This window comes from Geminicoccus sp. (assembly GCF_035556675.1).
Classification (GTDB): Bacteria; Pseudomonadota; Alphaproteobacteria; order Geminicoccales; family Geminicoccaceae; genus Geminicoccus.
The window spans coordinates 1-46840 of the sequence record NZ_DATMFZ010000084.1 but is presented as its reverse complement, the minus strand read 5'-3'; the positions used below and the strand labels follow the sequence as shown (position 1 = coordinate 46840).

52 protein-coding genes are annotated in these 46840 nt (G+C 69.6%); 25 read left to right on the top strand and 27 right to left on the bottom strand.

The features are described 5' to 3' along the window. Positions 1-461, top strand: a 461-nt coding sequence (locus VNS22_RS07100; RefSeq protein ID WP_325731005.1) for an ATP-binding cassette domain-containing protein, incomplete at its 5' end; no start/stop codon positions are given. Beyond that, positions 458-1207 (top strand): ABC transporter permease, encoded by a 750-nt coding sequence (locus tag VNS22_RS07095; protein ID WP_325731003.1) that lies wholly within the window; start codon positions 458-460, stop codon positions 1205-1207. The genes VNS22_RS07100 and VNS22_RS07095, both read left to right, overlap by 4 nt. A gap of 13 nt (positions 1208-1220) precedes the next feature. Here the strand turns inward: VNS22_RS07095 and VNS22_RS07090 are convergent, their stop codons facing one another. Beyond that, positions 1221-2915: a hypothetical protein gene (locus VNS22_RS07090; RefSeq protein WP_325731001.1), complete on the bottom strand. Its 1695-nt coding sequence runs from the start codon at positions 2913-2915 to the stop codon at positions 1221-1223. 108 nt (positions 2916-3023) lie between these two features. Between VNS22_RS07090 and VNS22_RS07085 the strand changes: the two genes are divergently transcribed. The 8 genes from VNS22_RS07085 to VNS22_RS07050 all read left to right on the top strand — a co-directional run bounded on the left by VNS22_RS07085 (position 3024) and on the right by VNS22_RS07050 (position 12629). Next, positions 3024-5105, top strand: a complete 2082-nt coding sequence (locus tag VNS22_RS07085) for a S9 family peptidase (RefSeq protein WP_325730999.1) — start codon at positions 3024-3026, stop codon at positions 5103-5105. 102 nt (positions 5106-5207) lie between these two features. Beyond that, entirely contained in the window at positions 5208-6800 is a 1593-nt protein-coding gene (locus tag VNS22_RS07080; protein ID WP_325730997.1) for an ABC transporter substrate-binding protein, read from the top strand. A 56-nt stretch (positions 6801-6856) separates the two neighbouring features. Beyond that, the gene (locus VNS22_RS07075) at positions 6857-7867 is read left to right on the top strand and encodes an ABC transporter permease subunit (protein WP_325730995.1); all 1011 of its coding nucleotides are present in this window, start codon (positions 6857-6859) and stop codon (positions 7865-7867) included. Next, on the top strand, positions 7857-8744 hold the full coding sequence (locus tag VNS22_RS07070) for an ABC transporter permease subunit (protein ID WP_325730993.1): 888 nt from the start codon (positions 7857-7859) through the stop codon (positions 8742-8744). The genes VNS22_RS07075 and VNS22_RS07070 overlap by 11 nt, the downstream gene beginning before the upstream one ends. Further along, the gene (locus VNS22_RS07065) at positions 8741-9709 is read left to right on the top strand and encodes an ABC transporter ATP-binding protein (protein ID WP_325730991.1); all 969 of its coding nucleotides are present in this window, start codon (positions 8741-8743) and stop codon (positions 9707-9709) included. The genes VNS22_RS07070 and VNS22_RS07065 overlap by 4 nt, the downstream gene beginning before the upstream one ends. Continuing rightward, positions 9706-10689: a dipeptide ABC transporter ATP-binding protein gene (locus tag VNS22_RS07060; RefSeq protein WP_325730989.1), complete on the top strand. Its 984-nt coding sequence runs from the start codon at positions 9706-9708 to the stop codon at positions 10687-10689. The genes VNS22_RS07065 and VNS22_RS07060 overlap by 4 nt, the downstream gene beginning before the upstream one ends. A 174-nt stretch (positions 10690-10863) precedes the next feature. Beyond that, a complete protein-coding gene (locus VNS22_RS07055; protein ID WP_325730988.1) occupies positions 10864-11295 on the top strand; it encodes a DUF2231 domain-containing protein in 432 nt (143 codons plus the stop codon). Continuing rightward, positions 11292-12629 carry a PQQ-dependent sugar dehydrogenase gene (locus VNS22_RS07050; protein ID WP_325730986.1) on the top strand — a complete coding sequence of 446 codons (1338 nt, stop codon included), beginning with the start codon at positions 11292-11294 and terminating at the stop codon, positions 12627-12629. The genes VNS22_RS07055 and VNS22_RS07050 overlap by 4 nt, the downstream gene beginning before the upstream one ends. Positions 12630-12834: 205 nt before the next feature. On the opposite strand, the gene VNS22_RS07045 is transcribed toward VNS22_RS07050, so the two are convergent. Further along, positions 12835-13464 carry an RNA-binding protein gene (locus VNS22_RS07045; RefSeq protein WP_325730984.1) on the bottom strand — a complete coding sequence of 210 codons (630 nt, stop codon included), beginning with the start codon at positions 13462-13464 and terminating at the stop codon, positions 12835-12837. 283 nt (positions 13465-13747) lie between these two features. Between VNS22_RS07045 and VNS22_RS07040 the strand changes: the two genes are divergently transcribed. Continuing rightward, the gene (locus tag VNS22_RS07040) at positions 13748-14083 is read left to right on the top strand and encodes an acylphosphatase (RefSeq protein ID WP_325730982.1); all 336 of its coding nucleotides are present in this window, start codon (positions 13748-13750) and stop codon (positions 14081-14083) included. 4 nt (positions 14084-14087) lie between these two features. On the opposite strand, the gene VNS22_RS07035 is transcribed toward VNS22_RS07040, so the two are convergent. Beyond that, positions 14088-14837, bottom strand: coding sequence for a methyltransferase domain-containing protein (locus VNS22_RS07035; RefSeq protein WP_325730980.1), 750 nt, complete (start codon positions 14835-14837; stop codon positions 14088-14090). A 118-nt stretch (positions 14838-14955) separates the two neighbouring features. On the opposite strand from VNS22_RS07035, the gene VNS22_RS07030 reads away from it, so the two are divergent. The 6 genes from VNS22_RS07030 (at position 14956) to minE (ending at position 19650) form a co-directional block, all read left to right on the top strand. Further along, a complete protein-coding gene (locus VNS22_RS07030) occupies positions 14956-15849 on the top strand; it encodes a LysR substrate-binding domain-containing protein (RefSeq protein ID WP_325730978.1) in 894 nt (297 codons plus the stop codon). Continuing rightward, positions 15846-16259 (top strand): hypothetical protein, encoded by a 414-nt coding sequence (locus VNS22_RS07025; RefSeq protein ID WP_325730976.1) that lies wholly within the window; start codon positions 15846-15848, stop codon positions 16257-16259. The genes VNS22_RS07030 and VNS22_RS07025 overlap by 4 nt, the downstream gene beginning before the upstream one ends. Before the next feature lie 88 nt (positions 16260-16347). Next, positions 16348-17661 carry a methylenetetrahydrofolate--tRNA-(uracil(54)-C(5))-methyltransferase (FADH(2)-oxidizing) TrmFO gene (trmFO, locus tag VNS22_RS07020; protein WP_325730975.1) on the top strand — a complete coding sequence of 438 codons (1314 nt, stop codon included), beginning with the start codon at positions 16348-16350 and terminating at the stop codon, positions 17659-17661. A 121-nt stretch (positions 17662-17782) separates the two neighbouring features. Beyond that, complete coding sequence (minC, locus tag VNS22_RS07015) at positions 17783-18493, top strand: septum site-determining protein MinC (protein WP_325730974.1); 711 nt, start codon at positions 17783-17785, stop codon at positions 18491-18493. A 57-nt stretch (positions 18494-18550) separates the two neighbouring features. Continuing rightward, positions 18551-19366 carry a septum site-determining protein MinD gene (gene minD / locus VNS22_RS07010; RefSeq protein ID WP_325730972.1) on the top strand — a complete coding sequence of 272 codons (816 nt, stop codon included), beginning with the start codon at positions 18551-18553 and terminating at the stop codon, positions 19364-19366. Then, positions 19363-19650: a cell division topological specificity factor MinE gene (gene minE, locus VNS22_RS07005; RefSeq protein ID WP_325730970.1), complete on the top strand. Its 288-nt coding sequence runs from the start codon at positions 19363-19365 to the stop codon at positions 19648-19650. The genes minD and minE overlap by 4 nt, the downstream gene beginning before the upstream one ends. A gap of 5 nt (positions 19651-19655) precedes the next feature. Here the strand turns inward: minE and argE are convergent, their stop codons facing one another. Further along, positions 19656-20843, bottom strand: coding sequence for an acetylornithine deacetylase (gene argE / locus VNS22_RS07000; RefSeq protein WP_325730968.1), 1188 nt, complete (start codon positions 20841-20843; stop codon positions 19656-19658). 75 nt (positions 20844-20918) lie between these two features. Here argE and VNS22_RS06995 point away from each other — a divergent pair, with 75 nt between their 5' ends. Continuing rightward, entirely contained in the window at positions 20919-21392 is a 474-nt protein-coding gene (locus VNS22_RS06995; RefSeq protein ID WP_325730966.1) for a CreA family protein, read from the top strand. 10 nt (positions 21393-21402) lie between these two features. On the opposite strand, the gene VNS22_RS06990 is transcribed toward VNS22_RS06995, so the two are convergent. Next, positions 21403-22212: a phytoene/squalene synthase family protein gene (locus VNS22_RS06990; RefSeq protein ID WP_325730964.1), complete on the bottom strand. Its 810-nt coding sequence runs from the start codon at positions 22210-22212 to the stop codon at positions 21403-21405. A gap of 162 nt (positions 22213-22374) precedes the next feature. On the opposite strand from VNS22_RS06990, the gene VNS22_RS06985 reads away from it, so the two are divergent. Continuing rightward, positions 22375-22980, top strand: a complete 606-nt coding sequence (locus VNS22_RS06985) for a superoxide dismutase (protein ID WP_159713455.1) — start codon at positions 22375-22377, stop codon at positions 22978-22980. Positions 22981-23001: 21 nt separating this feature from the next. On the opposite strand, the gene VNS22_RS06980 is transcribed toward VNS22_RS06985, so the two are convergent. From VNS22_RS06980 to yajC, 5 genes are read right to left on the bottom strand one after another with little or no spacing between them, the layout of a single operon-like run. Next, complete coding sequence (locus VNS22_RS06980; RefSeq protein ID WP_325730961.1) at positions 23002-24189, bottom strand: aminotransferase class V-fold PLP-dependent enzyme; 1188 nt, start codon at positions 24187-24189, stop codon at positions 23002-23004. Positions 24190-24196: 7 nt separating this feature from the next. Then, positions 24197-24577: an Mth938-like domain-containing protein gene (locus tag VNS22_RS06975; protein ID WP_325730959.1), complete on the bottom strand. Its 381-nt coding sequence runs from the start codon at positions 24575-24577 to the stop codon at positions 24197-24199. 13 nt (positions 24578-24590) lie between these two features. Then, positions 24591-25538, bottom strand: a complete 948-nt coding sequence (gene secF / locus VNS22_RS06970; RefSeq protein WP_325730958.1) for a protein translocase subunit SecF — start codon at positions 25536-25538, stop codon at positions 24591-24593. A gap of 43 nt (positions 25539-25581) precedes the next feature. Beyond that, on the bottom strand, positions 25582-27216 hold the full coding sequence (gene secD, locus VNS22_RS06965) for a protein translocase subunit SecD (protein WP_325730956.1): 1635 nt from the start codon (positions 27214-27216) through the stop codon (positions 25582-25584). A gap of 12 nt (positions 27217-27228) precedes the next feature. Then, a complete protein-coding gene (gene yajC, locus VNS22_RS06960) occupies positions 27229-27630 on the bottom strand; it encodes a preprotein translocase subunit YajC (RefSeq protein WP_325730954.1) in 402 nt (133 codons plus the stop codon). A 135-nt stretch (positions 27631-27765) separates the two neighbouring features. Between yajC and VNS22_RS06955 the strand changes: the two genes are divergently transcribed. Further along, a complete protein-coding gene (locus tag VNS22_RS06955) occupies positions 27766-28620 on the top strand; it encodes an ATP-binding protein (protein WP_349261729.1) in 855 nt (284 codons plus the stop codon). Here VNS22_RS06955 and VNS22_RS06950 read toward each other — a convergent pair whose 3' ends face one another. Both VNS22_RS06950 and soxR read right to left on the bottom strand, forming a co-directional pair. Continuing rightward, positions 28621-29175, bottom strand: coding sequence for an HD domain-containing protein (locus VNS22_RS06950; protein WP_349261728.1), 555 nt, complete (start codon positions 29173-29175; stop codon positions 28621-28623). A 137-nt stretch (positions 29176-29312) separates the two neighbouring features. Next, complete coding sequence (soxR, locus tag VNS22_RS06945) at positions 29313-29750, bottom strand: redox-sensitive transcriptional activator SoxR (RefSeq protein ID WP_325730948.1); 438 nt, start codon at positions 29748-29750, stop codon at positions 29313-29315. An 86-nt stretch (positions 29751-29836) separates the two neighbouring features. Here soxR and VNS22_RS06940 point away from each other — a divergent pair, with 86 nt between their 5' ends. From VNS22_RS06940 to VNS22_RS06930, 3 genes are read left to right on the top strand one after another with little or no spacing between them, the layout of a single operon-like run. Then, complete coding sequence (locus VNS22_RS06940; protein ID WP_325730946.1) at positions 29837-30412, top strand: NAD(P)H-dependent oxidoreductase; 576 nt, start codon at positions 29837-29839, stop codon at positions 30410-30412. Continuing rightward, positions 30409-31344 carry an ABC transporter ATP-binding protein gene (locus tag VNS22_RS06935; protein WP_325730944.1) on the top strand — a complete coding sequence of 312 codons (936 nt, stop codon included), beginning with the start codon at positions 30409-30411 and terminating at the stop codon, positions 31342-31344. The genes VNS22_RS06940 and VNS22_RS06935 overlap by 4 nt, the downstream gene beginning before the upstream one ends. Then, on the top strand, positions 31341-32102 hold the full coding sequence (locus VNS22_RS06930) for an ABC transporter permease (RefSeq protein ID WP_325730942.1): 762 nt from the start codon (positions 31341-31343) through the stop codon (positions 32100-32102). The genes VNS22_RS06935 and VNS22_RS06930 overlap by 4 nt, the downstream gene beginning before the upstream one ends. A 24-nt stretch (positions 32103-32126) precedes the next feature. Here the strand turns inward: VNS22_RS06930 and VNS22_RS06925 are convergent, their stop codons facing one another. The 12 genes from VNS22_RS06925 to VNS22_RS06870 form a co-directional block, all read right to left on the bottom strand. Further along, complete coding sequence (locus VNS22_RS06925) at positions 32127-33074, bottom strand: M23 family metallopeptidase (RefSeq protein ID WP_325730940.1); 948 nt, start codon at positions 33072-33074, stop codon at positions 32127-32129. Between the two features lie 64 nt (positions 33075-33138). Further along, the gene (surE, locus tag VNS22_RS06920) at positions 33139-33885 is read right to left on the bottom strand and encodes a 5'/3'-nucleotidase SurE (RefSeq protein WP_325731007.1); all 747 of its coding nucleotides are present in this window, start codon (positions 33883-33885) and stop codon (positions 33139-33141) included. Between the two features lie 22 nt (positions 33886-33907). After that, on the bottom strand, positions 33908-35179 hold the full coding sequence (serS, locus tag VNS22_RS06915) for a serine--tRNA ligase (RefSeq protein WP_325730938.1): 1272 nt from the start codon (positions 35177-35179) through the stop codon (positions 33908-33910). Positions 35180-35305: 126 nt separating this feature from the next. Then, the gene (tatC, locus tag VNS22_RS06910; protein WP_325730937.1) at positions 35306-36121 is read right to left on the bottom strand and encodes a twin-arginine translocase subunit TatC; all 816 of its coding nucleotides are present in this window, start codon (positions 36119-36121) and stop codon (positions 35306-35308) included. After that, entirely contained in the window at positions 36121-36720 is a 600-nt protein-coding gene (tatB, locus tag VNS22_RS06905; RefSeq protein WP_325730935.1) for a Sec-independent protein translocase protein TatB, read from the bottom strand. The genes tatC and tatB overlap by 1 nt, the downstream gene beginning before the upstream one ends. An 83-nt stretch (positions 36721-36803) precedes the next feature. Continuing rightward, positions 36804-37418: an SMC-Scp complex subunit ScpB gene (gene scpB / locus VNS22_RS06900; protein WP_325730933.1), complete on the bottom strand. Its 615-nt coding sequence runs from the start codon at positions 37416-37418 to the stop codon at positions 36804-36806. Then, complete coding sequence (locus VNS22_RS06895) at positions 37415-38167, bottom strand: ScpA family protein (RefSeq protein WP_325730931.1); 753 nt, start codon at positions 38165-38167, stop codon at positions 37415-37417. Before VNS22_RS06895 ends, scpB begins: the two co-directional genes overlap by 4 nt. Then, entirely contained in the window at positions 38164-38865 is a 702-nt protein-coding gene (locus VNS22_RS06890; protein ID WP_325730929.1) for a site-2 protease family protein, read from the bottom strand. Before VNS22_RS06890 ends, VNS22_RS06895 begins: the two co-directional genes overlap by 4 nt. A 10-nt stretch (positions 38866-38875) precedes the next feature. Next, entirely contained in the window at positions 38876-39886 is a 1011-nt protein-coding gene (nagZ, locus tag VNS22_RS06885) for a beta-N-acetylhexosaminidase (RefSeq protein ID WP_325730927.1), read from the bottom strand. After that, entirely contained in the window at positions 39886-41007 is a 1122-nt protein-coding gene (locus VNS22_RS06880) for an SPOR domain-containing protein (RefSeq protein ID WP_325730925.1), read from the bottom strand. The genes nagZ and VNS22_RS06880 overlap by 1 nt, the downstream gene beginning before the upstream one ends. 63 nt (positions 41008-41070) lie before the next feature. Continuing rightward, positions 41071-42819: an arginine--tRNA ligase gene (gene argS / locus VNS22_RS06875; RefSeq protein WP_325730923.1), complete on the bottom strand. Its 1749-nt coding sequence runs from the start codon at positions 42817-42819 to the stop codon at positions 41071-41073. Next, positions 42816-44030, bottom strand: a complete 1215-nt coding sequence (locus VNS22_RS06870) for a deoxyguanosinetriphosphate triphosphohydrolase (RefSeq protein WP_325730921.1) — start codon at positions 44028-44030, stop codon at positions 42816-42818. Before VNS22_RS06870 ends, argS begins: the two co-directional genes overlap by 4 nt. A 101-nt stretch (positions 44031-44131) precedes the next feature. On the opposite strand from VNS22_RS06870, the gene erpA reads away from it, so the two are divergent. Together erpA and xth are read left to right on the top strand one after the other, a co-directional pair. Further along, the gene (gene erpA, locus VNS22_RS06865; protein WP_159713503.1) at positions 44132-44482 is read left to right on the top strand and encodes an iron-sulfur cluster insertion protein ErpA; all 351 of its coding nucleotides are present in this window, start codon (positions 44132-44134) and stop codon (positions 44480-44482) included. A 34-nt stretch (positions 44483-44516) separates the two neighbouring features. After that, a complete protein-coding gene (gene xth, locus VNS22_RS06860) occupies positions 44517-45284 on the top strand; it encodes an exodeoxyribonuclease III (protein WP_325730918.1) in 768 nt (255 codons plus the stop codon). Here the strand turns inward: xth and VNS22_RS06855 are convergent, their stop codons facing one another. The 3 genes from VNS22_RS06855 to VNS22_RS06845 all read right to left on the bottom strand — a co-directional run. Continuing rightward, positions 45285-45617 (bottom strand): four-helix bundle copper-binding protein, encoded by a 333-nt coding sequence (locus VNS22_RS06855; RefSeq protein WP_325730916.1) that lies wholly within the window; start codon positions 45615-45617, stop codon positions 45285-45287. A gap of 66 nt (positions 45618-45683) precedes the next feature. After that, positions 45684-46028: a hypothetical protein gene (locus VNS22_RS06850; protein ID WP_325730914.1), complete on the bottom strand. Its 345-nt coding sequence runs from the start codon at positions 46026-46028 to the stop codon at positions 45684-45686. Beyond that, positions 46025-46840: alpha/beta hydrolase (locus tag VNS22_RS06845; protein WP_325730912.1), on the bottom strand; the 816-nt coding region annotated here is incomplete at its 5' end. The genes VNS22_RS06850 and VNS22_RS06845, both read right to left, overlap by 4 nt.

Here is a 46840-nt window from a genome sequence, read left to right as displayed (position 1 = left end):
AGGTGGGCCCGGCCGGGCTGCGCCGGCCGGGTCTTGCCAGCACCGACGAGCTGCTGGCGCTGGTGGGCCTCCTGCCGCAGGCGGACCGGCTGCCCCATGAGCTGTCGGGCGGGCAGCGCCAGCGCGTCGCCATCGCCCGCGCCCTGGTCAGCCGGCCGCGGATCTTGCTGATGGACGAGCCGTTCGGCGCGCTCGACGAGATCACCCGCGACCGGCTGAACGACGAGCTGGCGCAGCTCTGGCGGCGCATGGGCATCACCATCCTGTTCGTCACCCACAGCGTGATGGAGGCCGCCTATCTGGGCCAGCGCGTGATGGTGCTGGCAGCACACCCCGGCCGGGTCCGGGAGATCGTCGACCTGCGCCCGGTCAAGGGCGAGGCAGGCCGCCTGCCGCGCGAGGCGCCGCCGCTGGTCGAGGCGATGGCCCATCTGCGCGCCATCCTGGCGGACGCGGCATGAACCGGGCCGCCACCATCCTCCTGCCGCTCCTGGGCGCCCTCTCGATCCTGCTGGTCTGGCAGTTCGTCCTGCCGCTCCTGGGCGTGCCGGCCTTCATCGTGCCGACCCCGGCCACGGTGGCGCGCAAGCTCGTGACCGATGCCGGCCTGCTCGCCGCCAACGCCCTGCCGACCGCGCTGGAAAGCGTGCTGGGCTTTTTGATCGGCAATCTCGCCGCCGTGCTGCTGGCAATCCTGTTCGTCTACAGCCGGCCGATCCGCGCCGCCTACTTCCCGGCGGTGCTGTTCTTCAACACCATCCCGATCCTGGCGCTGGCCCCGATCATCGTCCTGATCTTCGGCCTGGGCATCCTGCCCAAGATCGTGATCGCCGCGGTGATCTGCTTCTTCCCGACGCTGGTGAACATGATCCGTGGCCTGGAGATGCCGACCCGCAGCGAGTTCGAGCTGTTCCGCATCCTCTCGGCCAGCCCGTTCGAGACCTTCTGGCGGCTGCGCGTGCCCCGCTCCCTGCCGCTCCTGTTCACCTCGCTCAAGATCAGCGCCACCACGTCGGTGATCGGCGCCATCGTCGGCGAATGGATCGGGGCGAACCAGGGCCTGGGGGCCCTGATCATCCAGTCGACCTTCAACTACCAGACCGACCGGCTCTACGCCGCGGTGATCACGTCCTCCGCGCTGGGCCTCCTGTTCTTCGGCAGCGTCGTCCTGGCCGAGCGGCTGGTGATGCGCCGCCACCCGGCCTGAACGGCGGCCCGGCTCAGGCTTCCGGGATCTGGGCCAGCAGCCGGTCGGCGTCGCCGCGGCCGGCTGCCTTGGCCCGGGTCAGCCACTGCCGGGCCAGCTCCGGGTCCTTCGCCACCCCATTGCCCTCCAGATAAGCCCGCCCCAGCGTGAACATCGCACTGGAATGGCCAGCCGCCGCCGCCTGCTCCAGCATGGCCAGCCCGGCCGCCCCATCGTGCTGGCCGCTCCCTGGATCGAGCAGGACCTGGGCCAGCCGGTACATGGCGCTGGCATTGCCGGACGCAGCGCCGACCTCCAGGAGCGGCACTGCCTGGCCCGTATCGACCGGCACGCCGGTGCCCTCCAGGTAGGCGATGCCGAGCTGGGTGCTGGCCAGCGCATCGCCCTCGGCGGCAGCCTCCTTCAGCAGCGCGATGCCGCGCTGGGGGTCGGCCGGCACCACCTTCCCTTCCAGCAGGGCCCGGCCGTAATTGCCCTTGGTCGCGACATCGCCGGCCGCCACCGCCTCTTCCGCATAGCGGATCGCCTTGGCCTGGTCGGGCGGCACGTCCTCCGCGCGCAGATAGAGCCGCGCCAGATAGGCATAGGCGCGCACTTCATTGGCGGCCGCGGCCTCCTCCAGCAGGGCCAGGCCGCGCGGCACGTCCCGCGGCAGCCCGCGCCCTTCGGCATAGGCCCGGCCGAACACCGCCATCGTCCCGGTGTCGCCGCCCGCGATCGCCTTGGCCGCCCAGGCCTCGGCCTGCTCCGGATCCCGCTCGACCCCGTCGCCATCCAGATAGGCCCGCGCCAGCCCGCCAGCCGCGCGCGGGTCGCCCGCATCCGCGGCTCGGCGCAGCAGGTTCAGCCACTCGTCCTCGCTGCCGCCGGATTCGCGGGTGAGCCGGGCCAGCCGGGTGGCGGAGCTGGCATCGCCCGCCTCAGCGGCCCGGGCCAGCCAGCGTCTGGCCTGCTCCGGATCGGCCGGCGCCAGGGTGCCTCGCTCATAGACCTGGGCGAGCTGGCGCATCGCGTTCACGTCGCCGCTGTCGGCATGCTCGTTCAGGGCCGTCATTGCCGCGGCCACCGCGGCCGCCGTGGCCGGCCCGCCATCGCCCGAGGCCACCAGCCGCTCGGCATGGCGCACGATGCCCTGCTCGTCACCGGCTGCTGCCGCCTGCGCCCAGAGCTCGTCGATGCGGGCCTGGTCGGTGCTGCCGCTGCGCTCCAGTGTGCGCGCCAGTTCGGCGGCAGATCCGGGCGCACCCGCCGCGGCGGCAGCCTCCAGCAGCGGCATGCCCCGCTCGGGCTCGGGCGGCACGCCGTCGTCGCCGCGCACCAGCATCTTGCCCAGCAGGTACTGAGCATCGCCCTGCCATTCCGACTCCACCAGCACTGCCCGCTCCAGGGCGACCTTGGCCCTGGCCGGGTCGCGCCCCTCCGGCCCGCGCAGATAATAGCGCGCCTCGAACAGCAGGACCTTGGGGTGGCCGCTGGCGGCGGCCAGCTCGTAATTGGCGGTGGCGCCGTAGCGGTCACCGAACTTCTCGGCGAACCGCGCGCGCTCGAACGCCCGCTGCGCATCGGCCGGCACGTTGTAGTCGGTCGCCGGCAGGCCGCTTTCCGGCGTCCAGCTGGGCGCGCACGCGGCAGCGGTACCGAGCAGGAGGCCGACCGCCAATAGGCGGATCACCGGCAAGCGGTACGGAACGGACCGGACAGACTGCATCACTCCATTTCCAATCACGACCTGGCTGCCCGGATCGAGCGCCCGGTCGATTGCCGGATGGGACATCGCCGAGTTTTCCCGGCGCCACCCATTGTCTACATCACCCCCATGAGTACCGACCACCCCTCCCCCGCCCGCCCGACTCCGCCCCGCCCGCCCGTGGCCCGCACCGTGAACGTGCGGCACGAGCGGTTCGGCACCAGCTGGGACGACCCCTATGCCTGGCTGCGCGACCCGGGCTTTCCCGACGTCAAGGATCCGGAGATCCTGGCCCATCTGGCGGCGGAGAACGACTATCTGGCGGCTGTCACCGCCGGCCTCCAGCCGGAAATCGGCGAGATCAAGGCGGAGATGAAGGCGCACATGGCGCCCGACGACGCCTCGGTGCCGGTGCGCCGCGAAGGGTTCTGGTACCACTGGGCGTTTCGCGACGGCGCCCAGTACCGCACCTGGTTCCGCCGCGCCCTGGAAGCGGCCGAGCCGGAGGTGCTGCTGGACGAGCCGGCGCTCGCCGCCAGCCTGGACTTCTTCCGCTGTACCGGGCCGATGCCGGCCCCCGACCACCGCCTGGTCGCCTATGCCACCGACGAGGACGGCTCGGAGCGCTTCCTGATCCACCTGCTCGATACCGCGGACGGTGGCACCACCCGCAGCCTCGCCACCGGCACGTCCGGCGCGGTGGTCTGGGCGGCGGATGGCCGCTCGTTCCTTTACGTCGAGCTGGACCCGTCGCTCCGACCGTTCCGGGTGCGCCGGCACACCATCGGCGCTGGCGGGCCGGACCCGGTGGTCTACGAGGAGAGCGATCCCGCCTACTTCGTCTCGATCGGCCGCACCCGCTCGCGTGCCACGGTGACGATCACCGCTTCGACCCATGTGACCGCCGAGGTGCGGCTGCTCGATCCCTCGCTGGAGGGGCCGCTGCGCCTGATCGACGCGCGCCGGGAGGGCCGCTGGTACGAGGTGGACGAGCGCCACGGCACGCTGTGGATCCGCACCGACGACACCCATCCGAACTTCCGGCTGTGCCGGGCGCCGCTGTCGGCACCGGAGCCGGCCAACTGGGAGGAGGCGCTGCCGGGCTCGGACGAGCGCTACCTGCTGGGCGTCGACTGCTTCGACGGCTTTCTGGTGCGCAGCGAGCGGCTGGACGGGCTCGACCGCCTGGTGGTGGCACACACCGACGGCCGGGAGCGGCCGATCGTGTTTCCCGAGGCGGTGGGTGATCCGGGGCTGGGTGAGAACCCGATGTTCGACACTGGCACGCTCCGCCTGGGCTTCTCCTCGATGGTCACCCCGCCCACCGTCTACGACTACCATGTCGCAGAGGAGCGGCTGGAGGTGCGCAAGGTCCAGCGCATCCCGTCCGGCTACCAGCCGGAGCGCTGGCGGACCGAGCGGCTGTGGGCCCTGGCGGACGACGGTGCCAAGGTGCCGGTCAGCATCGTCTATCCGAAGGACTTCCCCAAGGACGGCAGCGGCAGGGTGCTGCTCACCGCCTACGGCTCCTATGGCATGGGCCTCTCTCCCTCCTTCGGGCTGCAGCGCCTGACCTATCTGGAGCGGGGCGTTGCCGTGGCGATCGCCCATGTGCGCGGCGGCGACGAGCTCGGCCGGCCCTGGTATTTCGCCGGGCGGCGCGAGCACAAGCGCAACAGCTTCACCGACACGATCGCAGCCGCCGAGATGCTGATCCGGGACGGCTGGACGGCCAGGGGCCAGATCGCCCTCCAGGGCGGCTCGGCCGGAGGGCTGCTGGTGGGCGCGGTGGTCACCATGCGCCCGGACCTGTGGGCCGCCGCGGTAGCCGACGTGCCATTCGTCGACGTGCTCAACACCATGTCCGACCCGAGCCTGCCGCTCACCCCGATCGAATGGCCGGAATGGGGCGATCCCATCACCGACGAGGCGGCGTTCCGCACCATCCTGGCCTACAGCCCCTATGACAATGTCCGCCCCCAGGCCTGGCCGCCCATGCTGGTCACGGCGGGCCTGACCGACCCGCGCGTGGGCTACTGGGAGCCCGCCAAGTGGGTGGCGCGGATCCGGGCGACACGCACCGACGATGCGCCGCTCCTGTTCAAGACCAACATGGGGGCCGGCCATTTCGGCAAGTCCGGCCGGTATGACGCGCTGGACGAGCGGGCCCTGGTCGCCGCCTTCATTCTGGGGCAGTTCCACACGACCTGATTGACTCGGCACAATCGGAGTGCCTTCCTCCCATGCAGTGGAACGGTGCCGCGGCGGACCTGCGGCACCGGCTCCGGGTCGGTGCATGCGGAAGTACATGTCATGAAGAAGTTACTGTTGGCATCCGCGGCCCTGCTGGCCGTTGCGGCGGGCAGCGGCGCGGTGGAGGCCAAGACCTTCGTGTTCTGCTCGGAAGGCAGTCCGGAGGGCTTCAACCCGCAATTCTATACCGCCGGCACCACCTTCGACGCCACGTCGGAGACGATCTTCAACCGGTTGGTCGAGTTCAACTATGGCGAGACCACGCTCGGGCCGGGCCTGGCCGAATCCTGGGACATTTCCGAGGATGGCAAGGAATACACCTTCCATCTGCGCCAGGGCGTGAAGTGGCATACCACCAAGGACTTCACGCCGACCCGGGAGTTCAACGCGGACGACGTGGTGTTCACGTTCATGCGGCAGCTGGACAAGAACCACCCGTTCCACGCGGTCGGCGGCGCCAGCTATGAGTATTTCGACTCGATGGGCCTGCCCGACCTGATCACCAAGATCGAGAAGGTCGACGACCATACGGTGAAGTTCACGCTGAAAGAGCCGGAAGCGCCGTTTCTGGCCAATCTCGGCATGGACTTCGCCTCGATCCTGTCGGCCGAGTATGCCGACCAGATGATGCAGGCCGGCACGCCGGAAAAGCTCGACAACAATCCGGTCGGCACCGGGCCGTTCCAGCTCGTCGCCTACCAGAAGGACGCGGTGATCCGCTACCAGGCCAACCCGGACTTCTGGAAGGGCAAGGCCAAGATCGACAACCTGATCTTCGCGATCACGCCGGACGCCTCGGTGCGCTTCCAGAAGCTCAAGGCCGGCGAATGCCACCTGATGACCTATCCGAACCCCGCCGATCTGGAGGCGATGCGGTCGGACCCGGACATCAACCTGATGTCCCAGGAAGGCCTGAACATCGGCTATCTCGGCTACAATACCGAGAAGAAGCCGTTCGATGACGCCAAGGTCCGCACCGCACTGACCATGGCGATCGACAAGGCCGCGATCATCGACGCGGTCTACCAGGGAGCCGGCACCGCCGCGAAGAACCCGATCCCGCCGACCATCTGGTCCTACAACGACGCCGTGCAGGACGTGCCCTACGACACCGAGGACGCCAAGAAACTGCTGACTGAGGCTGGCTATCCCGACGGGTTCGAGACCGACATCTGGGCGATGCCGGTGCAGCGGCCCTACAACCCGAACGCCCGCCGCATGGCCGAGATGATCCAGTCCGACTGGGCCAAGATCGGGGTGAAGGCCAACATCGTCAGCTACGAGTGGGGCGAGTATCTCAAGCGCACCGCGGCCGGCGAGCACCAGACCCTGCTGATGGGCTGGACCGGCGACAATGGCGATCCGGACAACTTCCTGCACACCCTGCTCGGCTGCGATGCGGTCGGCAGCGCCAACCGGGCGCGCTGGTGCTACAAGCCCTATGACGACCTCGTGGTGCAGGCCAAGCGGATCACCGACCAGGAGGAGCGCACCCGGCTCTACGAAGAGGCGCAGGTGATCTTCAAGGAGCAGAATCCCTGGGCCACCATTGCGCATTCGGTGGTGTTCAAGCCGATGCTGAACAGCGTAAAGGGCTTCAAGATCGACCCGTTCGGCGGCCATCAGTTCTACGAGGTCGATATCGAGGAATGACCTGAGCAACCCGGCCGGGGCGGGATCCTCCCGCCCCGCTTCCTATCGAGAAGAGCTTGCTCCGCTTCTTTCTGTCCCGCATCGCGGTGCTGATCCCCACCTTTCTCGGGGTGACGCTGGTCGCCTTCCTGTTCATCCGCCTCCTGCCCGGCGACCCGGTCGAGATGATGGCCGGCGAGCGTGGCACCAGCCCGGAGCGCCATGCGGAACTCATGGCCCGCTTCGGCTTCGACCGGCCCTGGTGGGAACAGTACGCGACCTTCCTCGGCAACGTGCTCCACGGCGACCTCGGCAACTCGATCGTCACCAAGGCGCCCGTCCTCACCGAGTTCCTGACCCTGTTCCCGGCGACGCTGGAACTGTCGATCTGCGCCATCCTGTTCGCGATCGTGTTCGGCCTGCCCGCGGGCGTGCTCGCCGCCAGCCGGCGCGGCACCATCTTCGACCATGGCGTGATGGCGGCGACGCTCACCGGCTATTCCATGCCGATCTTCTGGTGGGGCCTGCTCCTGATCATCCTGTTCTCCGGGATCCTGGGCTGGACCCCGGTCTCCGGCCGGATCGACCTCCTGTACTTCTTCGAGCCGGTGACCGGCTTCATGCTGATCGATTCGCTGCTCTCCGACCAGGACGGTGCCTTCATGTCGGCCTTCTCCCACCTGGTGCTGCCGACGATCGTGCTGGGCACCATCCCGCTGGCCGTGATCGCCCGGCAGACCCGCTCGGCCATGCTGGAGGTCCTGAGCGAGGACTATGTGCGCACCGCCAAGGCCAAGGGCCTGCCGACCCGCCGCGTGGTCGGCCTCCATGCCTTCCGCAACGCGCTGATCCCGGTGGTCACCACGATCGGCCTGCAGACCGGCGTGCTGCTGGCCGGCGCCATCCTGACCGAGACGATCTTCTCCTGGCCAGGGGTCGGCAAGTGGCTGATCGATTCGATCTTCCGCCGCGACTACCCGTCCGTGCAGGGCGGGCTCCTGCTGATCGCCAGCGTGGTCATGATCGTGAACCTCCTGGTCGACCTGACCTACGGGCTGATCGACCCGAGGATCCGCCATGGCCGCTGAGATCGCCACCCGCCCGCCCCATCCGTTCATCGAAGGCTGGCATTATTTCCGGCAGAACAAGGGCGCGCTCGCCGGGCTGATCGTGTTCCTGGCCTTCGTGGTCATCGCGGCACTCTCCCCCTGGCTGGCGCCCTATTCTCCGGATGCCCAGGACCGCGCCGCCGTGCTGGTCCCGCCGTTCTGGCAGGAAGGCGGGAGCACCGCGCATCTGCTCGGCACCGATGCGGTCGGCCGCGACCTCTTGTCCCGCATCATGTATGGCGGCCGCTGGTCGCTGTTCATCGGCCTGATCGTGATCGTCATCTCGATGTCCGGCGGGATCCTGCTGGGCCTGTCTGCCGCGTTCGCCCGCGGCTTCGTCGACACGCTGATCATGCGCGTGCTCGACGTGCTGCTGGCGATCCCGTCCTTGCTGCTGGCGCTGGTCGTGGTCGCGATCCTGGGCCCTGGCCTGTTCAACGCGATGTTCGCGGTGGCGCTGGTCTACATGCCGCACTACGCCCGTCTCACCCGCGGCTCCGCGATGAGCGAGTTGCAGAAGGACTATGTTACCGCGTCCCGGGTCGCCGGCGCCTCGGTCTGGCGGCTGATGTTCCGCACCGTGCTGCCCAATTGCGCCCCGCCCCTGATCGTCCAGGCCACCTTGGGCTTTTCCACGGCGGTCCTGGACATGGCGGCCCTGGGCTTCCTCGGCATGGGCGCCCAGCCGCCCACGCCGGAATGGGGTACCATGCTGGCCGACGCCCGTGAGTTCATCCTGCGCGCCTGGTGGGTCGTGACCTTCCCCGGCCTCGCCATCCTGATCTCGGTGCTCGCCGTCAACCTGATGGGCGACGGCCTGCGCGACGTCCTCGATCCCAAGCTGAAGCGCTCATGAGCCTGCTCGAGATCCGCAACCTCACGGTCCGATTCGCCACCGCATCGGGCTGGTTCACGGCCGTGGAGGGCGTCGACCTCTCCGTCGAGAAGGGCGAGATCGTCGCGATCGTGGGCGAGAGCGGCTCCGGCAAATCGGTCTCGATGCTGGCGGTCATGGGCCTCCTGCCCCCGACCGCACGAGTCACCGCCGACGTGCTGGCCTTCGACGGCAAGGACCTGCTGACGATCAGCCCGGCCGAGCGCCGCGCACTCACCGGCGCCGACATGGCGATGATCTTCCAGGAGCCGATGAGCTCGCTGAACCCCTGCTTCACCGTGGGCTTCCAGATCGAGGAGTCGCTCCGGCTCCATCTCGGCCTGAACAAGCGCCAGGCGCGCGACCGGGCGGTGGAACTGCTCACCCAGGTCGGCATCCCCTCGCCCGCCCAGCGCCTGTCCGCCTACCCGCACCAGCTGTCCGGCGGCATGAGCCAGCGGGTGATGATCGCCATGGCAATCGCCTGCGACCCGCGCCTGCTCATCGCCGACGAGCCGACCACGGCACTGGACGTCACCATCCAGGCGCAGATCCTCGATCTCCTGGTCGATCTCCAGGAACGGCGCGGCATGGCCCTGATCCTGATCACCCATGCCATGGGCGTGGTCGCCGAGACCGCCCAGCGCGTGGTGGTCCAGTATGCCGGCTGGCAGGTCGAGAAGCAGGACGTGTACGGCCTGTTCGACCATCCCCACCATCCCTACACCGCGGCCCTGCTGGCGGCCCTGCCCGAGCGCGCCGTCGAGGGATCGAGGCTCGCCTCGATCCCGGGCGTGGTGCCTGGCCAGTTCGACAAGCCCTCGGGCTGCCTGTTCCATCCGCGTTGCCCGCGCGCCGACCAGCGCTGCGTGGAGGTGCGGCCGGTGCCGGCCGGACCGGAGCTGGGCCAGGCGGTCTGCCACTATCCGCTGGGCGGGACCCGATGAGCCCGCCGGTGAACCCGCCCGCGAACCAGATTGTCGAAGCCGACAATCTGTCCCGCCACTACACGGTCCGGCGCGGCCTGTTCGCCAAGCCCGCCACCGTGCGGGCGCTGGACGGGGTGAGCTTCACCCTAGATGCCGGCAAGACCCTGGCGGTGGTCGGCGAATCCGGCTGCGGCAAGTCCACGCTCGGCCGGATCGTCACCCTGATCGAGCCGCCCTCGGGCGGCCGGCTGCTCCTGGACGGGCAGCCGACGGACGAGGTGACCCCGGAGCTGCGGCGCAAGGTCCAGCTCGTGTTCCAGAACCCCTACGGGTCGCTGAACCCGCGCCGCAAGATCGCCGACGCGCTGGCCGAGCCGTTGGAGATCCTGGGCGGCACCAGTGCCGCCGAGCGGCGCGACCGGGTCCTCACCATGCTGGAGAAGGTCGGACTGCGCCGTGAGCAGGCCGAACGCTACCCGCACATGTTCTCCGGCGGCCAGCGCCAGCGGATCGCGGTTGCCCGGGCACTGATGCCCAACCCCGAAGTGCTGGTGCTGGACGAGCCGGTATCGGCGCTGGACCTGTCGATCCAGGCCCAGGTGCTCAACCTGCTGATGGACCTGCAGGACGAGTTCCGGCTGGCCTACCTGTTCATCAGCCACGACCTGTCGGTGGTCCGGCACATCGCCCAGGACGTGATGGTGATGTATCTGGGCAAGGCCGTGGAGAAGGGACCGAAGGCAGCGATCTTCGCCACGCCGCGCCACCCCTATACCCGGGTTCTGCTGGCAGCCACCCCGATCGCCGATCCGCGCCGCCGGCGCGACCGGATCAAGGCCAAAGGCGAGCTGCCCTCGCCGCTGGCCCCGCCGCCCGGCTGCCCGTTCCACCCGCGCTGCCCGCTCGCCAACGAGCGCTGCCGGGTCGAGGTGCCGGGCCTGACGAGAGCGGGCGAGCAGCTCGTCGCCTGCCATGCGGTGGAAGAAGGCCGCGACTGAGCCGCAGGCCTGGCCCATCGGCCGGACCAGGTCCTGACGCGACAGACGGCAGCGTGGATCCGGCCAGGGGGCACGCCGCGCTGCCGAAACTTTCGGTGCACTGACGCGTTAACGCGGCGGAGCCTTCGCCGGCCGCATGTCGTGCGGCCGGGCCATGGAACGAAAGGAGACGCCGTGGTCGTCCTATCCGCCTCAGATCCGCTGAGGCCGGTCCATCCGCTGCACGCGATCCTCCTGGCATTCCCGCTTCCCCTGTTCCTGGGCGCGCTCGTCAGCGATCTCGCCTACCGGGCGACCTTTCATGCGCAATGGGCCAACTTCTCCGCCTGGCTCATCACTGGTGGGCTGCTGGTCGGCGCCTTCGCCGTGCTCTGGGCGCTGATCAACCTGTTCCGCAGCCATTCCGGGCACCGCAAGCGGCCGGCCGTCTATTTCATCGTGCTGCTCGTCATGTGGGTGCTCAGTTTCATCAACGCGCTGGTCCATGCCAAGGACGCCTGGGCGACCATGCCGGAAGGCCTCTATCTGTCGGCGACAACGGTGCTCCTGGCACTCGTCGCCGCCTGGATCGGCTATGCCGGGTTCCGGACCGGAGAGGTGGAATGATGCGCTCGCTCCTGCTGATCGGTGCTGCGGCGGTCGCCCTGTCCGCCTGGGACGCCCAGGCCGATCCGGCGCAGCACGGTCCCGATCCGGACCTGCCCGAACCGCAGCGCGGCCTGCTGCCGACCATGAAGATCCCGAGGCCGGCCGGCTGGGGCGACGAACGCCCGATCGTGCCCCAGGGCTACCGGATCGAGGCCATTGCCACGGATCTCATGATCCCGCGCCAGACCCTGGTCCTGCCCAACGGTGACATCCTGGTCGCGGAGGGCTCGGGTGGCGGTGCACCAGCGCTCCGCCCCAAGGACATCATCGCGAACTTCATCAAGGCCCTGGGCAAGAGCCCGGTGAAGGGCGGCAACCGGCTGACCCTGCTGCGCGACGCCGATGGCGACGGCACCTACGAAGCGCAAGGCGTCTTCGCGGACAATCTCAACGCACCCTATGGTCTGGCCTTCGCCAACGACGCCATCTATGTCGCGAACCAGGATGCGCTGGTGCGGTTCGACTATGCCGACGGCCAGACGCAGGCGAGCGGGCCGCCGGAACTGGTCACGGACCTGCCGTCCGCGATCAACCATCACTGGACCAAGGCGCTGACCGCCAGCCCCGATGGCCGCTTCCTTTATGTCGGCATCGGCTCCAACAGCAACATCACCGAGCGCGGCATGGATGCCGAGGTCGACCGGGCGGTGGTGTGGCAGGTCGATGCCGAGACGGGCAGGCACAAGCGCTTTGCCACGGGCCTGCGCAACCCCACGGCACTCGCCATCCAGCCGGGCACCGACCAGCTCTGGGCGGTGGTGAACGAGCGGGACGAGATCGGTCCCGACCTGGTCCCGGACTACCTGACTTCCGTGCAGGAGGGCGGCTTCTATGGCTGGCCCTACAGCTACTGGGGCCAGAACGTCGACCCGCGCGCGCAGCCACAGGACCCGGCGAAGGTCGAGGCGGCCATCCGCCCGGATTACGGGCTGGGATCGCATGTGGCAGCGCTGGGCTTGGCCTTCTCCAGCCCGGTCATGGGTGCAGAGTTCGCCGAAGGAGTGTTCGTCGGCGAGCATGGCAGCTGGAACCGCAGCGATCCCTCCGGCTACAAGGTGATCTTCGTGCCGTTCCAGGACGGCAAGCCTGCCGGCGAGCCGGTCGACTTCGTGACCGGATTTCTGACCGCGGACGGCGACAACACCCGCGGCCGACCAGTCGGGGTGACGGTGGATCCGCGCGGCGCCCTGATCGTCGCCGACGACCTGGCGAACACGGTCTGGCGGGTGTCGGTGGATCGGCCTCAGCCGGCTGCGGCACTCGAACCCGATGGGAGCCAGTCCCTGCAATGATTCAACAAAGCCGGCGGCACTCCTCTGCTGCCGGCTTCGCCGATGCCCGGCATGTCCGCCCGGCATCGAAATCCAGCACAGGCCGGCCCTCCGTCATCGCCATCCTTCTCAGCCGGCCCACGAAATCCGGTGCCAGAACGCAAGAAGGGAGGGTTCCCTTCGGAACCCTCCCTTTCCTGCAGGTCGCCAGACCCGTCTGGACTGCTCAGTTCCAGTTGTCGTCGAAGCCGCCGCGATCGCCACGGCCACGGCCACGGCCACCACCGGGGGAGCGCGACGGGCGATCGCCGAAGCCGCGATCCTCGAAGCCGCCCGGGCTGGGAGCGGCGCGGTCACCGAAGCCACCACGGTCGCCGCCGGGGCTGCCGAAGCCGCCGCGGTCACCACCGAAGCCGCCGCCGCTGCGCTCGGCGCCGAAGCCGCCGCGGGGGCCGCCGAAGCCGCCACCACCACCGCGAGGACCACCGAAGCCACCGCGGTCACCGCCGCCACGAGGACCGCCGAAACCACCACGGTCGCCGCCGAAGCCGCCACGGTCACCGCCGCCACGCGGGCCACCGAAGCCGCCGCCCGGGCCACCGGCCGGACGACGATCCTCGGCCTGGCGCACGGCCAGGGCGCGGCCCGCCATCTGGAAACCGTCCATCTTGCGGATGGCGTTCTCGCAGGCCTCTTCCGACTCCATCTCGATGAAGCCGAAGCCGCGGCTGCGGCCCGTCTCACGGTCGGTCGCGATTTTGACGGCCACGACGCCACCGTGCGGGGCGAAGAGCTGCTCGAGTTCTTCAGGGGTGGTCGAATAGGGGAAATTGGCTACGAAGAGCTTACGAGTCATCGGCGAGTCCGGCAAAACCGCGGAAGCGGGTGGGGAGTACGATCGAGAACGGAAGGGATGCGCGCGTCGTCGGATGCAGATCGCGTGACCCGTCTGCTGCAACGGGCTCCGCTCCGACCAACCCCATCAGCCCGACGAAGCTAGGCGCAACCGCCGCATCACCGTAGCAGGGTGAGAAAGTCAAAGATGAAGCGACTGTCACGAACAGGGCGTCTTCTCGCGTAGCGACACATTCCGTTCGTCCCTATACACCAGCCGCTCGTGATGCGCCACGGAGTTTTCAGTGTCCATAGCCATCGACGGGGGTGAGGCAGAAGGTGGCTGTTCGGCGTCCCCGCCGGCACGCCGCGCGGCCCGGTTGCAGATCACCGGGCGGGTCCAGGGCGTGGGCTACCGCGACTGGCTGGTGGACCAGGCGGTGGAGCTGGGGCTGGCCGGATGGGTGCGCAACCGGCCGGACGGCTCGGTAGAGGCGCATGCGGAAGGGCCGGCCGCTGCGCTCGAGCGCCTGACCGACCGCTGCCGAAAGGGCCCGCGCCTGGCCAGGGTCGACGGGGTCCAGGCCAGCGACTTGCCGCCCGAAGGCCATGCCGGCTTCACCCGCCGCCCAACCGGCTGACCGCTCAGGGCCGCACGGCCACGAAGCGCAGCCGGACATAATCGGCGGTCCAGTTGCCCTGCCGGTCGCGCAAGGCCGGGGCCAGCATCGCCTCGACCCGCCGCAGGAACGGCTCGCGCCGCTCGACCGGCAGATGACGGGTGTACGGCCCGGCGAAGGTGACGAGCCAGCCATACATGCCGGTCGGCAGCGGGGTCGGCCGCGGGATCAGCTCCATCCGCCGGACCTCGAAGCCGATCGTGGTCAGCCGGTCGGCCTGCTCCTGCGGGCTCGGGAAGCGCCAGGGATGCAGGGCCGCCGCGTCCAGGCCGAATTCCGCAGCCGCCTGGTGCAGGGCCACGACCTCGGCGGCGACGTTGCCCTGGCCGCCCATCTCGCACACGAGCCGCCCGCCCGGCCGGAGCGCCCGGAACACCCCCTGCAGCACGGCGTCCTGGTCCGGCATCCAGTGCAGGGCGGCGTTGCTGAACACGGCATCGAACCTCGCCTCGAAGCGCAGGTCCTGCCCGTCCGCCTGCTCGGCCGGCACGCCGCGCGCCCGTGCCGCGGCCACCATCTCGGCCGAGGCGTCCACGCCCAGCACCCTTGCCCCTGCCGCCTGGAGCCGCTCGGTCAAGACCCCGTCGCCGCAGCCCAGATCGAGCACGTCCTGCCCGGCCACCTCGCCCAGCAGCTCCAGGACGGGCCCACCCAGGATCGGCACGAAGCCGGCATTCTCCTGGTAGTTGGCGGCGTTCCAGGTCTGGCTCGTCATCGGCTCATCCTCCTCCCCGGGGCGCGGACGCGCCACAAAACGTCTTGTCCTGGCCGATCCTAGAGCGGATCATGCAGCACTACTGCTGAGACGAGCTCATGCTTTCCGGACCGGACCGATGATCTCGCTGAAGGCGGTCCAGGCATTCGCCGCGATCGTCCGTCATGGCAGCGTCGCTCAGGCCGCCGCCGAGCTCGGCGTGACCGGCTCGGCGCTGTCGCACCTCCTGCGCGACCTGGAAGCGCGCCTGGGCGTGCCGCTGTTCGACCGGGTCGGCCGTGGCCTGGTGCCGACCGAGGACGGCAGGCGCCTGGCCGATGCGGTCGTGCCGGCGTTCGCCCGGATCGACCAGGCCCTGTCCGACTTCACCCGGCGCCGGGTGGAGCTGCGGATCAGCATGCTCTCGACCTTCGCCAGCACCTGGCTGATCCCGCGCCTGGAGCGCTTCCAGTCCAAGCATCCGGACATCGAGCTGCTGGTCGCCACCTCGACCAGGAACGTCGACTTCGACCGCGAGGCCTTCGACTGCGCGATCCGCTACGGCCAGGGCGACTGGCCGAACCTGCAGATGCAGAAGCTCTACGACGACGGGCTGGCGCCGGTGGCCAGCCCTGAGCTGGTGGCGCGGACCGGCCTGGAGACGCCGGCGGACCTGGCTAGCGCCCGGCTGCTCCACGCGCGGGCCCGGCGCGGCGACTGGGACATCTGGCTGGCGGCCGCCGGAGTGAGCGGCGTGGACACCAGCCACGGGCCGGTGTTCGAGACCCGTGCCCAGGTGGTCCAGGCGGCGATCGGCCGGCTGGGGGTGATGGCGATCGACCCCTGGCTGGTCGCCGACGAGATCCGCCAGGGCCACCTGACCATGCCGTTCGGCCCGGTGGTACCGCTGCCGGCCGCCTACTGGCTGGTCTGGCCGCAGCGGCGCGGCCAGGCGCGGCCGCTCGCCGCTTTTCGTGACTGGCTGACGGAGGAGATCACCATGGAACGGGCAAGCCTGGAACAAACGACTTGAGCGCCGTACTCCACCCGGCGGCGATGATCGCCGCCGAGCCGGACACGCTGGCGCCGGACGGCTCGGAGATCCGCTTCCTGCCGCAACTGAAGGGCGGCAGCATGGTCCATTGCCGCGTCCCGGTCGGCGGCACCACGCTGGCCGTGCGCCACCGCACCGTCGAGGAGCTCTGGTACGTGGTCGGCGGGATGGGCGAGATCTGGCGTTCCATGGCAGGCGAGGAACGGGTCGACCAGCTATGCGCCGGCAGTGCGGTCACCATTCCGCTGGGCGCACATTTCCAGTTCCGCTGCACCGGCGACCGGCCCCTCGACATCGTCATCGTCACCATGCCGCCCTGGCCCAACATGGAGGAGGCGGAGCGGGTAGCGGACCACTGGCCGGTGGCCGGGGCATTGCCTTCCGGGTGAAGACGCAACGCATGTTTGCCCCGGTCCGCGCCAGGCGCTAAACGCTGCCACGGCAGATTCCGGGGGCAATGCGTTGCAGCCAGTGCAGGTGATCGGTGGAGGGCTCGCAGGCTCGGAGGCGGCATGGCAGCTCGCCCGGCAGGGCGTGCCGGTGGTGTTGCACGAGATGCGGCCGGTCGAGACCACGGCGGCGCACCAGACGGGCCAGTTCGCCGAGCTGGTCTGCTCCAACTCGTTCCGCTCCGACGACCCGATGGGCAACGCGGTAGGCCTGCTCCACGAGGAGATGCGCCGGCTGGGCTCGCTCATCATGGCCGAGGGCGACCGGCACAAGCTGCCGGCCGGAGGTGCCCTCGCGGTCGACCGCGACGCGTTCTCGGCGGCGGTGACCGCGAAGATCGAGGCCGAGCCCCTGATCGAGGTCCGGCGCGGCCTGGTCCCTGCCCTGCCGGATGCCGGGCTCACGATCGTGGCGACCGGCCCGCTCACCGCCACCCCGCTCGCCGAGGACATCCGCCGCCATACCGGCGAGGACCAGCTCGCCTTCTTCGACGCGATCGCACCCATCGTTCATCGAGATTCGATCGATTTCGACGTCGCCTGGTTCCAGTCGCGCTACGACAAGCCGGGACCTGGCGGCGGCAGCGCCGACTACATCAACTGCCCGCTCGACGAGGCGCAATACGAGGCGTTCATCGACGCGCTGCTGGCCGCGGAGAAGGTCGAGTTCCGCGACTGGGAGAAGGCCACGCCCTATTTCGAGGGCTGCCTGCCGATCGAGGTGATGGCCGAGCGCGGCCGCCGCACCCTGGCGTTCGGACCGATGAAGCCGGTGGGCCTGACCGACCCGCGCACCGGCCGGCGGCCTCATGCCGTGGTCCAGCTCCGCCAGGACAACGCGCTGGGCACGCTGTTCAACATGGTGGGCTTCCAGACCAAGCTGCGCCATGGCGAGCAGGCGCGGGTGTTCCGGATGATCCCCGGGCTGGAAAAGGCGGAGTTCGCGCGCCTGGGCGGCCTGCACCGCAACACCTTCATCAATGGCCCCAAGCTGCTCGACCCGCAGCTCCGGCTCAAATCCCTGCCCCATGTCCGCCTGGCCGGCCAGATCACCGGCTGCGAGGGCTATGTGGAGAGTGCCGCGATCGGCTGGCTCGCCGGCTATTTCGCCGGTGCCGAGGCCCGCGGCGTGTCGCCGCTCCCCCCGCCGCCGGAATCCGCCCATGGCGCGCTGCTGGCCCATGTGACCGGCGGGGGCATGGCCGAGACCTATCAGCCGATGAACGTCAATTTCGGCCTGTTCCCGCCTTTGGAGGACAAGGTCCGCAAGGACGGCCGCAAGGCGGCGCTGGCGACCCGCGCGCTGGCCGCGATCGACACATGGAACACAACCGCAAGGTGAGGAACGCGCGGGCGCTTGTGCGGCGTCGAAAAGCGTCTACGGTGCGGCTCATGCGCGGCTGGGATGCTCGCCCTGCCCGCGAAACCCCCTCCCGTCATGCGATAGTCGAACCGATAGCCTGATGTCGTCGCGCTCCCAGCCGTTCCAGATCCGAGGCAGCCTGCAGACGCTCCTGTCCCTGCGGCTCGTCGAGCCGCACGACCCGGAGTTCTTCGCCAAGTTCCTGGACAAGATCGCGCACAGCCCGGACTTCTTCCGCAACGCGCCGATCGTGATCGATGCCGCGCCCGTGGCGAGCCTGCCGCCGATCGACTTCGCGGAGCTGGTGTCGAGGCTGCGCGAGCACCGGATCATCCCGGTGGGCCTGCAGAACGGCTCGCCCGAGTGGAACGAGGCCGCCATCGCGGCGGGCTTGGCGATTCTGCCCGAGGGGCGCAATGCCGAGCCGGCCAGGGCCAAGGAGGCGCCGGTCGCCCAGGCCGGTCCGGCGGCGAAGGCGGCCTCGCCGGCGCTGCTGATCACCGAGCCGGTGCGCGGCGGCCAGCAGATCTATGCACCGGACGGCGACATCGTGGTGGTGGGCCAGGTCGGCCACGGGGCGGAACTGATCGCGGGCGGCCATATCCATGTCTATGGCTCGTTGCGCGGCCGGGCATTTGCCGGCATCGATGGCGACGAGAGCGCGATGATTTTCTGCGACCAGCTGGATGCCGAGCTCTTGTCGATTGCCGGAATCCACATGGTCAGCGAACAATTCGACGAACGGGTTCTGAAAAAGCGCGCCAAGGTGGCGTGCGACGGCGAGAAGCTGGTCGTGACCGCCCTGTCGTGACCCGCCGTCAGCCGTAGCTGATCCACATCGTGCGATAGTGCCTCCGGGAGGGCCACCTTGTCCAAGGTCATCGTCGTCACCTCCGGCAAGGGCGGGGTAGGCAAGACTACCTCGGCCGCCGCGATCGCGACCGGTCTCGCCATGCGCGGGCACAAGACGGTCGTGATCGACTTCGACGTGGGCCTGCGCAATCTCGACCTGATCATGGGTTGCGAGCGCCGCGTCGTGTTCGACTTCATCAACGTCATCAACGACGGCGTCCGCCTGAACCAGGCGCTGATCAAGGACAAGCGGGTCGAGAATCTCAGCATCCTGCCGACCTCGCAGACCAAGGACAAGGAAGCCCTCAAGCAGGAGGGCGTCCAGAAGGTCCTGGACGAGCTGAAGGGCGAGTTCGACTACATCATCTGCGACAGCCCCGCCGGCATCGAGCGGGGGGCGATGATGTCGCTCTACTTCGCCGACGAGGCGATCATCGTGACCAACCCGGAGGTCAGCTCGGTCCGCGACAGCGACCGGATCCTGGGCATCCTGAACTCGAAGAGCCGCCGCGCCGAGCTGGGCCTGGAGCCGGTCAAGCAGCATCTCCTGGTCACCCGCTACGACGCCGAGCGGGTCAACAAGGGCGAGATGCTCAAGCTCGACGACATCGTCGAGATCCTGGCCATCCCGGTGCTGGGCGTCATACCCCAGTGCTCGTCGGTGCTCTCGGCCAGCAATGTCGGCATGCCCGTCATCCTGGACGAGAAGTCCAAGGCTTCCGACGCCTACAAGGATGCGGTATCGAGGCTGCTGGGCGAGGAGGTCGACCTGCGCTTCCTCCAGCCCGAGAAGAAGAGCTTCTTCGAGCGTCTGTTCAGGAGGTCGGCATGAATCTGCTCGACCGGTTCTTCGGCCGGCAGCCGAAGAATACGGCTGTGGAAGCCAAGGACAGGCTGAAGATCCTGCTCGCCCACGAGCGGGTCACCACCAATGCGCCGGATTTCCTGCCGATGATGAAGCAGGAGATCCTGGAGGTGATCCGTAAATACATCCAGATCGACAAGGACCAGGTGAAGGTCCACATGCAGCGACAGCAGGGCGTGTCCGTGCTGGAGCTGGAGGTGGAGCTGCCGCAGGGGCCTTCCGGCAAGAGCGCCAGCCTCAGCCTCGCCTGACCGCTTCAGTCCGGCTGGAGCGGCACTCCCCGGATGCTGGCAGCGATCAATCCGTCCAGGAAATCCTGGCAGCGGACGAGCTGTGCCTGGGTGACGTGCTCGTTCGGCTTGTGGGCGACGCTCATATCGCCTGGCCCGCATATCAGGGTCGGGATGCCGGCCTTCGCGATCACCCCGCCATCCGTGCCATAGGCGACCTTGCCGACGTCCCCGGGCTCGGTCAGCTCCGCCACCAGCCTCCGGAACGGTCCGTCCGGGGCCGGCGCCAGGCCGGGATAGCTGATCAGCTCGGAGAAGCTCACCGACGCCTCCGGTGCGATCGCCCGCATGCCCGGCAGCATCTGCCGCCTGGCGTAATCCTCGACCCGTGCCAGCCATTCGGCAGGACGCTGCCCCGGCAGGGTACGGAACTCGAAGGCGAACTCGCAGCGCTCGGGGATGATGTTGAGCTGGCCGCCCCCCTCGATCCGGCCGACCGAGGCGGTGGTGTGCGGCGGCTCGAAGCCCTCCTCGAACGGCCCGGCCTCCCGGCAGTGCCGGTGCAGGCCCTGGATGTGCTGGATCAGCTCGGCCGCCGCGATCACCGCGTTGACGCCTTGGTGGGTCAGCGCCGAGTGCCCTGCCCGCCCGATGACCGTGCAGCGCCAGCCGCCCTTGCCCTTGTGCGCGTCCACCAGGTGCATGCCGGTGGGCTCGCCGACGATGCAGCCGGCCGGCAGGTCGTGCAATTCGGCGCGCAGCCGCTCGACCAGGGCCGGGGCCCCCTTGCAGCCCAGCTCCTCGTCATAGGAGATCGCCATGTGGATCGGCCAGTGCAGTGCCGCCGCCTGCATGGCCGGGACCTTGGCCAGCACGCAGGCGATGAAGCCCTTCATGTCGCAGGCGCCGCGGCCGATCAGCCGGCCGTCCCGCTCCACCAGCGTGAACGGGTCGCTGGCCCAGGCCTGGCCCGCCACCGGCACCACGTCGGAATGGGCCGAGAGCAGGACGCCCGGCCCGTCCTGGCGCCCCAGCGTGAACAGGAGGTCGGCCTTGGTGCCGGTCGGGTCGTAGCCCAGCGACGCCGGCACCCCCAGCCCGTCCAGCGCATCCTGGACATGGGTCACCAGGTCGAGGTTCGGACCGCCCGCCACGGTGGGAAAGCCCACCAGCCGCGCCAGCCATTCCTCGGCGCCAGGCCAACTCGCAGACATGGAACCACCCCCTCGCGGCTCGGCTTGTCTCTCCGGTATAGAGACCCCCCTCCCCGTTCGCCAACCGGAGCCGCCATGCGCCCGTTCCTGCCGCTGCTGTTCGCCCTGCCGCTCCTGGCCGCCCCGGCCCTGGCCCAGGAAGAGGTCGGCTCGTTCAGCAACGACTGGACCGGCAACGGCATCGTGGTCCAGGCCTTCCCCGACCCGGGCGTGCAGGGCGTGACCTGCCATGTCGCCAGCTTCTCGCGCAGCCTCATCGACCGGATGACCAAGGGCAACTGGTTCGAGGACCCGTCCAACTCCTCGATCGCCTGCCGCCAGACCGGGCCGATCGTGATCGGCGACATCGAGACCGACGAGGAGGGCGAGGACATCTTCAGCGAGCGCCGCAGCCTGATCTTCAAGTCGGTCGCGGTGCGGCGGATCTGGGACCAGAAGAACCAGACCATGATCTACGTGGTCTATTCCCGACAGGTCAAAGACGCCTCGGCCAAGCTCGCGATCTCGACCGTGCCGCTGTTCGGCCAGGAGGTGCGCCGGGAGGAGTGAACCGGCCCCTTCAGACCCTCAGCCCGTGCAGTACCAGCAGGCGCAGGGCCAGGAGCGGCGGCCGGCCAATGGCGGCCGCGGCGAACGGGTCGTTGTCCAGCCGGTCCAGCATCCGGAGCTGGTGGCGGGTGATCAGGAGCAAGGGTGTCGCCGGCTCGCCCCGGACCGGCCGGAGATTGCGCAGCTCGTCCCGCGCCTCCAGCGCCACCACCGCCGCGACCTCGGCTAGGCCCGGCCCCGCCTTGCCCGCCAGCAGCGCATCGCGGCCGACCCCGTGCTGCCGCAGCAGGTCGTCCGGCAGCAGGATCTGGCCGTGCCTCGCCAGATGGCCGGTGGCGCGCAGGATGCCCATCAGGCCGTAGGCCGTGCCGATCCGCCGCGCACGCACCGGATCGCCGCCGGCAACCGCCGCCAGGCTCTCCTGCAGCCGCCCCGCCGTCGCCCGGGCATGTGCCAGCAGCTCGCCCAGGTCGGCGATCGGCCGATCGTCCAGCTCGCGCTCGCGGGCATCGACCATGGCCACCAGGGCGGCATCGTCCAGCCCCGCCGCCTGGATCAGCGGCAAGGCACCCGCCACCGGATGACGGCGCGGCCGGCCGGCCCGCGCCTCGGCGATCGCCTCGCGCCACCATTCCAGGCGGATGAAGCCGGCCATCGGCTGGGTCACCTGCCGGGGGATCCGGCCGAGCTCCTGGTTGAGCGCCAGCAGGGCGGCGGCCGCCGGGCGCTGGTCCTGGCCGGCCGGCACCAGGCACCAGAACCGGTCCGGGTCGTCCTGGTGCAGGGCATGGGTGAGGCTGGCGTCGAGGCCGAGGTTCAACCGGGATCTCCTTGCCGGTCGTCCGGCGGGCCGGCCCTCAACTGGCGCGTGCTCACGGAACCCGCAAGGGTCGCGGCATCTTTCCACACTGTCGACTCGCCCCTATGTAGCGGAGGCGAGACGAGCGTGGCTTGCCACGCCTCCACGTCGAGGGAACTTCCGATGGCCTTCACCCTACCCGAGCTGCCCTACGCGCATGATGCGCTCGCCCCCTACATGGGCGAGGAGACGCTGCAGCTCCACCACGGCAAGCATCACCAGACCTACGTCACCAACCTGAACAACCTGATCGCCGGGACCGATCTGGAGAACAAGTCGCTGGAAGAGATCGTGGTGATCTCCTCCAAGGACCCGACCAAGGCCGGCATCTTCAACAACGCCGGCCAGCACTGGAACCACAACCTGTTCTGGCGGACGATGAAGAAGGGCGGCGGCGGCAAGCCCGGCGGCGAGCTGCTCAAGCGCATCGAGCATGATTTCGGCGGGTACGAGACCTTCGCCGAGCAGTTCAAGCAGGCCGGCGTCACCCAGTTCGGCTCCGGCTGGGCCTGGCTGTCGCTGGACGGCGACAAGCTCAAGGTCTCCAAGACCCCGAACGGCTCCAACCCGCTGGTCGACGGCGCCACCCCGATCCTGGGCGTGGACGTGTGGGAGCACGCCTACTATCTCGACTACCGCAACCGCCGCCCCGACTATCTCGCGGCCTTCCTGAACCACCTGGTGGACTGGGAAGCCGTTGAGGCGGAGCTGGCCAAGGCTTCGGCCTGACCTTCCGTTACCTGCCGGCGGTCACGCCGCCGGCAGGCTCCGGCACAGCTCGACCAGAAGGTCGATCTCTTCCTCGGTGTTGTAGTAGTGCGGCGAGGCCCGCACGAGCGGCGGCAGACCGCGCGCCTCGGCATCCAGCAGCGTGCTGGCAGGCCCCGACACACCGATCACGATCCCGGCAGACGCCGCACGGGCGACCACCTGCTCGGCCGGGACATCGGCCACGGTGAAGCTGACGATGGCGCCGGGCGAGCGCCCGAGATCGCGCAGCGTCACCACCCTCACCTCGCGCAGGCCGTCCCGCAGCCGGCCCGCCAGCAGGCGGCAACGCGCCATGATCGGGTCCAGGCCGATCTCCAGCGCATAGCCCACCGCAGCACCCAGCCCCAGCCTTGCCGCGTAGTTGTTCTCCCAGGTCTCGAAGCGGCGCGCGTCGTCGCGCAGGCGGTACTCGTCCCGCCCGACCCAGGGTGCCGCGAAATGGTCGATCATCGGCGGCTCGAGCCGGTCCAGGAGCGCCTTGCGGACATAAAGGAAGCCGGTGCCGCGCGGCCCGCGCAGGAACTTGCGTCCGGTGGCCGAGAGCAGGTCGCAGCCCAGCGTCTCGACATCGACCGGCATCTGGCCGACCGCCTGGCAGGCATCCAGCAGATAGGGAACGCCATGGGCCCGCGCGATCCTGCCGATGGCTTCGGCCGGATTGGTCAGCCCGCCATTGGTCGGCACCCAGGTGACCGCGATCAGCCGGACCCGATCGTCGATCATCCGCTCCAGTGCGTCCGGGTCGAGCTCCCCCGCCTCATCGCTCGGCACCACCTCGATCACCGCACCGGTGCGCTTGGCGACCTGCAGGAACGCCACGTAGTTGGCCGCATACTCGGCCTGGGCGGTCAGGATGCGGTCGCCTGGGCGAAAGTCCTGGGCCAGGGCGTAGAAGCCCATCTGCCAGGCGACGGTGGCATTCTCGGTAAGGGCGATCTCCTCGGGTGCCGCACCCAGGAGGCTCGCCACCTGCCCGTAGACCGCGTCCAACGGTTCGGCCTGCGCATCGGCCGCGGCATAGCCGCCGATCTCGGCCTCGAGTTCCAGATGCTGCTGCACGGCCCGGACCACCGGGACCGGCATCAGTGCCGAGCCGGCATTGTGCAGGAAGGCACGCCGTGCCGCAGCCGGCGTATCCGCGCGTACCCGCTGGAGGTCCAGGCCCATGGGAGGCTCAGTCGCCGACGGCGATGAGTGCCGCTGCCACCTTGCGGTCCTCCACCAGCAGGACATTGAACGTCCGGCAGGCGGCGGCCGTGGTCATGCACTCCACGACGATCCCGCGCTGGCGCAGGCGCTGGCGCAGGCGCGGGTCGATCATCCGGAAGGTGGCGCCGGTGCCGAGCACCAGCACCTCCGGCAGGTTCGCCGCTTCCAGGAGCGGCGCCAGGCCGGCCTCGGTCACCTCGTCGAAGCTGCTCACCGCCCAGGCCTGGGTGAGGGTCGGCCAGACCAGGACGGAGCCCGCGTACCGCTCGCCACCGATGGTGAAGCCGTCTGCCCGGTAGGACTGGATGACCTGCCGGCCTTCCGCGACTAGGGGCGTGACTTCCAAGCGATCCTCTCCCTCAGCCCTTGGCGGTGGCCGGCCCGGCCTTGGCGGGCGCAGGACTGCTGGCCCGCAGGTTCAGGTAGTAGAGCACCGGGGCGGCGATGTAGATCGTGGAATAGATGCCGACGATCACGCCCACGATCATGATGACCGTGAAATCGCGGATCACCGGGCCGCCCAGCACGAACAGCGCCAGGAGCGCCAGCAGCGTGGTGATCGACGTGGCCAGCGTGCGGGCCATGGTCTCGTTGATCGAGCGGTCCAGCAGCTGCTCGATCGGCATGGCCTTGTAGCGCCGCAGGTTCTCCCGGACCCGGTCGTAGATCACCACCGTGTCGTTCAGGGAGTAGCCCACGATCATCAGCAGGGCCGCGATCGAGGTCAGGTTGAACTCCATGCCGGTGAAGGCATAGACCCCGACTCCCGTCGAGACGTCGTGGATCAGCGCTGCCAGCGCGCCCACGCCGTACTGCCACTCGAAGCGGAACCAGAGATAGACCAGCACCCCCGCCACCGAGATCAGCACGGCCCACACGCCGTTCATCAGCAGTTCGCCGCTGACCTTCGGCCCCACGAACTCCTGGCGCTTGTAGACGATGCCCTCGCCGAACGCGGCGTTCAGCGCCTCCTTGACCTGGTCGACCCGGGCGCGCTGCTCGTCCTGGTCCTCGCTGGCCTCCAGGCGGATCAGCACGTCGCGGTCGCTGCCGGCAGTCTGCAGTTCGCTGGCACCGAGCCCCAGCCCGTCCACGGTCGAGCGCATCGCGGCCAGATCGGCCGGCCCCGGCATCTGGACCTCGATGACGGTACCGCCCTTGAAGTCGATGCCGAAATTCATGCCGTTGATCGCGACCATGACCACGGTCGCGACCAGCACCAGCGCCGACCAGATGAAGAACGGCCAGCGATGGCGGAAGAACGGGATGTTCAGGTCGTCCGGGACCAGGCGCAGGCGGTGGGCCATCAGAAGCCGTCCTCGGTGAAGCTCAGGGCGATCATGACCCCCATCATATCGGAAGCACCTTCGGCCGGCGCCAGATGTACCAGTAGGCAACCACCATCCGGGTGAAGGTGACGGCCGTGAACATGGTGGTGATGATGCCGATGCAGTGGGTGACGGCGAAACCCTTCACCGGCCCGGTGCCGAAGATGAACAGCGCGATGCCGGCGATGAACGAGGTGACGTTGCTGTCCACGATGGTGCGCATCGCCTCGGTGAAGCCGACGTCCAGCGCCGAGATCGGCGAGCGGCCGTTCTTCACCTCCTCGTGGATGCGCTCGTAGATCAGCACGTTGCTGTCCACCGCCTGGCCGATCACCAGCACGATGCCGGCGATGCCCGGCAAGGTCAGGGTGGCGCCCAGAAAGCTCATGGTGGCGAACACCAGGACCAGGTTCACCACGAGCGCCACGTTGGCGATCATGCCGAACACCGGCCCGTAATAGACCACCATGAAGATGAACACGGCGATCGCCGCCACGATGCAGGCGAGCACGCCCGAGCGGATCGAATCGGCCCCCAGTTCCGGCCCGACCGAACGTTCCTCGACCACGTCGAGCGGGGCCGGCAGGGCGCCCGCGCGCAGCAGGACCGCCAGCTCGGTGGCCGATTGGAAGGAGAAGCTGCCGCTGATGATGCCCGACCCGCCCAGGATCGGCTCGTTCACCCGGGGTGCCGAGATCACCTTGTTGTCCAGCACGATGGCGAGCAGCTGGCCGACATTCTGCTGGGTCGCCTGGCCGAACTTGCGGCCGCCGGCACTGTCGAAGCGGAAGCTCACCACCGGCTGGTTGTTCTGCAGGGTCGGCTGGGCGTCGACCAGACTCTCGCCGCCGACCACGACCTGCCGCTTGACCACATACTGGATGGGCTGGCCGTCGACACCCGGCTCGTTGCTGTCGAGCAGCATCGAGCCCGGCGGCAGCCGGCCGCTCCGCGCCTCGCTGACCGGCGTGTCCATGTCCACGAAGTGGAAGGTGAGCTTGGCGGTCTGGCCCAGCAGGCGCTTGATCGATTCCGGGCTGCTTTCGCCCGGGACCTGGACGACGATGCGGTTCTCGCCCTGGCGCTGCACCGAGGCCTCGCGGGTGCCCAGCTCGTCGATCCGGCGGCGCACGATCTCCAGCGACTGGGTGACCGCCGCGGAAATCCGCGACGAGAGCCCAGCCTCGCTCAGCGCCAGCGTGATCCGGCCTTCGCCAGGCTCCCGGATGTCGAGCTCCATGCCGCCGAGCGTGCCCGGCGCGAACATCGACATGCCGGACCCGCTGGTGGTCGCCACGTTCAAGGGCGTGAGCGCCGCCATCGCCGCATCGCGCTGGCCGGGATCGGTCAGCGTCAGGGTGACGGCGTTGCCGGTGGTGCCGAGACCCTGGTAGCCGACCCCGGCGCCGCGCAGGGCGACGCGGACCTCGTTGGTCAGCTCCTCCAGGCGCTCGCGGACCACCGCCTTGGAGTCGACCTCCAGGAGGAGATAGGCACCGCCCTGCAGGTCCAGGCCGAGATTGATCTGGTTCTTGGGCATGAAGCCCGGCCAGCCGTCGACGGTGTCACGGCTGAACAGGTTCGGGAAGGAAAAGATCAAGCCCGCCAGGCAGACCAGCAGGACCAGCGTGACCTTCCAGGGCGACTGGTTGAGCACCGAAGGTTCGTCTCACTTCTTGCCGAGCAGCCTGCCGAACATGCCACCGCTGGCCGCGGGCGCGCCCTTGTCCTGGTTGGCCGGCGGCGGGGGCGTGTCGACATACTTGTCGGAGATGGTCGAGCGGACCACGTCGATCCGCACGTTGGGCGCGATCTCGACCGTGACCACGGGCTTGCCCTCCTCGGTGCGGACGATCGTGCCGACGATGCCGCCGCCGGTGATCACCTTGTCGCCACGCTTGAGCGACGCGATGACGTCGCGATGCTCGCGCATCTTCTTCTGCTGCGGCCTGATCAGCAGGAAGTAGAAGACCACGAAGATCAGAACCAGCGGCAGCAGCGACACAATGTCGAATGCGCCACCGGCAGCCGGGGCCCCGGCGGCCTGCGCCAGAGCATCTTTCACGAACATCCACGCCTCGAAGCTTCGGTCGGACAATCGCGGCGGACCATAGGTTCAACGCCGGACGTTGGCAACGACCGGGCCGTTGGCAATTCACATGCGGGCCCGCTATGCCGGGCCCTGCCTTTCCTCCATGCGTGAATGATGATGGACGCCGATCCCAACGTGCTCGCCCGCATCGCGGCCGCCCTCGAACGTCTGGCCCCCCCGCCGCCCGCCCTGCCCGACCTGTCGGCCGCCGACGCCTTCGTCTGGGAAGGCGGGTCACTGCGGCCGGTACGCAAGGTCGCCCGGGTCGAGCTGGAGCTGCTCCAGGGCATCGACCGGGTCCGCGACATCCTGATCGACAACACCACCCGCTTCGCCAATGGCCTGCCCGCCAACAACGCCCTGCTCTGGGGTGCCCGCGGCATGGGCAAGAGCTCGCTGGTCAAGGCGATCCACGCCAAGATCAACCACGACCGGCCGGGTGCCCTGCTGCTGGTCGAGATCCACCGCGAGGAGATCGAGAGCCTGCCGAGGCTGCTGGCGGTGCTCCGCGACAGCGGACGGCGAACCCTGATCTTCTGCGACGACCTCTCCTTCGACCAGGGCGAGACCAGCTACAAGTCGCTGAAAGCCGTGCTGGAAGGCGGGCTGGAAGGCCGGCCGGACAATGTCCTGTTCTACGCGACCTCCAACCGCCGGCACCTGATGTCCCGGCAGATGATCGAGAACGAGCGGCAGAACGCCCTGATCCCCAGCGAGGCGGTGGAGGAGAAGGTCTCCCTGTCCGACCGGTTCGGCCTGTGGCTGGGCTTCCATCCCTGCAACCAGGACGTCTACCTCGCCATGGTCGAGGGCTATGTCCAGAGGCTGGGCATCAGGATCGATGCGGACGAGCTGCGCCGCCAGGCGATCGAATGGGCCACCACTCGTGGCGCACGGTCGGGCCGCGTCGCCATGCAGTTCGTCCAGGATCTGGCCGGCCGCGAGGGTGTCTCGCTCGACGGCCTCTGATCAGCCCGACATCGCCCGGGCCGTCGCGGCCAGCTCGTCCGCGAGCGGCCCGGGCAGCAGCGCCTGGAACGCCCGCGCCAGCCCGTCATAGTACCACAGCGTCCCGTCCCGCCCGCCGGTGAAGCGATCCCAGATCGCCTCGCCGACCTGTTGGCGATCGGCCAGGATCGCCCGGGCGTTGTGGGTCTTGTCGGCGAGCGAGACCAGCAGCGAGCGGGCGGGCTTGTGGTGCAGCCCCTCCAGATAGGCCGCCTTGCGCGCCCGCCAGGGCGGCTTCGGCTCCACCCAGGAATCGGTGCAGTCGGCGACGATCGCCGCCACCCCCATACCGAACCGGCCCTCGATCGCGCGCAGGGTCTGGGCACCGCCCTGGTCCTCCGCGGCATCGTGCAGCAGTGCCGCGATTGCCTGGTCCTCGTCGCCGCCATGCTCGATCGTCAGGGCCGCCACCGCGAGCAGATGGGCCACATAGGGGATCTGCGTCCCCTTGCGCAGCTGCGCCCGGTGCAGGCGGCTGGCGTAGCCCAGTGCATCGTCGAAGCGGTCGGTGGGAATCATCATGGCCAGCATCCGTGCTGCCTTGGAGCCTCATGATCGTCCGAGGAACCGGCTGGGAGCGAGCCGATCCGGCAGGCCGGCGCCATAGCCGGGGATGCCGCGACGCTGCCGGCACCCGGCCCGTGGCCGGCCCGCTAGCCCGGGTCGAGCAGCCGCGGGCCCGGCCCCGCGGCGCCCAGCTCGTCCTCGGGGTTGCGCAGCGGGCAGGCCTGCATCGACAGGCAGCCGCAGCCGATGCAGCCGTCGAGCTGGTCGCGCAGCCGGGTCAGCCGCGTGATCCGCGCATCCAGATCGGCCCGCCAGGCCCGGGAAAGCGCCTGCCAGTCGTGGGCATCCGGCGTGCGTTCCTCCGGCAGCGTGGCGAGCGCCGCCGCGATCGTCGCGAGCGGGATGCCGGCCCGCTGCGCCACCCGGATCACCGCGATCCGGCGCAGGATCTCGCGCGGGTAGCGCCGCTGGTTGCCGGCGGTCCGCCGGCTGCGGATCAGGCCCCGCGCCTCGTAGAAATGCAGGGTCGAGACCGCCACGCCGCTGCGCTCGGCGACCTCCCCCACGCTCAGCTCCCGCCGCATCGATGCGATTCACCCGTTGACCTCAACCTTGCTCGAGGTTTTAGGAGAGTGGCTCCCTGAAGCGCAACGGCATGGGAGCACCCCACATGGACCCTCTCCGTACCGCCCTGATCCTGGGCAGCACCCGGGCCGGCCGGCTCTGCGACCGGGTCGCCGGCTGGACGGCCGGCGTCGCCGCGAGGCAGCCGGGCCTGACGATCGACCGGATCGACCCGCTCGAGCACGACCTGCCCTGCCGCCACGACCGGCAGCGCCATCCCGGGCTCGTGGCACTGCGCCAGCGCCTGGATCTGGCCGACGCCTTCCTGGTGGTGACGCCCGAGTACAACCATGGCTACCCGGCGGCCTTGAAGTTCCTGATCGATTCGGTGCAAGAGCCCTGGCATGCCAAGCCGGTCGGCTTCGTCTCCTATGGCGGGATCAGCGGCGGGATCCGGGCGGTGGAACAGCTCCGCCAGGTGTTCGCCGAGCTGCATGCGGTGACGTTGCGCAACGCCGTCAGCCTCGCCCATGCCTGGGAGCGCTTCACGCCGTCCGGAGCCCTGCAGGACCCGGAACCGGTCGAGGCGGCGCTCGCAGCGCTCCTCGCCCAGCTCGACTGGTGGGGACAGGCCCTACGCCGGGCCCGGCGGGAGCGGCCATATCGGGAGGTGTTGGGATGAATCCGGCGGATGCGATCATCAGGGCGGAAGGGGTCGGCAAGACCTACGCGTCCGGCTTCCGGGCCCTGAAGGGCATCGACCTCACGATCCGCCGGGGCGAGATCTTTGCACTGCTGGGCCCCAACGGTGCCGGCAAGACCACGCTGATCGGCATCATCTGCGGCTTGGTCAAGCCGACCTCGGGCCGGGTCCTGGCCGATGGCCACGACATCCGGACGGACTACCGCAAGGCACGCGAGAAGATCGGCCTGGTACCGCAGGAGCTCACCACCGACGTGTTCGAGAGCGTCTGGGCCACGCTCAGGTTCAGCCGCGGCCTGTTCGGCAAGGCGCCGGACGACGCCCATCTGGAGCGGGTCCTGCGCGCCCTGTCCTTGTGGGACAAGCGCGACAGCCGGATCGCGACGCTCTCGGGTGGCATGAAGCGCCGGGTGCTGATCGCCAAGGCGCTGGCCCACGAGCCGGAGATCCTGTTCCTGGACGAGCCGACCGCGGGCGTGGACGTCGAGCTGCGCCGCGAGATGTGGGCGCTGGTCCGCGGGCTGCGTGACCAGGGCGTCACGGTCATCCTCACCACCCACTATATCGAGGAGGCGGAGGAGATGGCCGACCGGATCGGGGTGATCGACCGGGGCGAGCTCGTGCTGGTCGAGGACAAGGCGGTGCTGATGCAGCGCCTGGGCCAGCGCCAGCTCACTTTGTTCCTCCAGCGACCGGTGAAAGCCCTGCCGCCCGAGCTCGCCGAGTACCGGCTGGACCTGTCCGCGGATGGCAGCCAGATCGTCTACCGCTTCGACAGCCAGGACGATGGGGGCAGCATCCCCGCCCTGCTGCGCCGCCTCCTGGCCAGCGGCATCGACTTCAAGGACCTGCAGACCAGGCAGAGCTCGCTGGAAGAGATCTTCGTGGGCCTGGTGGGAGCGCGCCGATGAACCGCCATGCGATCTGGGCCATCTACCGGTTCGAGATGGCGCGCACCGGCCGCACCCTCCTGCAGAGCATCGCCGCCCCGGTGATCTCCACCTCGCTCTACTTCATCGTGTTCGGCGCCGCGATCGGCGCCCGGATGGAGCAGATCGACGGGGTCAGCTACGGCGCCTTCCTGGTACCGGGCCTGATCATGCTGGCCGTGCTCACCGAGAGCATCTCCAACGCCTCGTTCGGCATCTACATGCCGCGCTATTCCGGCACGATCTACGAGGTGCTCTCCGCCCCCGTCTCGTTCGTCGAGATCGTCCTGGGCTATGTGGGTGCGGCCGCCACCAAGTCGGTGATCCTGGGCACGATCATGCTGCTCACCGCCCGGCTGTTCGTCGACTTCACCATCCTGCACCCGTTCTGGATGGCGGGCTTCCTGGTCTTGACCTCGGTCACCTTCGCCCTGTTCGGCTTCATCATCGGCATCTGGGCGCAGGGCTTCGAGCGGCTGCAGATCGTGCCCATGATGATCGTGACGCCCTTGGCCTTCCTGGGCGGGAGCTTCTACTCGATCTCGATGCTGCCGCCGTTCTGGCAGCAGGTCACCCTGTTCAACCCGGTGGTCTACCTGGTGAGCGGCTTTCGCTGGAGCTTCTATGGCAGCGCCGATGTCGCGGTCGCCATCAGCTTCGGCATGACCTGCCTGTTCCTGGCGGGCTGCCTCCTGGTGGTCTGGGCGATCTTCCGCACCGGCTACCGCCTGTGGCCCTGAACGACCCGGTCATGAGCGAGCCGGTCAGCGGCTCGCGACCTCCATCGACTCGCCCTTGACCAGGTGGCGGCTCGGATCGAGCGCGCGCTTGCCCGAGCGCAGCTCGAAATGGAGCTGCGGCGTGTCGACATAGCCGGTCTGGCCGATCCGGCCGATGACCTGGCCGCGCGTCACCTGGTCGCCCACCGCCGTCAGGATGCTGTCCAGATGGGCGTAGCCGGTGGTGTAGCCATCGGCGTGCCGGATCAGGATCATCCGTCCCCAGCCGGCGATCTCGTCGCTGGCATAGGACACCACGCCGTTCTCCGCGGCCAGCACCGGGCTGCCCAGCGGGGCGGCCAGGTTGATGCCGTCGTTCTGGCTGCCGTCCGGCTTCTTGCCGAACCGGCTGATCACGGTGCCGCTGGCCGGCCACAGGAAGCCGTCGCCGCTGAGCGGCTGTGGCTTCATCGCCGCGGCCCGCGCCATCGCACCGGGTGCCGTGACCGGCAGATCCGTCCCCCGGTCGGGCTCCGCCGCGGGCGCCGGCACCGGGACCGGTGCCGCGGGCGTGGCATCCGGCGGTGCCAGGGTCGCCACCTGGATCTCGCTCGGGGCCTCCTTGGGCGCCATCGGCGAGACCGGGGCCGGCAACTCGCGGACTGCCGGGCGCTTCGCCTTGGCCGGCTTCGCCGCGGGTGCCGGGCGGGCGCCGTGCTGCGGAATCGTCAGGTTGCTGCCGAGCTGGATGACATAGGGCTTGCGCAGGTTGTTGGCGGAAGCCAGCTCCTGCAGCGTCACCCCATAGCGCTGGGCGATCACCGAGGCGGTGTCGCCGCGCACTACCTTGTGCAGCCTGGGCGGCCCGACATAGGCCTGCTTCTTCGCGAGCGCCCAGCTCTGCCCCGGCACCGTTTCGATCGGGCGCAGGTCGCTGCAGCCGGTCAGGAGGACGGCCAGGGCCACCAGGAGCGGGGGGAAAGCACGTACCATCCGGTCTCGATACGTCACGCGGAAGCCACGGTTCAAGCAGCCGGTGCCGGCAGCCCGGTAAGGTTCACCTCTCCACCACCTGCCGGAGTGCGGTCATGCTCGCCATGTGGGTCATGTCCAGATGGATCGGGGTCACCGAGATGAAGCCGTGGTTGGTGGCCTCCAGGTCGCTGCCCTCGCCCGGATCCTGCTCGGCATGGGTGTCGCCGATCCAGTAATAGGCCTCGCCGCGCGGGTCCTCGCGCTCGATGATCGCATCGCCGATCTTGCGCGTACCCTGGGTAGTCACCCGGATCCCCTGGATCGCCTCCACCTCGCGGTCGGGGAAGTTGACGTTGATCAGCACCTCGCGCGGCCAGCCGGCCGCCAGCAATCTGCGGATCAGGTCCGGCGCGAAATGCTCGGCCGTGGCCCAGCGCGGCCCCTTGCCGAATTCCATCAACGAGGAGAAGGCGATCGCCTTGGTCCGGCACAGCGTCGCCTCCATGGCGGCCGCCACCGTGCCGGAATAGGTGACGTCGTCGGCGAGGTTGCTGCCATGGTTGATCCCGGACAGGACCAGGTCGACCTGCTTGCCCTCGATCAGCTTCTGCAGGCCCAGCATCACGCAGTCGGTGGGCGTGCCGTCCACCGCGAACTGCTTCTCGCCCAGGCGCCGCGCCCGGAGCGGCCGGCGGATCGTCAGGCCGTGGCCCACCCCCGACTGGTTGCTTTCCGGCGCGACCACCCAGACGTCGTCGGAGATCGCCTGGGCGATCTTCGTGAGCGTGCGGATGCCGGCAGCTTGGTAGCCGTCATCGTTGGTGACCATGATGCGCAAGGGACGGGATCCTTCAGGCGACGGGCAGGAGGCGCTCCTGGCCGAAATAGCGGTGCAGCGCCGGCGGCAGGGTAACCGAGCCGTCGGCCTCCTGGCCATTCTCCAGGATGGCGACGAGCGTGCGGCCGACTGCCAGCCCGCTGCCGTTCAGCGTGTGGACGAAGCGCGGCTTCTCGCCGGGTGCCGGCCGGTAGCGGGCATTCATCCGCCTGGCCTGGAAGTCCTGGCAGTTCGAGCAGGAGCTGATCTCGCGATAGGTCCCCTGCCCCGGCAGCCAGACCTCGATGTCGTAGGTCTTGCTGGCACCGAAGCCGGTATCGCCCGCGCACAGCAGCATCACCCGGTAGGGCAGGCCCAGTCGCTTCAGCACCTCCTCGGCGCAGGCGGTCATCCGCTCGTGCTCAACCGCCGACTGCTCAGGGGTGGTCACCGAGACCAGCTCGACCTTGTTGAACTGGTGCTGGCGGATCATGCCCTTGGTGTCGCGCCCGGCCGAGCCCGCCTCGGAGCGGAAGCAGGGCGTGTGCGCGGTCATGCGCAGCGGCAGGTCGGCCCCATCCAGGATCTCGCCGCCTACCGTGTTGGTCAGCGGCACCTCGGCGGTCGGGATCAGGCCCAGCCCGGTCGTGGTGAAGAACAGGTCGTCCGCGAACTTCGGCAGCTGGTTGGTGCCGAACAGCGCCTTCTCGCCGACCATGAGCGGCGGCGCCATCTCCGTGTAGCCGTGCTCGCCGGTCTGGAGGTCGAGCATGAAGGCGGCGAGTGCTCGCTCCAGCCGCGCCATCTGCCCGCGCAGCAGCACGAAGCGCGCGCCCGACAGCTTGGCGGCGGTTGGGAAATCCATGCCGAGCCTGGCCCCCACTTCGTCGTGGGCGAGCGGCTGGAAGTCGAACTGCCGGGGCTGGCCGACCCGGCGCAGCTCGACATTGGCGGATTCGTCCGCACCGTCCGGCACGTCCGGCTGGAGGATGTTCGGATAGGTGGCGAGCTTCGCCTCCAGCTCGGCCGCCACCGCCGCGAGCTGTTCCTCGCCGGCCTTCACCGCGTCCTTCAGCCGGCCGAGCTCGGCCTGGAGCCCATCGACCGGCTGGCCCTTGGCCTTGGCCTGGCCGAACTCGCGGGACAGGCGGTTGCGCGCGGACTGCGATTCCTGCAGCTCGGTCTCGATCCGGCGCCGCTCGGCATCCAGCGCCAGCACGTCGGCGGCCGCCGGTGCCGCACCGCGCCGTTGCAGGCTGGCGTCGAACGCCGCCGAGTTGTCCCGCAGCCACTTCAGGTCGAACAAGGCTCTTCTGCCCTAGGTCAGATGCACCGGGGGTCTCTTATGCATCCGCCGCCCGGCAGGGAAGCCCGGATCGGCGGGAACCGGCAGCACCCGGCCGCCCGTGTCCCGCCAGGCACGCCGGCACTGCTAGCTGGTCGTGGAGTCGTCCTCGGCCTCGGCGGCTTCCGCGGCCTCGGCTTCCCGCCGCTTCTTCTCGACCATCTTCACCGCGATGACCGAGATCTCGTAGAGAATGAGCAGCGGCACGGCGAGGCTGATCTGGCTGATCACGTCCGGCGGGGTGACGATGGCCGCCAGCACGAACACGCCGACGATCGCATAGCGCCGGTTCCGCACCAGCCCGGCCGAGCCGATGATCCCGACCCGGCCCAGAAGGGTGAGCAGCACCGGCAGCTGGAAGGCCAGGCCGAAGGCGAACACCATCTTCATCACGAGGTCGAGATATTCCCCGACCCGTGCCTCCAGCTCGATCGGCAGCGCGCCATCGCCACCGGCGGTCTCGAAGCTCAGGAAGAAGTGGAACGCCAGCGGGAACACCAGATAGTAGCAGAGCGCCGCACCCAGGAAGAACAGGATCGGCGTCGCCAGCAGGAACGGCAGGAAGGCCTGCTTCTCGTGGCGGTACAGGCCGGGTGCGATGAACATCCAGAGCTGGGTGGCGATCACCGGGAAGGCCAGCATCGCCCCGCCCCACATCGCCACCTTCAGGTAGGTGAAGAAGGCTTCGGTGAGGCCGGTATAGATCATCCGCCGGCCGGTCTGGTTGCCGTAGGCGATCTGCAGCGGATGGACCAGGAACTGGTAGATCTGCTCGGAGAAGGCGTAGCAGAGCAGGAAACCGAGGAACAACGCGCCGATCGACCACATCAGCCGGTTGCGCAGCTCGAGCAGGTGCTCCAGCAGCGGCATCTCGCGGTCGTCGATGTCCTTGATGAACGCCATCAGGCTTTCTCGGCAGGAGCGGGCCCGGCAGTAGCGGGTTCGGCAGAAGCAGGTTCGGCGGGGGCGGAAGCAACCGGCGCGGGCGCGGCGGGTGCCGGCCTGAAGGAGCCCGTCGCCGCTGCCGGAGCCGGCTCGGCAGGCTTGGCCGGTGTCGTGCCGGTCTCGCTCCCGGCCGAGGCGTCAGCCGCCGGCCCGAGCAGAGCGCCAGGCGCGGGTGACTCGGTCTTTGCGGGTGCCGGCGACGGCGAGGCCGGGGTCTTCACGTCCAGCGCGCGGTTGATGTCGCGGGTGTCCAGCGACTTGCCGAGCGTGCCGTCCGGATCCACCGCCTTGGTGATCTGGTCGCGGATGCCGGCCGGGCTGATCTTGCCGACACTGTTCTTCAGATCCTGCAGGTCGGCCTCGCGGGCCATGTCGTCGACATGGCGCTGGAACTCGCGCGCCATCGCCCGCCCCTTGGCCACCCACTGCCCGAGCGTGCGTGCAAGGCGCGGCAGATCCTTGGGACCGACCACGACCAGGGCCACCACCAGGATGATGGCCATTTCCGACCAGGCAAGATCGAACACGATGGAGTCACGCCTGCCGTCTTCGGGCAACCGGCGTTCCGGTTACCCCTCGATGAACGCACCGATAGACGAACCCGGAGGCACGGTCCAGCGGCCTCCGGAGGATAGCCCGATCACGATGAGACGGCATCCCCGGAATCACGTTCCGGCATATCCGATTGTGCCGGCACCCCAGGCTCGGCCGGCTCCTCGCCGGTGCGCTGCGCCATGACCACGAGGTCGGGCGCGTCCAGGTCGTCGGGCCTGGGCAGGTCGTCCAGGCTGGTCAGGCCGAAGGCGTCCAGGAAGGCCGGCGTGGTCGCCCAGGTCATCGGCCGGCCCGGCACCTCGCGGCGGCCGGCCGGTGCCACCCAGCCGGCGTCCAGGAGCTGCTCGAGCGTGCCCTGGGCCAGCGCCACGCCCCGGACCTGCTCGATCTCGCCCCGGGTCACCGGCTGTTTCCAGGCGATCACCGCCAGCGTCTCCATCACCGCGCGCGACGGCTTGCGCCGCTTCTCCTCGACCCTGGCCAGATAGGGCGCGATCTCCGGGTCGGTGCGCAGCGCCCAGTCCTGGCCGATCCGCTCCAGCCGGATGCCCCGGCCGCTATAGGCCAGCACCAGCTCGGGCAGGAGGTCGGCCACATGCAGGTCGCCCGGCAGATGGGCCTGGAGCACCGCCTCCGACACGGGCTCCGCCCGGCTGAACAGCACCGCCTCCACGATCCGCAGGCCCAGCTCGCGGCTCATCGCGTTCCCTTCACCATGATCGGGCCGAATGGCTGGTGCTGCACCAGCTCGATCCGCCCCTGCCGGGCCAGCTCCAGGCTGGCGACCAGGCCCGAGGCCAGGGCCGTGCGCCGGCCGAACCCCTCGGCGAGATCGGGCGGCAGCAGGCTTTCCAGCTCGCGCCAGGTCGTGCCGCTCACCATGGCCTCGAACCGGGCCATCGCCTGGTCGATCGACCAGGTGGGCGGCGGCGGGAAGCGCAGGATCACCGCCTTGCGCTTGCGCTTGAGCCCGGCATAGGCGGCGACCAGGTCGGTGAGCGAGGCGGTCGGCAGGTAGCGCGTTTCCAGCGCGAAGCTCTCCGCCACCCCGCGCACCAGCCGTTCCCGGCCGAGCCGCGGCCGCTCCTCCAGGGCCCTTGCCAGCGCCTTGGCCGCATCCAGCCGGCGCAGCCGCGCCTCCAGGTCCGAGGCCGCCTCCTCGACCTCGCCGTCGGGCTCGGATTTCGGCAGGAGCAGGCGCGACTTCAGCCAGAGCAGCCAGGCGGCCATCACCAGATAGTCGGCGGCGAGCGTCAGCTCCCGGCGCTTCGCCCCCTGGAGATAGGCCACGAACTGGTCGACCAGCGCCACCAGGTCGAGGGTGCGCAGGTCGACCTTCTGCCGCCTGGCCAGGTCGAGCAGGAGGTCGAGCGGGCCCTGGAAGCCGTCCAGGGCGACGGTGAACCCGTCATCCTCCGGCCGGTCTTCGCTTCCCACCGCCTCGCTCATCCCAGCGGATCGCCCCAGCCGGTCAGGATGTAGACCCAGCGGAACACGAACTCGACCGGCGGGCGCAGGATCGGGTCGATCAGGTTGATCTGCGTGCCCCAGATCGAGCCCAGGAGCGGACCCAGGAACAGGACGGCCAGCAGGATCAGCAGGCCATAGCGCTCGGTCTTGGCGTGCTCCCAGGCGAGCTTCGGCGGCAGGATGGCGTTGAGCACCCGCCCGCCATCCATCGGCAGGAGCGGCAGCATGTTGAACACGGCGAGCACGACGTTGACGTTGACGAACGCATCCAGGTTGCCGGTGAGCCACTCGCCGAGCGCACCGTCGATGTTCACCGTCCCATGGCGGGCGATCGCGGCGGCGATCGCCATCACGATGTTGATCCCCGGCCCGGCCAGCGCCACCAGCGCCATGTCGCGGCGGGGATGGTGCAGGTAGCCGAACCTGACCGGCACCGGCTTGGCCCAGCCGAACAGGAACGGGCTGCCCGAGAGCAGCAGGATGCCCGGGAGCACGAAGGTGCCGAGCGGGTCGACATGCACGATCGGGTTCAGGCTGACCCGGCCCAGCTGGCGCGCGGTCGGATCGCCCAGCTTGTCGGCTGCCAGCGCATGGGCCGCCTCGTGCATGGTGATCGCCAGCACGAGCGGGATCAGATAGATCGACAGGATATGGGCCTGCGCCCCCAGATCGGCCAAGTCGGTTCCTTCAGGCGACGAGCTGCGTCGCGCGCAGATGATGCTCGGCGGCGGCCACGTCGACCGGCCCCTGCCCGGTGCCGCGGAAGGCCAGGGCGCGGGCATGGCGGTGCGCCGCCTCGCCCGCCAGTCGCGGCAGGGCATCGGCCAGCGCCAGCGCGTCCTCGATCCGCCCGCTGCAGGCGAGCGCCAGGTCGCAGCCGGCCGCGAGGCAGGCGATGGCCCGGCCCACCAGGTCGCCGCTGAGCGCACCCATGCCGAGATCGTCGGAGAGCAGGAGCCCGGAAAAGCCGATCTGGCCGCGGATGACGCCCTCGATGATCGGCCGGGACAGGGTGGCCGGCCGATCCGGATCCAATGCCGGGAAGACGATATGGGCGGTCATGCCGATCGGCAGGTCGGCCAGCGTGCGGAACGGCACGAAGTCGCGCGCCGCCAGCTCGTCCAGGGAAGCCGTCACCACCGGCAGTCCGACATGGCTGTCGACCTGGGCGCGGCCATGGCCCGGCAGATGCTTGATCACCGGCAGCACGCCCGTGTCCAGCAGCCCCTCGGCCAGGGCCCCGCCCAGCTCCGTGACCACGAACGGGTCGCTCGAAAAGGCGCGGCTGCCGATCGCCTCGGTGAGCCCGGATGCCGCCACGTCCAGCACCGGCGCACAGGCCACGTCGATGCCGGTCTCGACCAGGTCGCAGCCGATCAGGTGACCGACCGCACGGGCAGCCTGCACCGCCTGGTCGGGCTGCCGGGCGAACAGGGCGCCGATCGCGGCCATGGCCGGCAGGCTGCGCCAGACTGGCGGGCACAGCCGCATGACCCGCCCTCCCTCCTGGTCGACCAGGATCATCGGTACGGCCGGTGCGGCCGCCGCCCGGATCGCGTTGGTGAGGGAGCGGAGCTGCGCCCGGTCGGCGACGTTGCGGGCGAACAGGATCACGCCGGCCGGCGGCGTCTCCGCCAGCAGGCGCCGCTCCGCCGCGGTGAGCACGGTGCCTTCGATGCCGATCACCGCGGCCAGCATCAGCGGACCACCAGGCAGTCGCTGCCGGCACTCTTGAGTGCCTCACAGGCCGCCTGCGCCTCCGCCCGGCTCGCGAATCCTTCGAGCTGGGCGCGGTAATAGGTAGCCCCCTTCACCTCCGCCTGGGTGATCACCCGGCGCTTGCCCGCGAACACGTCCGGATGCTTCCGCGCCACCCGATCCCAGGCAATGTTGGCGTCCGCCTCGCTGCGCAGGGAAGCGACCTGGATGCGCACCCCGCTGCGTGCAGCCGGCTGGGCCGGCTCCGGTGCCGCGGGTGCGGTCGCCACGACCGCCGGCGGGGCGGGCGCCGGTGCTGCGGGCGCTGCTGGTGCCGGCGGCGGCACGGGCGTGGTGTCGACCACCGCCGGCGGCTCGGCCGGCGGGACCACCCGCATCGGCCCGGCATCGGTGGCGGGCGCCGCACTCGGCGCGGGCGCGGCCGGCGGCGTTGCGCGCGGTGCCGCCAACGGCTCCGGTGCGGGTGCCGGCGCCAAGGGTGCGGTGACCAGCGGCGCGGTGGCCGGCGGCTCGGGTGCCACCGCCATCACCGAGGGCGGCGCCGCCGGCTCGCCCGCGGCAGGTGCGTCGGCGGCCGGCGCGCCCGCGGCCGGCTCGGGCACCGCCCTGTCGTCCTCGGTCGGGATGATGTCGCCCATCGAGACGAGCGGCGGTGCCCCGGGCGTCTGGGGCGCCGCCTCGGGTGCCTCCTCGCTCACCCCGGCCGAGGGCGGAAGCTCCTCCTCCACCGGCACTGCCGGCCGGTCCGGCGGGCGGCTGGTCACGACCGGGCCGACCTGCGGCTGGGTGTCTGCCCGATCCGCATCCGGGTCGAGCACGGTGGCGATCGCGGTGTTGTCGTTGCGCAGTTCCATCCCGCCGGGATTGACGGGTCGCTCCTTGATCGGCTCCTCGGGAGCCGCCACCAGCACCGGCGTGCCGTCGCCGGCATTGTCCTGCCAGGACAGCCACACGATCGCGCCGAACGCGAAGAACACCACCAATACCAGGATCCGGAGCCACCACCGGGTCGGCTGCTCGTCCGGCAGGGGCTCCTCCAGGTCGACCACCGCCCGGTTCCTCAAGGCCTTCTGCGCGGCGTCGAACGATTCGTCGGACATTGCAGCCATGCTCTCTCAACGGAAGATTTGCGCGCTGACGAAACGTCTGCGCCGAACGACGGTTCAGCGCAGCTCGTCGACCGGCGTCACCCCCAGTATGTCCAGGCCGGCCGCGATCGCGGTGCGCGCCGCCTCCAGCATGGCCAACCGCGCCCGCGAACGCTCCGGCTCCGCCTCGACGAGAAAGCGCAAACTCTCGTCCTCCGAGCCCTTCGTCCAGAGGCCATGGAGCTCTGCGGCGAGTTCCATCAACCAGAAGGCGATGCGGTGTGGCTCGGCATGCACGGCGGCACCTTCCAGCACCCGCGGCAGCAGGGCCGCCCGCTTGAGCAGGTCGAGCTCGGCCGGATGGGTCAGCAGCGCCAGATCCGCCCGGTCCAGGTCCTGGGTCAGCTGGCCCAGCCCGCGCTGCTCGGCCTGGCGGAACACCGACCGCACCCGGGCATGCGCGTACTGGACATAGAACACCGGGTTGTCGCGCGACTGCTCGACCACCTTGGAAAGATCGAAGTCGAGCGGCGCGTCGTTCTTGCGCGTGAGCAGCATGAACCGCATCACGTCCTTGCCGACCTCGTCGACCACGTCGCGCATGGTCACGATCCGGCCGGCCCGCTTGCTCATCTTGAGCGGCTTGCCCTCGTCCATCAGGCTGACGAGCTGGCACAGCCGCACCTCGAGCTGGACCTGGTCCTGCGAGAGCGCCTTCACCGCCGCCTTCAGCCGCTTGACGTAGCCGCCATGGTCCGCCCCCAGCACGTCGACCAGCCACTGGTGGCCGCGCCGCAGCTTGCTGAAGTGGCAGCCCAGGTCCGCCGCGAAATAGGTCCAGGCCCCGTTGGAGCGCTTGAGCGGCCGGTCCACGTCGTCGCCGAACTGCGTGGCGCGGAACAGGAGCTGCGGCCGCGGCTCCCAGTCCTCGGCGGGCTTGCCCTTGGGCGGCGGCAGCTCGCCCACGTAGAGCAGGCCCAGTTCCTCCAGCCTTTGGAGGGCGGCATCCATGGTGCCGTCCTCGATCAGCGAGCGCTCGGACAGGAACAGGTCATGATGGACCCCCAGCGCCGCCAGGTCGTCCTTGATCACCTGGAGCTGGGCCTCGACCGCGAAGCGCTTGAGCGGGTCCAGCCAGTCTTCCTCGGGCTTGCCCAGCCAGCGGTCGCCGTCGCGGGCCGCCAGCGCTTCCGCGGTCCGCACCAGATAGAGGCCGGGATAGAAACCCTCCGGCATTTCGCCGATGTCCTCGCCCAGCACCTCGCGGTAGCGCAGGTGCAAGGAGCGGGCGAGCGTCTCGACCTGGGCACCCGCGTCGTTCACGTAATATTCGCGGGTGACCCCATAGCCGACCCGCTCGAGGATCGAGGCCAGGGCGTCGCCGAACACCGTGCCGCGGGCATGGCCCACATGGAGCGGCCCGGTCGGGTTGGCCGAGCAGTACTCGACGTTGACCTTCTGCCCCTGCCCCAGGTCGATCCGGCCGAAGTCATTGCCGGCCGCGCGGATCGCCGGGATCACCGCATGCCAGAAGGCCGGCCGCATCCGCATGTTGACGAAGCCCGGCGGTGCCACCGCCACGTCCTGGAAGTCCGCCCGCCCCTCCAGCCGCTCCGCCAGGGCCTGGGCGATGTCGAGCGGCTTCATCCGCGCGGGCTTGGCCAGCATCAGCGCGATCGAGCAGGCCACGTCGCCATGCGCCGGATCCTTGGGCAGCTCCACGGCGACCCTGGTCAGGTCCAGCCCGGCCGGCAGGCGGGCCTCCGCCACGAGCTGGTCCAGGGCGGCACGGATCTCGGTTTCGATGAGGGCGAACGGGTTCATGGTCGGGTACGGGCAATCCTGAAAAGACGGTCGTGCTCGTCGAGCGCGAATCGGTCGGTCATTCCGGCGACGTAGTCACGCACCGCCTCGGCACATGCCTGCGAGCCGGCCGCCCCGGCCCGGCTGCGCCATTCCTCCGGGAGGCATTCGGGTGCCTCGAAGAAGGTCTCGAACAGTGCTCGCAGGATCTGCTTGGCGCGCCGCGTCATCCGGTTGACCGTGTAGTGTTGCCAGACCCGGTCGCGCAAGAAGGTCCTGAGCTGCACCACCGCCTCGTGCATGGCAGGCGAGAAGGCGACGCAGGGCCGGTCCGCCAGGGCCACGGCGTCGGGCGAGCCTGGGTGCAGCGCCGCCAGGCGCTCCCTGGTCTCGGCCAGCAGGTCGCGGACCATCCGGTCGATCAGGCGGCGCTGGATCTCGCCGGCCAGCCGGCCCCGCTCCAGGCCCGGCCACAGGGCGGTCACCTCGTCCACCACCGGCGCTGCCAGCGGCACGGTACGCAGCTCGTCCGGGCGGAAGAATCCGGCGCGCAGCCCGTCGTCGACGTCATGGCTGCAATAGGCGATGTCGTCGGCCAGCGCCGCGATCTGCGCTTCCACCGACGGTTGCAGGTGCAGGCGCAGGTCCTGCCGGCGGTGCCACTCCGCGACCGGCGCCGGCACGTCCCCCTGGAGCGGCCCGTTGTGCTTGACCACGCCTTCCAGCGTTTCCGCCGTCAGGTTCAGCCCGTCGAACCCGCCATAGCGCCGCTCCAGCCGGGTCAGGATCCGGAAGGTCTGGAGGTTGTGGTCGAACCCGCCGAACCCCTGCAGGCAGGCGTCCAGCGCCTCCTCGCCGGCATGGCCGAACGGGCTGTGGCCGAGATCGTGGGCGAGCGCGATCGCCTCGGTCAGGTCCTCGTCGACCTGGAGCGCTCGGGCGATGGTGCGGCCGATCTGGCTCACCTCCAGCGTATGGGTGAGCCGGGTGCGGAAATGGTCGCCGTCCAATGCTGCGAAGACCTGGGTCTTGGCCTCCAGGCGGCGGAACGCGGTGGCATGCACGATCCGGTCGCGGTCGCGCTGCCAGGGCGAGCGCGGCGCGCTGTCCGGTTCCGGCACGAGGCGGCCGCGACTCGTGGCGGGATCCGCGGCGAACGGGGCACGCGGCGAGAATTCGGCGGGCAGAGGTGCGGAAATGACAGCCTCCCGGGCGCTGGCCTGGTTTGACAATACACGGCCGCTGCCTACTTTGGGATGTGCAGGCTTCATCGGCGCCGACCTCTTGATCCGGCCGGCCGATGAGGCGGCGGATCGATCATCAAGGGCAACCCATGTCGCAAGCGAACCCGCGGCCCGACCCGTTCCAGGTCTCCGACAGCGCCGCCCGCCGCATCCGCGCCATCCTGGAGCGCGAGGGCATGGATGACGGCCATCTGCGCGTCGGGGTCTCCGGCGGCGGCTGCTCCGGCTTCAAGTACGAGTTCGAGCTCGGCACGGCGAACGAGCCGGACGACATCGCCATCGAGAAGCAGGGCGCCAAGGTGGTCATCGACGGCATGTCCCTCCTTTACCTGATCGGCTCGGAGCTGGACTTCGTCGAGGACCTGAACGGCTCGTACTTCCAGGTGAAGAACCCGAACGCCAAGTCGTCCTGCGGCTGCGGCACCAGCTTCGCGATGTGACCCCGGGCAGCCTGCCCCTGCTCGAGAGATGACGATGAAGCTGGTCGCCTGGAACGTGAACGGCGTGCGCGCCCGGCTGGACGCGCTGCTCGGCTGGATCGATGCCGAGGCGCCGGACGTGCTCCTGCTCCAGGAGACCAAGGTCACCGACGACAAGTTCCCCCGCGCGCCCTTCGAGGAGCGCGGCTACCACCTGGCGCTGTGGGGCTCGGCCCCGCTCAACGGCGTGGCGATCCTGGCCAAGCAGGAGCCGCGGGACGTGGTGCAGGGCCTGCCCGGCGAGGAGGGCGATACCATGGCCCGCTGGATCGAGGCCACGGTCGGCCCGTTCCGGGTGGCCTCGCTCTACCTGCCGAACGGCACGTCGGTGGGCTCCGATTCGTTCGCCTACAAGCTGCGCTATTTCGACCGGATCGGCGCCCGCATGAGCGCGCTCGCCGAGGACGGCACGCCCGTCATCGTCGGCGGCGACTGGAACGTGGCGCCGGAAGCCTGCGACGTCCACGACCCCGCCTCCTGGGACGGCTCGATCTGCTACCATCCCGACGAGCGCGCCGCTTGGCGCCGGGTGGTCAACCGCGGCTTCTACGACGCCTATCGCTGGCTGAACCCGGCCGGCGAGGACTATTCCTGGTGGCACTACCAGGCCCGCTCCTTCGAGCTGGGCCACGGCCTCAGGATCGACCACTTCCTCCTCTCGCCCCGGGCGATGGACCGGGCGACCGCCTGCCGCATCGACCGGGCACCCCGGGCGGCGAAGACCGCCTCCGACCACGCCCCGATCATCCTCGAAGCCGCCTGATCAGGCGGCCATCTTCCGGCAGCTCTCCGCGCAGCGCCGGCAGGCTTGGACGCATTCCTCCATGTCGCCGATCCGCGCGCAGTCCTCCGCACATTCGGTGCAGATCTCGGCGCATTCCCGGCAGGTGTGGCGGTGATGCGGCGTGCCGATCAGCATGAAATGCGCCGACGTCCGGCAGATCTCGGCGCAGGCCATCATCAGCTTGAAGTGCTTCGGCTCGGTATGCTTGCCGCCCGCCTCCAGGCAGTGACCCATCGCGGTCGACAGGCAGGTCTGGTAGCAGGACAGGCATGCCTCGATGCACGACTTCATTTCCGGGGTCAGGTGCTGCATGGCGATTCTCCGCTGCTGCTCACCTGCCGAGAACGCGCACGCGCCATGCATGTTCCCTGCCGGGCCTCACGCCACGTCCCCGCCCGTCCGGCCATGCGCGGCGCGGATCTGGAGGATCTGCACGCCCTCCGGCAGCTCGATCAGGAACTCGGGGTCGCGCTCCAGGTGATGGATCCGCCTGGGATCGCTGCCGGCAAACCGCGCCATCGCCTCCACGCTCTCCCAGTAGGAGATGGTGACGAACTCGGTCTCGCCTGCCCGGTCCTCGCGCAGCGATTGCACGCCCATCGCCTTCTCGATCAGCGGCTTGATGCCGTGCTCGAACAGATAGGCCTCGTACTCGCCGGCCCGTGCCGTCGGCACCCTGCCCCGCCAGATCCGTGCAATGGCAGGTCCGCTGCGATCGCTCATGTCCGGTCTCCCGCATGGTGGCGTTCCAGGAAGCGGCGTGCCAGTGCCGCGACCTCGTCCAGATTGGTCTCCAGCAGCCAGTGGCCGCCATCCAAGAGATGCAGCTCGGCATCCGGCAGGTCGCGCAGATAGGCCCGCGCCGCCCCTTCCGGCATGTAGCCGTCCTGCGGCCCCCAGACGATCAGGGCCGGCGGGCGGTGTTCGCGCAGATAGGCCTGGTAGCGCGGAAACCACTGGAGGTTCTCCCGCAGGCCCTCCATCAGCCCGACCATGACCTCGCGGCGCACCGGATGGTCGAGCTGCGCCCAGGCGAGCTGCCAGAGGTCCGGGCTGATGCGGGCGGCGAGCTCTGGCCGGACCTCGTTCAGGAACTCCTCGCGAAAGCCCGCCTCGCTCACCGCCTCTGCCAGCTTCCGCCGCCCCTCGGCCGAAGGTGCAGCGAGATGGGCCTTCAACCCGTCATATTTGGGACCCAGCTGGTCTGCGTAGATGTCACCGTTCTGGATGATCAGCGCCGCGACCAGCCCTGGCCGCCGGATCGCCAGCCGGAGCCCGATCTGCGAGCCATAGTCATGGAGGTAGAGGGCCGCGCGCTCGATCCCCAGCACCTGGGCGAACCGGTCCAGGAAGCCGGCATGCCCGTCGAACGTGTAGGAAAACGCCCCCGGGTCCGGCGTGGCGCTGTGGCCGAAGCCCGGAAAGTCCGGGGCGATCAGCCGCCAGCGGTCGGCGAGTGCCGGCATGAGCTGGCGGTACTGGAAGGACGAGCATGGATAGCCATGCGGCAGCAGGACCATCGGCCCGTCCGCCGG

Bases quoted from the DNA above. Each gene is read 5' to 3' on its own strand.
- VNS22_RS07095 (WP_325731003.1), top strand. From the start codon at position 458: ATGAACCGGGCCGCCACCATCCTCCTGCCGCTCCTGGGCGCCCTCTCG.
- VNS22_RS07090 (WP_325731001.1), bottom strand. From the start codon at position 2,915: ATGCAGTCTGTCCGGTCCGTTCCGTACCGCTTGCCGGTGATCCGCCTA.
- VNS22_RS07085 (WP_325730999.1), top strand. From the start codon at position 3,024: ATGAGTACCGACCACCCCTCCCCCGCCCGCCCGACTCCGCCCCGCCCG.
- VNS22_RS07080 (WP_325730997.1), top strand. From the start codon at position 5,208: ATGAAGAAGTTACTGTTGGCATCCGCGGCCCTGCTGGCCGTTGCGGCG.
- VNS22_RS07070 (WP_325730993.1), top strand. From the start codon at position 7,857: ATGGCCGCTGAGATCGCCACCCGCCCGCCCCATCCGTTCATCGAAGGC.
- VNS22_RS07065 (WP_325730991.1), top strand. From the start codon at position 8,741: ATGAGCCTGCTCGAGATCCGCAACCTCACGGTCCGATTCGCCACCGCA.
- VNS22_RS07060 (WP_325730989.1), top strand. From the start codon at position 9,706: ATGAGCCCGCCGGTGAACCCGCCCGCGAACCAGATTGTCGAAGCCGAC.
- VNS22_RS07050 (WP_325730986.1), top strand. From the start codon at position 11,292: ATGATGCGCTCGCTCCTGCTGATCGGTGCTGCGGCGGTCGCCCTGTCC.
- VNS22_RS07045 (WP_325730984.1), bottom strand. From the start codon at position 13,464: ATGACTCGTAAGCTCTTCGTAGCCAATTTCCCCTATTCGACCACCCCT.
- VNS22_RS07035 (WP_325730980.1), bottom strand. From the start codon at position 14,837: ATGACGAGCCAGACCTGGAACGCCGCCAACTACCAGGAGAATGCCGGC.
- VNS22_RS07030 (WP_325730978.1), top strand. From the start codon at position 14,956: ATGATCTCGCTGAAGGCGGTCCAGGCATTCGCCGCGATCGTCCGTCAT.
- minC (WP_325730974.1), top strand. From the start codon at position 17,783: ATGTCGTCGCGCTCCCAGCCGTTCCAGATCCGAGGCAGCCTGCAGACG.
- minE (WP_325730970.1), top strand. From the start codon at position 19,363: ATGAATCTGCTCGACCGGTTCTTCGGCCGGCAGCCGAAGAATACGGCT.
- argE (WP_325730968.1), bottom strand. From the start codon at position 20,843: ATGTCTGCGAGTTGGCCTGGCGCCGAGGAATGGCTGGCGCGGCTGGTG.
- VNS22_RS06995 (WP_325730966.1), top strand. From the start codon at position 20,919: ATGCGCCCGTTCCTGCCGCTGCTGTTCGCCCTGCCGCTCCTGGCCGCC.
- VNS22_RS06985 (WP_159713455.1), top strand. From the start codon at position 22,375: ATGGCCTTCACCCTACCCGAGCTGCCCTACGCGCATGATGCGCTCGCC.
- VNS22_RS06980 (WP_325730961.1), bottom strand. From the start codon at position 24,189: ATGGGCCTGGACCTCCAGCGGGTACGCGCGGATACGCCGGCTGCGGCA.
- secF (WP_325730958.1), bottom strand. From the start codon at position 25,538: ATGGCCCACCGCCTGCGCCTGGTCCCGGACGACCTGAACATCCCGTTC.
- yajC (WP_325730954.1), bottom strand. From the start codon at position 27,630: ATGTTCGTGAAAGATGCTCTGGCGCAGGCCGCCGGGGCCCCGGCTGCC.
- VNS22_RS06955 (WP_349261729.1), top strand. From the start codon at position 27,766: ATGATGGACGCCGATCCCAACGTGCTCGCCCGCATCGCGGCCGCCCTC.
- soxR (WP_325730948.1), bottom strand. From the start codon at position 29,750: ATGCGGCGGGAGCTGAGCGTGGGGGAGGTCGCCGAGCGCAGCGGCGTG.
- VNS22_RS06940 (WP_325730946.1), top strand. From the start codon at position 29,837: ATGGACCCTCTCCGTACCGCCCTGATCCTGGGCAGCACCCGGGCCGGC.
- VNS22_RS06935 (WP_325730944.1), top strand. From the start codon at position 30,409: ATGAATCCGGCGGATGCGATCATCAGGGCGGAAGGGGTCGGCAAGACC.
- VNS22_RS06930 (WP_325730942.1), top strand. From the start codon at position 31,341: ATGAACCGCCATGCGATCTGGGCCATCTACCGGTTCGAGATGGCGCGC.
- VNS22_RS06925 (WP_325730940.1), bottom strand. From the start codon at position 33,074: ATGGTACGTGCTTTCCCCCCGCTCCTGGTGGCCCTGGCCGTCCTCCTG.
- surE (WP_325731007.1), bottom strand. From the start codon at position 33,885: ATGGTCACCAACGATGACGGCTACCAAGCTGCCGGCATCCGCACGCTC.
- tatC (WP_325730937.1), bottom strand. From the start codon at position 36,121: ATGGCGTTCATCAAGGACATCGACGACCGCGAGATGCCGCTGCTGGAG.
- scpB (WP_325730933.1), bottom strand. From the start codon at position 37,418: ATGAGCCGCGAGCTGGGCCTGCGGATCGTGGAGGCGGTGCTGTTCAGC.
- VNS22_RS06895 (WP_325730931.1), bottom strand. From the start codon at position 38,167: ATGAGCGAGGCGGTGGGAAGCGAAGACCGGCCGGAGGATGACGGGTTC.
- nagZ (WP_325730927.1), bottom strand. From the start codon at position 39,886: ATGCTGGCCGCGGTGATCGGCATCGAAGGCACCGTGCTCACCGCGGCG.
- VNS22_RS06880 (WP_325730925.1), bottom strand. From the start codon at position 41,007: ATGTCCGACGAATCGTTCGACGCCGCGCAGAAGGCCTTGAGGAACCGG.
- argS (WP_325730923.1), bottom strand. From the start codon at position 42,819: ATGAACCCGTTCGCCCTCATCGAAACCGAGATCCGTGCCGCCCTGGAC.
- erpA (WP_159713503.1), top strand. From the start codon at position 44,132: ATGTCGCAAGCGAACCCGCGGCCCGACCCGTTCCAGGTCTCCGACAGC.
- xth (WP_325730918.1), top strand. From the start codon at position 44,517: ATGAAGCTGGTCGCCTGGAACGTGAACGGCGTGCGCGCCCGGCTGGAC.
- VNS22_RS06855 (WP_325730916.1), bottom strand. From the start codon at position 45,617: ATGCAGCACCTGACCCCGGAAATGAAGTCGTGCATCGAGGCATGCCTG.
- VNS22_RS06850 (WP_325730914.1), bottom strand. From the start codon at position 46,028: ATGAGCGATCGCAGCGGACCTGCCATTGCACGGATCTGGCGGGGCAGG.